Genomic DNA, 56,052 nt, shown 5'->3' with positions numbered 1-56,052 from the left:
CTGTCGGCCCTGTCGACCGACAGCGAGAACCACGACTTCTTCTCGGGCTCGGGGTCGTCCTATGTGATCGGCAAGGCCGTCGCGACCGAGGATGAAGATTGGGACTTCTGATCCCCTAGCCCGCCGCCTGCATCACGTCGATCAGCTGATCGGCGGTCAGGGTGGCGGGGTTGGCCTTCATGGACGACGATGACGCCGCAGCGATCGCTGCGGCGTTTCGCATATCCGCATCCACGCCAAGCGCCGAGAGGGGCCGCAGCCCGCATTCCGCGGACCAGTCCGCCAGTATCCCCGCCGCACGGTCCAGCCCCGCATCCGGTTGCCCGAAGGCCGCGCCGATCCATTCGCCCACCCGGTCCAGCCGGTCCGCCGCCCGCCCCGTGACCGCCGCCCAATTCACGCGCAGCACATGCGGCAGCAGCACGCCGCAGATCGCGCCATGTGGCGCCCCCGACAGCCCGCCAAGCGGACCCGCCAGCCCATGCACCGCGCCCAGTCCCGAATTCGCCAGCGCAAGGCCACCTGCAAGGCTGGTCCAGGCCATCTCGTCGCGGGCATCGGGATCCTCGGCCCGCATCAGGCGGATCAGCGCGGCCAGCCCGCGCGGGATCGCATCGGCGCAGATCGCATCCGTCATCGGGTTCGCGCGGGTCGAGACATAGGGCTCGATCACCTGCGTGATCGCGTCCAGCCCCGAGGCCAGCGTGATCCCGCGCGGGCAGCCATCCGTCAGCGCAGGGTCCACGATGGCAAGACGCGGCAGCATGCGCGGATCGCGCAGGCTGACCTTGCGGCGATGTTCGGGCACACCAATGACCGCGTTGCGCGTCACCTCGGCGCCCGTGCCCGCGGTGGTGGGCAGCGCGATGAAGGGCAAGGGGGCCACGTCCAGCGGCAGCCCCTGGCCCACGACCTCCAGGTGGTCCATCACGGGGCGCGTGGCGGGCAGCAGCGCTGCCAGCGCCTTACCCGCGTCGATCACCGCGCCACCGCCGATGGCCACGACCGCATCGGCGCCGCCCGTGCGGGTCAGCGCGTCCTCCAGCATCGGCAGGTCGGGTTCGCGGGCGACACTCAGGCGCGTCACCTCGCAGCCTTGCCCCGTCAGCCCATCGGCCAGGAAATCGGCGCGCCCCGCATTCGCCCCGTGACACAGGACGATCCGGCGTCCATGTTCCGCCACCCGCGCGGCAGCGGTTTCGGCCAGACCGCGCCCGAAGGCGATCTCGGTCGCGGTGGCGAATGCGAAGCCCCCGATCATGCCGCCTGCACCCGATCCGGCGCTGCGATGACGGCGATGGTGGTCAGGGTGGCGTGAACCGCATGCGCGGCCTCACGCCCCTTCTTCACGAAATGATCGCGATAGAAGCCCGTCAGCAGCTCGGTTTCCTGGTAGTTGTGCGGCGTCAGCGACACCGAGAAGCAGGGCACATCCGTCTCGAGCCCGGCCTGCATCAGGCCCGACACCACGGCCTGCGCCACGAAATCGTGGCGATAGATGCCGCCATCGACGACCAGCGCGGCGGCGACCACCGCGTCATAGCGGCCGGTCTGTGCCAGCTTCCGGGCCAGCAGCGGCATCTCGAACGCGCCGGGGGCGTCGAAGGCATCGACGGTCGCGCCGGGCATCAGCGTTGCGGCTTCGGACAGGAAGCCGTCATGGGCCCGGTCCACGACATCGGCATGCCAGCGGGCCCTGATGAAGGCGATACGGGGGGTGGATTTCGTCATCTTGCGGAACCTTTGCGCAAATTTGCTTCAGGCCCCAGAGCAATCACCACGCACCACGCCTGGGGCATGGCACGCGATTCTCTTTCATCCGGACTGTGACCGTCGGCCCCGGAGTTTCACCGGATCTGCTGACCCCTTCGATGCGAAGGGCGCTCGCGGGCTGTGACCGCCGGTGGGGAATTTCGCCCCGCCCTGAGAACACCCGGAAGATAGCCGGATGTTCCCCGCGCGCAAGCCCCTCAGACGGGCTCGATATCGCCCTCGGCGCGTTTGGCGTGGAAATCGGCCACGAAGGCGTCCAGCCGGCCTTCGGCAATCGCATCGCGCAGGCCCGCCATCAGTTCCTGATAGTAATGCAGGTTGTGCCAGGTCAGCAGCATCCCCGAGATCATTTCCTGCGACCGGAAGACATGGTGCAGATAGGCGCGGCTGTATCCGGTGCAGGCCGGGCAGCTGCAATTCTCGTCCAGGGGGCGCGGATCGTCGGCATGGCGCGCGTTCTTGATGTTGACCTGGCCGCGATGGGTCCAGGCCTGGCCGGTGCGCCCCGACCGCGACGGCAGCACGCAATCCATCATGTCGATGCCGCGCTGCACGGCCCCCACGATGTCGTCGGGCTTGCCCACCCCCATCAGATAGCGCGGCTTGTCCTCGGGCAGGAAACCGGGGGCATAGTCCAGCACGCCGAACATCGCCTCCTGCCCCTCGCCCACGGCCAGACCGCCGACCGCATAACCGTCGAACCCGATCTGCTGCAGGGCCTGGGCCGATTCCTCGCGCAGGTCGCGGGTGACGCCGCCCTGCATGATCCCGAACAGCGCATGGCCCGGACGATCGCCGAAGGCATCGCGCGACCGCTGCGCCCAACGCATCGACAGGCGCATGGATTTCGCGACCTCTTCCTCGGTCGCGGGCAGCGCGGGGCATTCGTCGAAGGCCATGACGATGTCGCTGCCCAGCATCCGCTGGATCTCCATGCTGCGTTCGGGCGTCAGGTGATGCTTGCTGCCGTCGATATGGCTGGCGAAGGTCACGCCTTCCTCGGTCAGCTTGCGCAGGCCCGCAAGGCTCATGACCTGAAAGCCGCCGCTGTCGGTCAGGATGGGGCGATCCCAGTTCATGAACCGGTGCAGCCCGCCCAGCCGTTCGACCCGTTCCGCGCCGGGGCGCAGCATCAGGTGATAGGTGTTGCCCAGCAGGATGTCGGCCCCCGTCTGGCGCACGCTTTCGGGCAGCATCGCCTTGACGGTGGCGGCGGTGCCCACGGGCATGAAGGCGGGCGTCCGGATCTGGCCGCGGGGCGTGTCGATCACCCCGGTCCGGGCCTGCCCGTCCGTTGCATGAAGAGAGAATGAGAAGCGCTTGCTCATGGCCGAAGATGTCCTGTCGCTGGAACCGGCGACACTTAGCGTCTTGGCCCCGCCCATGCAATCGCCGTGCCGCCCGCACTGGACCGGGGCCGCATGCTCACCTATATCATGCGGCGGAACTGAAGGATGACCCGATGACCGAACCCATGATGGAAGGCGAACCGCTGATCGCCCCCTCGTCGACCGATCACGACCTCTACGAGCCCATCGTCGAGGCCTGCAAGACCGTCTACGACCCCGAGATCCCGGTCAACATCTACGATCTGGGCCTGATCTACACGATCGAGGTGAACGACGCATCCGAGGTCCGCGTGATCATGACCCTGACCGCCCCCGGCTGCCCCGTCGCGGGCGAGATGCCCGGCTGGGTCGCCGATGCCGTCGAGGCCGTGCCCGGCGTCAAGCAGGTCGATGTCGAGATGACGTTCCAGCCGCAATGGGGCATGGACATGATGTCCGACGAGGCCCGGCTGGAGCTGGGCTTCATGTGATCGACGGGGCCGGTCTTGAAGGCCAGCCCCCCGAATGACTATCTTTCGCAGTGAAAGATGAGGTTTCCGCCATGTTCGCCATCCCCGGTCAAGCGCCCGTCAGCATCACCCCTGCCGCCGCCACCCATATCAAGCAGCTGATGTCCAAGAAGGATTCCTTCGGACTGCGCATCGGGCTGAAGAAGGGCGGCTGCGCGGGCATGGAATACACCATGGAGCTGGCCGACGAGGCCGCCGCCGCCGAGGAAGTGATCGAGAAGGACGGCGCCCGCGTTCTCATCGCCCCCATGGCGCAGATGTATCTGTTCGGAACCGAGATCGACTACGAGACCGGCCTGCTGGAAAGCGGCTTCAGGTTCCGCAATCCGAACGTGGCCGATGCCTGCGGCTGCGGAGAATCCGTCAGCTTCGCCATCCCCGGCACCCGCGCCGAGGGCTGAGATCCTCCGGTTGCGCAGAGGCGGGCCTTTGGCCTATCCCTTGAGCGCAACATAGGGGGGATCACCATGGCACCACGCAAACTTGCCGCCGGAAACTGGAAGATGAACGGCGATCTGGCCGCGCTGGCGCAGATCGACGCGATCGTCGCGGGCCGCGAGACCGGCTGCGATGTGCTGATCTGCCCGCCCGCGGTCCTGCTGCATCCGATGGTCGCGCGGGTCGGCGGAAGCGGCGTGATGGTCGGCGGACAGGATTGCCACCATGCAGCTTCCGGCGCGCATACGGGCGACATCGCGGCCGTGCAGCTGGCGGATGCGGGCGCAAGCCATGTCATCCTGGGCCATTCCGAACGCCGCGCCGATCACGGCGAATCCGATGCCGACGTGGCCGCCAAGGCCCGCGCGGCGCATGATGCGGGCCTGATCGCGATCATCTGCGTGGGCGAGACCGAGGCCGAGCGCGACGCGGGCAGCACGCTGGACGTCATCGCGACGCAGCTGAAGGGCTCGATCCCCGATTGCGCGACCACGGCGAATACCGTCATCGCCTATGAACCCGTCTGGGCCATCGGCACCGGCCGCACCCCCGACAACGCCCAGATCGCCGAGGTGCATGCCATGATGCGCGACGCCCTGGCCGACAAGCTGCCCGATGCCAGCCTGCTCTATGGCGGCAGCGTGAAGGCCGCCAACGCGACCGAGATCTTCGGCATCGCGAATGTGGATGGCGCGCTGGTCGGCGGCGCCAGCCTCAAGGCCTCGGATTTCCTGCCGATCGTGTCGGCGCTGGCCGCGTCCTGAACCCCTGCGGCGCGCAATTTCCCTGTTGCGCGCCCCTGCCCCGGCAGGTAATCAGGCGACCAAGATGCACCCGTAGCTCAGCTGGATAGAGCGCTGCCCTCCGAAGGCAGAGGTCACAGGTTCGAATCCTGTCGGGTGCACCATCCCCCCATCACGTATTCTCGGACAGCTCGGGATATGCCCGGCGGTCCAGCCCGTCCGAAGTGGCCGCGATGAAATCCAGCGTCGCCGCCGATGGCGCGCGGCTGGCCGGCAGCAGGAAGTTCGTCACGTATCGCAAGGCGGGCGCGAAGGGGCGCATGACGATCCCCTCGCCCATCTGATGCACCAGGGGAAACGGGTTCAGCACCGCCGCCCCCAGCCCCTCGCGCACGAATTCCATGGCCGAGACGTTCGTCGATGCCTCGATCACGTTGTTCATCCGCACCCCTGCCCGATCGAAGACGCGATCGATCGCCACGCGGCTGGAATGCCGTCGCGACAGGGCGATGAAATCCGCGCCCTGAAGATCCTCGGGCCGAATCACCTGTGATTCGGCAAGCGGATGCTGCGCAGGAAGAATGCAGATTGCCTGCGTTTCCAGCAACGGCTCGGTTCGGATGCCTTCATGGGTCACCATCGTATCGGTCAATCCGACATCGAAACGGCATTCCGCGATGCCGGTCAGAAGGGCGTCGCTGGCCAGCACCTCGAAGGTGATCCGAAGCTCGGGATTGCGCTTCTTGAAGGCCGCGATCCGGGCCGCCAGAAAGCGATGCGCGATGGTCGGCGGGGCGGCGATGGACAGGGTTCCGCCATGGCTGCGCGCGGGTTGTTCGTGGTGGTTCGCAATTCGCGACAAGGTGTCGAAAACAGGCGTCAATTGCTCGTTTATCGACAGGGCCTCGACCGTGGGGACCAGCCGCCCGCCGGACCGCATGAACAGCTGCAGGCCCAACCTCTCCTCCAACTGCGCAAGCCGCCTGCTGGCGGCCGATTGCGAGATGCCCAGACGGCGCGCCGCGTTGATCGCCGTGCCCTCGGCCACAAGTGCCTGAAGCACCTCCAATTCCCGCAAGGTGATGCCGGAACGGCGGTCCTTCGCCTCGGCTGCACTGTCCTGTCCCGTCATTCACTATTCCCAAATCGCATAGAGATTCATTCTTGACTTATGATTAACGCATAATAGCGTGGCCACCAAGCTGCATAGCGCCACCGGGGGCCAACCCCGGCGACAAAGAACTGATCCCATAAACAGGAAGGAATTCACGGTGAAAACACTGTCCCTGCCGCTTGCGGCCGGCTGCCTTGTCGCGACCCTCGCCCCCCTTCACGCCCAGGAACTGTCGATCGGCCTGAAGTCCGAGGCGACCTCGATGGACCCGCAATTCCATCAATTGTCCACCAACATCCAGGTCGGCAAGAACATCTTCGAGGCCCTGACCACCCAGGATGCCGTGCAGAAGGTCACCCCCGGCCTTGCCGAAAGCTGGGAGGCCATCGACGACACCACGTGGCGGTTCAAGCTGCGCCAGGGCGTCAAGTTCCACAACGGCAGCGATTTCACCGCCCGCGACGTGATCTACAGCTTCTGCCGCGTGCCGCTGGTGCAGAACTCGCCCTCGGCCTACACGATCTTTACCGGCGGCATCGCCGACATGACGGCCGAGGACGATCACACGCTGATCATCAAGACCAAGGACGTCAATCCGCTGCTGCCCACCGACCTGTGGAGCCTTGCCGTCATCTCGGCCGACGCGCTCGGGGCCGAGGACGAGGTGGTCTTCGCGCCCGACGGCGAATGCACCGGCATGGGCGAGGTGCCGCAGGCCCCGGCCTTCAATTCGCCCGACATCGCCGTGGGCACCGGCCCCTACACGCTCGAAAGCTATACCCGCGGTTCCGAACTGACCGTGGCGCGTTTCGACGATTACTGGGGCGGAACGCCGGAATGGGAACGCGTGGTCATGCGTCCGATCACCAGCGACGGCCCGCGCGTCGCGGCCCTGCTGGCCGGTGACGTGGACATGATCGAGAACCCGCCGATCCAGGACATCCCGCGGATCGAAGGCGAAGGCTTCAGCGTCGTGGACGCGCTGTCGAACCGCATCATCTATCTGCACATGCAGCAGCTGGACGATGCGCCGGGCATCGGCGGCACGGATGGGGCGAACCCGCTGCAAGACGCCCGCGTTCGCGAGGCCATTTCCCTGTCGATCAACCGCGACGCCATCGCCGAACGCATCATGGGCGGCTATGCCCAGCCCGCGGGCGAGCTGCTGCCGCCGCCGATGTTCGGCACCTCGGGCCGCGAGGTCGACCCCTACGATCCCGAACGCGCCAAGGAACTGCTGGCCGAGGCGGGATACCCGGACGGCTTCACGCTGAACCTCGGGACGCCGAACGACCGCTACATCAACGACGAACAGGTCGCCCAGGCCGTCGCCCAGATGCTGGCCCGCGTCGGCATCCAGACCACCGTGGACGCCACCACCGCCAGCCAGTTCTTCAGCCGCCGCAACGCGCTGGAATTCCCGATCTACATGGCGGGCTGGGGCGCATCCTCGGGGGACATGTCCTCGCCGCTGAAATCGCTGGTCGCCACCTATGACGAAGTGACGGGCACGGGCACCACCAATGCGGGCCGCTACAGCAACCCCGAAATGGACGCGGTGCTGGCCGAGGCGATGGCCACCATCGACGACGCCAAGCGCGACGAGATGCTGCAGCAGGCCGAAACGATGGTGCTGGACGATTACGGGATCATCCCGCTGCATTACGAGCAGACCGTCTGGGCCATGAAATCCGACCTGACCTACGAGCCCCGCGTGGACCAGTACACCATGGCACGCGAAGTGAAGAAGGCCGAGTGATCGACCCTTCCGGCGCCCCGTCGCGGGGCGCCGGATCCCGTCACCGGACCCCGAAGGACCCTCCCCGATGATCGTCTATCTTGTCCGCCGCCTGGGACAGAGCCTGCTTGCCATCATGGCGATGGCGGTGCTCGTCTTTGCCGGCGTCTATGCCATCGGCAACCCCGTCGATGTGCTGATCAACCCCGAGGCCACCCAGGCCGAGATCGCCGCCACGATGCAGCGCCTCGGCCTCGACCGACCGCTTTATGAACAATTCGGCATCTTCGTGAAGAACGCGCTGCAGGGCGATCTGGGCAGTTCCTTCGTCTATGGCCGCCCCGCGCTGGACATCATCCTGGAACGCCTGCCCGCCACGATGGAGCTGGCGCTGGTCGCGCTGGTCCTGTCGGTGGCCATCGGCATTCCCCTGGGGGTCTGGGCCGGGCTGCGCCCCGACAGCATCGCGGGACGCACGATCATGGGCGGGTCGATCCTGGGCTTCTCGTTGCCGAACTTCTGGCAGGGGATGCTGCTGATCCTGGTCTTCGCGGTGATCCTGGGCTGGCTGCCCGCTGGCGGGCGCGGCGAGACGACCGAGTTCCTGGGCCTGCAGGTCAGCTTCCTGACCTGGGACGGGCTGACCCACCTGATTTTGCCCGCGATCAATCTGGCGCTGTTCAAGATGTCGCTGATCATCCGCCTGGCCCGCGCCAACACCCGCGAGGTCAGCCTGCAGGATTACGTCAAGTTCGCCCGCGCCAAGGGTCTGTCGGGCCGCCGCGTGGTGATGGTCCACATCCTCAAGAACATCATGATCCCCGTCGTCACCATCATCGGGCTTGAGCTGGGATCGATGGTCGCCTTCGCCATCGTGACCGAGACCGTCTTTGCGTGGCCCGGCATGGGCAAGCTGCTGATCGACAGCATCAACCTGCTCGATCGGCCCGTGATCGTCGCCTACCTGATGCTGACGGTGCTGATCATCGTGTCGATCAACCTGCTGGTCGACGTGATCTATTCGCTGCTGGATCCGCGCATCCGCCTGTCGGAGATGAAGGGATGAGCCAGATCACCGCAAACGCACCCGTCCGCGTGGACAGCCCCGCCCGCCGCATCCTGCGCCAGTTCATGGAGGACCCGGTCGCCGTCATCGGCCTGATCCTGTTCGTCGTGATCGCGGCACTGGCCATCGCGGCACCCTGGATCGCGCCGCAGAACCCCTACGACCTGACACAGCTGGACATCATGGACAGTGCCCTGCCCCCGGGCGAGGTCAGCTTCGGCACCGGCCAGACCTACTGGCTGGGCACCGACCGGCAGGGCCGCGACATGCTGTCGGGCATCCTCTACGGTCTGCGCATCAGCCTGCTGGTGGCTTCGGTCTCGCTCGGGTTGGCGATCACCATCGGGACCATCGTGGGCGTCACGGCGGCCTATTTCGGCGGCAGGCTCGACAGCTTCATCATGCGGATCGTCGATCTGCAGCTGTCCTTCCCGGCCATCCTGATCGCGCTGATCCTTCTGGCGCTGCTGGGGCGCGGCGTGGACAAGGTGATCCTGGCGCTGGTCATCGTGCAATGGGCCTATTACGCGCGGACCGTGCGCAGCTCGGCCATCGTCGAACGGCGCAAGGACTATATCGATGCGGCGCGCTGCCTTGCGCTGTCGGACCGCCGCATCATGTTCCGCCACCTGCTGCCCAATTGCGTGCCGCCGCTGATCGTGGTCGCCACCGTCCAGATCGCGCAGGCCATCGCGCTGGAGGCGACGCTGTCCTTCCTGGGCGTGGGCGTGCCCATCACCGAACCCTCGCTCGGGCTGCTGATCGCCAACGGCTACGATTACCTGCTGTCGGGCGTCTACTGGATCAGCCTTTTCCCCGGCATCGCCCTGGTGGTGACCATCGTGGCCATCAACCTTGTCGGCGACCGCCTGCGCGATGTCCTGAACCCGAGGTTGCAGAAATGAGCAAGCTGCTGGAAATCACGGATCTGCAGACGCATTTCCACACCCGCGACGGCATCGCCAAGGCCGTGGACGGCGTCAGCTTCGCGCTGGACCGGGGCGAGATCCTGGGCCTTGTCGGCGAAAGCGGATCGGGCAAGTCGGTCACCGGCTTCTCGATCCTGGGGCTGGTCGATCCGCCGGGCCGCGTGGCCGGGGGCAGCATCATCTTCGACGGCGACGACCTGGTCGCCGGGGGCGAGCCGATGCTGCGCGGCCTGCGCGGCAAGCGGATCGCCATGATCTTCCAGGACCCGATGATGACGCTGAACCCGGTCCTGCGCATCGACACCCAGATGGTGGAGACGGTGCTGGCCCATGACCGCGTCCCCCGGTCCGAGGCGCTGGCCCGCGCGCGCGCAGCCCTGGTGCAGGTGGGCATCTCGTCGCCGGACGAACGGCTGCGCAGCTATCCGCACCAGTTCTCGGGGGGGATGCGCCAGCGCGTGGCCATCGCCATCGCGCTGCTGCACAAGCCCGACCTGATCATCGCGGACGAACCCACCACCGCGCTGGACGTCACCATCCAGGCCCAGATCCTGTCCGAGGTGCAGAGCCTCTGCGCCAAATCGGGCACGGCGCTGATCTGGATCACGCATGACCTGGCCGTCGTGTCCGGCTTGGCCGACCGGCTGGCCGTCATGTATGCGGGCCGCATCATCGAGGAAGGCCCGACCGCCAGCGTCATCGGCAACCCGCGCCACCCCTATACCCGCGGGCTGATCGACAGCGTGCCCAAGGGTAAGCAGCGCGGTCAGAAGCTGGCGCAGATCCGAGGCATGACGCCGTCGCTTCTGAACCTGCCCGAAGGGTGCAAGTTCGCCCCCCGCTGCCCGCGTGCCGATGCCGCCTGCGCGATCGAACCCGCGCTGGAACGCAGCGGCGCCGATCGCAGCCTGCGCTGCCACCACCCCCATGACGAAGATGCCGAAAGGGTCCAAGCCCCGTGACACAGGAACCCATCATTCAGATCGAGGGCGTCTCGAAGCGCTTCACCAAGGATCTCGATATCGCGGAGAAGATGGCCCGCAGGCTGGGGGCCAAGATCGCCCCGGTCACGGTCCATGCGGTGGACGATGTCAGCCTGAGCATCCGCAAGGGCGAGGTGCTGGGCCTCGTGGGGGAATCCGGCTGCGGGAAATCGACGCTCGGGCGCATGGTCGCGGGGCTGAACGGCCCGAGCGCCGGGCGCATCCGCTTCCACGGTCAGGACGTGGCCGGGCTGCGCGGGGCCGAGGCCCGCAACGCCGCGCTGAAGATGCAGATGGTCTTCCAGGACCCGATGTCGTCGCTGAACCCCCGCATGAGGGTGCGCGACATCGTCTCCGAGGCGCCGGCCTTCCACGGCATCGTGCCCCGGGCCGAGCTGACCGACTATATCGACGACACGCTGCGGCAGGTGGGGCTCGACCCCACCACGGCCAAGAGGTACCCGCACCAGTTCTCGGGCGGGCAGCGCGCGCGGATCGGGATCGCGCGGGCACTTGCGGTGCGGCCCGAATTCCTCGTCTGCGACGAATCCGTGGCGGCGCTGGACGTGTCGATCCAGGCGCAGGTGCTGAACCTTTTCGCGCAGCTGCGCGAGGATTTCGACCTCACCTATCTGTTCGTCAGCCACGATCTGGGCGTGGTCGAACATATCTCGGACCGGATCGCGGTGATGTATCTGGGCCGCCTGGTCGAACTGGGCGAGGCCGAGGATCTGATCGCCCGCCCGAACCACCCCTATACCCAGGCGCTGGTCTCCGAGATCCCGACATTCGAGACGGGCAAGAAGACCTATCACGCCATCAAGGGCGAGATCCCGTCGCCCCTGAACCCGCCCAAGGGGTGCCATTTCCACCCCCGCTGCCCCCATGCGCATGACCGCTGTCGGTCCGAGGTGCCCGCCCTGCGGCAGGTCGCCCCGGGACGCATGTCGGCCTGCCACCTGAACGACCGGTCCTGAGCGCCGGAAACAACGGAGAAGAAGATGCGAAACGACAACCCCGTCTGGTCCCATGTCGATGCCAAGGGGCCGGAATTCACCGGCCTTGCCGACAGGGTCTTCGACACGCCCGAACTGGCCTATACCGAGAAGAAATCCTGCGCCGCCCATACCGAGATGCTCGAGGCGCAGGGCTTTCGCGTGACCCGCAACGTCGCGGGCATCCCGACCGCCGTCATGGGCGAGGCGGGCGAAGGCGGACCGGTCATCGCGATCCTGGGCGAATACGACGCCCTGCCGGGGCTGTCGCAGGAACCGGGCCTGGCAGAGCCCAGGCAGATCGCGGATCACGGCTTCGGTCACGGCTGCGGGCACAACCTGCTGGGTTCGGCCGCGCTGTCGGCGGCCACCGCGGTCAAGGACTGGCTTGCGGCCGAGGGCCTGCCCGGGCGCGTCCGCTATTTCGGCTGCCCGGCCGAGGAAGGCGGCGCCGCCAAGACCTACATGGTGCGCGACGGCCAGTTCGACGACGTGGACATCGCGATCACCTGGCACCCGGCCAGCTTCAACGCGGTCGATGACATGCGGTCGCTGGCCAATACCCGGATCGACTTCACCTTCCACGGCAAGGCCGCCCATGCCGCGGGCGCCCCTGAACTGGGACGCTCTGCGCTGGATTCGGTCGAGCTGATGAATATCGGCGTCAACTACATGCGCGAACACATGCCCGATGCCGCGCGGGTGCATTACGCCTATCTGGACGCGGGCGGGATCGCCCCGAACGTGGTGCAGTCCAAGGCGACCGTGCGCCAGCTGATCCGCAGCCCCGATCTGGCAGGGCTTCAGTCGCTGGTCGAACGCGTCCGTAACATCGCGGATGGTGCCGCGCTGATGTCGGGCACGACGGTCACGTCGAAGGTCTTCTCGGCCGTGTCGAACCTGACCGAGAACCGCCCCCTGTCCGAGGCCATGCAGGCCGAGTTCGAGGCCCTGGGCCCCGTCCCCTTCGACGAGGCCGATGAGGAATTCGGGTCGCGGATCCGCAGCACCCTGACGCGCGACGACATCGCCGACACCTTCCAGCGCCTGGCGATGAAGCCCGATTACGACAAGACCATGTGCGACTTCATCGCGCCGCTGGATCGTCCCTTCATGGGCGGCATCGGATCGACCGATGTGGGCGATGTCAGCTGGGCCGTGCCCACCGTGCAGGCGCGTGTGGCGACCTGCGCCATCGGGACCGCGCTGCACAGCTGGCAGCAGACCGCGCAGGGCAAGGCGCCCGCCGCACACAAGGGCATGCTGCACGCGGCCAAGGTGATGGCATCGACCGCCCGCGCGGCGCTGATCGATCCCGACCTGATCGCGCGTGCCAAGGCGGCGCACCGGGAACACCTGGCGGACTTCCCCTATGCCTGCCCCATCCCCGAAGGCACCAACCCGCCGGTCGAGGTCTGATCCCGCCCGCAGGGAACCGCCCGCCCGCCGGGCGGTTCATCCTGTGATGTCCATCCTGCGCACCCTTCTGTCGGCCTGCCTTGCGGTCCTGATCCTTGCCGCCCTGCCCGCACAGGCGCAAGAGCAGACCCCCTGGTACGAGATCGAGACCCTGAACGAGGGTCTTGCCCCCGATGATCAGGCGATGGATCTGCAGACCCCGCGATCCAGCCTCGAGAGCTTTCTCGCGCAGGCCTCGCGCGGGAACTGGGACGCTGCCGCACATGCGCTGGATCTGTCGGGGATCGACCCTGCCGACCAGCCGTCCGAAGGTCGCGCCCGCGCGCTGGATTTCATGCATCTGCTGCAGCGCAAGATCGTCGTGGACTGGTACGACCTGCCCGATCGCCCCGACGGGTTGGACAGCCGCCTGTCGCCCGAATCCCCGATGGCGGGCATGGCGCGGAAATCCATCCTTCTGTGGTATGTCGAACTGGGCGAACGCCCGACCCCCATCCGCATCAACCGGGTCAAGCCCGCCGATGGCGATCCGGTCTGGGTCGTCTCACGCCAGACCGTGGACGATCTGCCCGCGCTCGGGGCGGCATTCGGCCCCTCGCGGCTGGAGATGGCCCTGCCCCCGGCACTGCGCAGCCCCGCATTCTGGGGCCTGCAATGGTGGGAGGTGCTGGCCCTGCCCATCGGGCTGGCGGCGACCCTGCTGGCGGGCTGGATCACCCAGAAGCTGCTGTCGCGCGGATACAACCGCAACCGTCGTCTTGCGCCGGATTCGATCCTGGTGGCCGTGCGCGGGCCGATCGTGCTTCTGGTGATGACGCTGGTCCTCAGCACGCTGACGAACCGGGTGTTCATCTTTTCGGGGCGGATCGACACCATCCTGTCGCCCCTGACCATCATCGGCATCGTCGTCTCGATGCTGTGGCTGGTCGTCAACGTGGCCGATGCGCTGGTCGCCCGGCTGGTGTCCTTCGACGGGGCCGAACTGAATGCCATCGGCGAAGGGCAGGAACGCCGCCGTTCGGTCGCGACCAAGGTTTCGGCCCTGCGGCGCTTCATGCTGGTCGTCATCGCCGTGATCGGCACGGCGATCGTCCTGAACGAGGCAAGCGTGGTCCAATCCCTCGGGCTGTCGCTGCTGGCCTCGGCCGGGACGCTGACGCTGATCGCGGCCTTTGCGGCGCGCAACATCCTGTCGAACATCATGGCATCGCTGCAGATCTCGCTGAACCAATCGGCGCGGATCGGGGACAAGATCCTGTACCAGGGCTATGTCTGCTCGGTCGAGAGGGTGAACTTCACCTTCGTGCAGTTGCGTGTCTGGACCGGCAAGCGGCTTGTCGTGCCGGTCGTGGATTTCGTGGCCGAACCGTTCGAGAACTGGACGATGCAGGAACACCTGACCCTGTTCGAGGTGATCCTGCGCCTGGATCATCGCGCCGATATCGGCCCGCTTCGCGACGAGTATCACCGCATCCTGGACGACATGGACATCCACGAACCCGAAAGCCGCGGCGTCATGGTGTCGGATCACGACGCATTCGGGCAGCATGTGCTGTTCCTCGTGCCCAGCCTGGATCCCAATACCGGCTGGGTCCAATCCTGCGAGGTCCGCGAGAAGCTGCTGGCCGCCGCGCGAGAGATCGACTGCGAGGCGACGCCGCTTTTTCCGAAGATGCGGGCCCTGGACGACGAGATCGAGGCCAGCCCCCGCGCCTGATCCGCGTCAAAAGATGAAGCTGTCGTCCTGCAGCGCGTGAATTCCCGACAGCCGGATCACCATGTCCACATTGCCATCCCCGTCCATATCCGCCGTGATCCGGGTTTCGGAACCGGCTCGGGCAATGGTCAGCTGATCGAAGCCGTCGATGCCGGTCGCGCCCAGGTCGATCACATCGTCGCCCCGCCCGAAATCGCGGATCAGGTCGGCCCCGCCAAGCGGGCTCTGCCCGGCGAACGAGAACCGGAACACGTCGCTCCCTGCGCCACCCCACAGGATGTCCGCGCCGTAGCCGCCATCCAGCGTGTCGGCCCCCGCCCCGCCCTGCAGCAGATCCGCGCCCAGATTGCCGCGCAGCAGATCGTTGCCATTGCCGCCCTGCATCCGGTCATTGCCATTGTCGCCATGCAGGCTGTCATTGCCCAGGCCCGCGAAGATCAGGTCGTTGCCGAAGCCGCCGCGCAGCAGATCGCGCCCGATCCGCCCCTCCAGCCGGTCGGCGCCGCCATTGCCCAGCAGCGTATCGGCCCCCGAACCGCCGATGATCGTATCGTTGCCGTTCCCGCCGGACAGCCAATCCCGGCCATCGCCCGCCTCAAGCGTATCTTGTCCGTTTCCGCCCGCCATCCGGTTGTTCCCGGCCATGCTGCGGAGCAGGTCGTTCCCATTGTTTCCGCTCAGCGTATCGTTGCCGCCATTGCCGAAGATCCGGTCGTCGCCATCGCCCCCGCGAATATTGTTCCGGCCCGCATTCCCGACGATGCGGTCGTCCCCGTTGCCGGCGAACAACGCCTCGATCAGGGTTCCCGCGGCGATCTGAAGGTTGCCGCGCATCCCGAACACGTCCGAGACCCCGCCCATCCGCATGTCGATCTGCTGATCATGCCCGTCATGGCCCAGATCCAGCCGATCCCAGCCCCCCACATCGCTGATGGTCATCGCGACGCCCCACGCATCCGCGACGCCGCCCGCCCCCATCTGCGCATCGAAGATCTGCCCCAGCCAGCTGTCGCCCAGGTTGTGACCCCGGCCATAGACTGTGGCCCCCGCGGTCAGGCTCTCGCTGCCGGCCGTGTCATAGATGTCCCGGATGGCGATCACGTCCGCCGCCATGGGCGTCGCGACATAGGCGTAATCCGCAGCAATGTTCGGATTTTCGGATTGCGGGAAATAGGACATGATCGAGGCCTGCCAGCTGTCCATCGCAAAGACCGCATCCGATGCGAAGGTTCCGCTGCCGTTGTAATTGCCCTGATGCCCCAATCCCAGGGCATGCCCGACCTCGTGGATATAGGTCTGGAAGCCGTAGCTGCCGATCTGCGTGCCATAGCTGTCCAGCCACCAGGTCGACACGTTGATATAGGATGACAGGATCCGCCCGCCCGACACGACCGAATAAGCATAGGCCCCGGAATCCGCATCGTCGAAGGTGATGTCGGCATTGCCGGGCTTCTCGACGAAGCGCAGATCGGCGACCGCGGCCCATGCCTCCAGCGCGCCACGCGCCAGCGCGCGCCCCGCCTGTGTCAGCGCCGTCAGGTCGACCGAGATGACATCCTGCACGAAGGCCCGCGCATCCTCGTATCGGTCGTTCCAGAACCCGTCCGTCAGATATCGCGCAAGATCCTCGATCGTGCCCGAACCGCCGGGATCGACGCCGTCCAGGCTGATCCGATAGCTGCCCGTATGCGTCGAATAGGCGGCGGCATCGATATAGAACCGCCCGCCGCGCGTGGCGGTATAGGTGATCTGGCTGTCCAGACCGTCGGCATCGTCGTTCGATGCGACCAGCTTGCCCGAGGCATCGCGCAGATAGAGATAGGGATCCGGCAGCGACAGGCCCTCCATCCCGATCCGGTAGGTGCTGCCCGCCGCAAGGTCGATCGCGATCCAGTCGTGATCGCCGGATCTGCCGATCGTGCCGGTGAAGGTATCGCCCACATCCATGCGTGCGGTCGTCCCCGATCCCCCCGCGGCATCGCCATTCTCGGCCCATTCCGCGCGCAGCGGTGCCGCGATCCCGCCGTAAGGGCATTCGGGGTCGGTGGGGCGGAAACTCTCGCAGATCGTGCACATGCCGGTTCAATCCTCGGAATTGGGCATCATGGACCGCCGGGGAAAAGCGGTCCAATCACCCCGAGGTTGTAGCACAAAGGATTAAGTTCCAGTTTGCGCGCGACAGGATTTTCTTCCCCCCGGGCAAGATACCGGCAGGACGGCAACGGTTGCCGCCGCGCTGCGCAATCATTCTGGCAATACGCAAAAAAAATGGCCGCGGAGATCCCGCAGCCATGTTTCGATGTCCCGGGCCGCCCGATACCGGCCCCGTTCGCTCCGGTCTTAGAAGCCGAAGGTGAAGCGGCGCGTCACGCCCAGGCGCAGCGAGGGCTGGTATTCCTCTTGCACGACGGGGGAATCCGCCGCGTCGCCGATCAGCTTGCCATAACGGATCTCGCCCAGAAGCGAGGTCGTCTCGGTCATGGCGTATTTCGCTTCGAAGGTCAGCGCGGCCTCGTTCAGGCCACCGCCGGGCTGGGTCTCGTCCAGGCCGCTGGCGGCGCTCTCGGCGGCGGTCACGCCGAAATAGGTGTTGTTGAATTCGTCGTCGCCGTAGACCAGCTCGGCGCCCGACCACAGCGTCAGCCGCTCGGTCAGCTGGGTGCGATATTTCGCACCGATCTCGCCGGTCAGCCCCTCGTGGCCGTCAAAGCCGCGGCGCAGGCTGCCGAAGGCCGTGACCGGACCCATGCCGTAGCTGACGCGCAGGCCCAGTTCATAGGCACGGTCGATATCGTCCAGGCCGCTCAGTTCGGGATAATCGCCGGTGTCACGGTCGCCCACGGTCCCGAAGGACGGTGCGAAGGACAGGCCCTGCGCCGAGCCGCCCACCGAATTGCCGAAGCCCGAATTGCGCCAGATGATCCAGGGCGAAACCTCGCCCTCGTCCGATCCGGGATATTCCGGACCGACCGCCGCCCCGATGCCCAGATCGACCGAGTAGCTGCGACCGGCCATGCCGAAATCCTGCGCGACTGCAGGGGTGGCGGCGATCAATGCGAATGCGAGTGCGTATTTCATGGGGCGAATCCGGGGATGCGAGGAAGGGTGCGAGGGCGTTTCGTCCATCTAGGGCGCAGCATGGCATCAACACAACCGTCGCGCCGCCGTGAAGATGCCCGGCGGCGCATTTTCGCAACAGGTCAGGCCTCGGCCTTTTCCAGCTTTTCCAGGGCCTGCATCCACAGCGCCTCGGCACGCTTCATCGCCTGACGCGCCTCGACATGCTTCTTGCCCCATTTCTCGGCCTCGTAGGGGTCGTTGTACAGCCCCGGATCGGCCAGCTTCACGTCCAGCTTGGCCAGCATGTCGGTCAGCTTCTCGACCCGCTCCTCGGCCTTGCGGACCTCGGCCCGCAGGGTCAGCAGCTCGTCGCGCGGGGCGCGCCTGGGGGCGGGCTTCGGGGCCTCCTTGACGGGGGCGGCGCTGGTGCCCGTCAGCAGGAAGCGGCGGTAATCGTCCAGATCGCCCTCGTAGGGGCCGACATCGCCGTCCTTGACCAGCCACAGCCGTTCGGCCACCAGCCCCAGAAGATGCATGTCGTGGCTGACCAGGACCACGGCCCCGGTATAGTCGTTCAGCGCCTCGGACAGGGCTTCGCGGGATTCGATGTCCAGGTGGTTGGTCGGTTCGTCCAGGATCAGAAGATGCGGCGCGTCGATGGTCGCGATCAGCAGCGACAGGCGGGCCTTCTGGCCACCCGACAGCTGACCGACCTTCGTCTCGGCCTGCGCCTCCATCAGGCCGAAGCCCGCAAGGCGCGCGCGCTGCTTGGCCTGACCCTCGTTCGGGCGCAGGGTGCGGATGTGATCCAGCGGCGTCTCGTCCAGATGCAGCTCGTCCACCTGGTGCTGCGCGAAATAGCCCACGCGCAGCTTGTTCGACCGCGTGATCTGCCCCGCCATCGTGCCCAGCCGTTCGGCCAGCAGCTTGGACAGGGTGGACTTGCCCTGACCGTTCCGGCCCAGCAGTGCGATGCGGTCGTCCTGATCGATGCGCAGGTTCAGCTTGCGCAGGACCGCACGATCGCCATAGCCGACGGACACGCCCTCCATCGCGACGATGGGCGGGGACAGTTCCTCGGGCTGGGGGAAGGTGAAGCGGTGGAACTTGGCCTCTTCGGGGGCGGTGATCGGCTCCATCTTGGCCAGCATCTTGACGCGGGCCTGCGCCTGCCGCGCCTTGCTGGCGGTCGCGCCGAAGCGGTCCACGAAGCTTTGCAGATGCGCGCGGCGGTCGGCCTGCTTCTTGGCCTCGGCGGCCATCAACGCCCGCTTTTCGGCACGCATCCTGGTGAAGCTGTCATAGCCGCCGGTATAGAGCGTGAGCTTCTTCGCCTCGAGATGCAGGATATGCCCCACGGCGCGGTTCAGCAGGCCGCGGTCGTGGCTGATGATGATGACCGTATGCGGGTATCGCGCCAGGTAGCTTTCCAGCCACAGCGCCCCTTCCAGGTCCAGATAGTTGGTCGGTTCGTCCAGCAGCAGCAGGTCGGGCTGGGCGAACAGCACGCCCGCCAGCGCCACCCGCATCCGCCAGCCGCCGCTGAAATCGCTGGTGGGCCGCGCCTGATCCGCGGTCGAGAAGCCCAGCCCGTCGAGGATCGTGGCCGCCCGCGCCTCGGCGGACCATGCGTCGATATCGGCCAGACGGGTCTGCACCTCGGCGATGCGGGCGGGATCGGTGGCCTCGTCGGCCTCGGCCATCAGGGCGGCGCGTTCCTTGTCGGCGGCCAGCACCGTTTCCAGGACCGAAATGTCGGTCGCGGCGCTTTCCTGCGCCACGCCCCCGATGCGCGCGCGCGACGGCAGCGACAATTCGCCCCCGTCCAGCGACAGCTCGCCCCGGATCAGCTTGAACAGCGTGGTCTTGCCCGCCCCGTTGGGACCGACAAGGCCGACCTTGTGGCCTTCGGGAATGGTGGCGGAGGCCTGCTCGAACAACGGGCGGCCCTGGATGGAATAGGAGATGTCATCAATGCGCAGCATGGCGCGGGCATGGCCCATCGCGGGCCGACCGTCAATGACCGGACGCAGCCAATTGACCGCCCCGGCGGGATTCTGTGTTCACCCGGACGGAACTGGCGGGGGAACGGGCAGCTTCCTATGTTCCGATGATGCCCCGAACGGGGATGAAGTGAACGGAAAGGATACATGATGCGCAGCGTAGGCCACGACAGCTTCGGCGAACCCGAGGACGTCCTGCAGCAGGTCGAGATCGACCGCCCCGCGCCCAAGGCCGGCGAGGTTCTGATCAAGGTGATCATGGCACCGATCCACAATCACGACCTGTGGACCATCCGCGGCACCTACGGCACCAAGCCGCAGCTGCCCGCCACCGCCGGCAGCGAGGCCGTGGGCATCATCGAGGAGGTCGGCCCCGAGGTCGATCCCGCCCTGAAGGGCCGCCGCGTCGCCGCCGCGGGCATTCCGGGCGCATGGGCCGAATACGTGATCGGCCGTGCCGATGCCGTGATCCCCGTCCCCGACGACATGTCGGACGAGGCCGCCGCCCAGCTGATCGCCATGCCCTTCAGCAGCATCACCCTGCTGGAATTCCTGAACGTGAAGCCGGGCGACTGGGTCGTCCAGACCGCCGCCAACGGCGCGGTCGGTCGCATCATGGACGTGCTGGCACGCGAACGCGGCGTCAAGCTGCTGAACCTCGTGCGCCGCGAGGCCGCGGTGCAGGAGCTGACCGAGGCGGGCATGGAGAACGTCGTCTCGACCGACGATCCGGACTGGATCGGCAAGGCCAAGGCGATCCTGGGCGAGGGCGGCGCACGCGCGGCCATCGACAGCGTCGGCGGTCAGGTCGCGGGCGATCTGGTGGAACTGCTGGGCCATGAAGGTCTGCTGGTCACCTTCGGCGCGATGGCCGAACCGACCCTGCCGCTGTCCTCGGGTCAGCTGATCTTCAAGCATATCACGGTGAAGGGCTTCTGGGGCGCGATCGTCATGCGCGAAACCCCGGCCGAGGATCGCCAGCGCATGTTCGGCGAACTGATCGGGCTGGTCCTGAAGGGCAAGCTGGTCCTGACCTCGGGGGGGAACTTCGCGTTGGAGAACCCGCGCGAGGCCGCGAAGGCCAGCCTGACCGCGGGCCGCAACGGCAAGATCATGTTCAAGCCGTAAGCGCGTTTCGGGCGGGGGCGTTCAGCCCTCGCCCAACCCCGTCTGCGCCAGGTAGTGGCGCACGGCATCCGCGACATGCCGGAACCTGTCGCCGCCCAGATGCTTGCCGCCATACCAGCGCGTGACGATCACGACATGATCGGTCAGCCCGGCGCGTTCCAGCATCTGCAGGATCAGCATCCCCGCCCCGCCTTCGCCGTCATCGTCCTTGGCCGGTTCCCCCGACAGGATCGCGGCCCAGCTGTGATGGGTGGCCTTCTGGAACCGCTTGGTCCGCTTCAGTTCGGCCAGCAGTGCCTCGACGCCCGCCTTGTCCGTCACCGGCCCGCCCGCGACCGCGTATTTCGATCCGCGATCCGAGATGATCTTGTCGAAGACCTGCATCTCAACGCCGCCGGACATAGAGCTCCAGCCTGTGATGCACGATCTCGTATCCCATCTCGGCCGCGATCTCGGCCTGCAGGCGCTCGATGCGCTCGTTGTGGAACTCCATCACCTCGCCGCTGTCCACGTCGATCATGTGGTCGTGATGGGACTGATCGGCAGCCTCCCACCGGGCGGGTTCGCCCTGGAATTCCAACTTCTCGATCACGCCCTGGGTCTGCAGCGTCGTCAGCGTGCGATAGACGGTGGCCAGCGACACCCCTGCCCCCGCGGCGACCGCACGGGCATGCAGCTCGGCCGCGTCGGGGTGATCCTCGGCCGAGGCGATGACGTCCAGCAGCGCCGCCCGCTGGCGCGTGACGCGCACGCCCGCCCCCCTCAGCGCATCCTCCAGCGCGGCGGCGCGCGCGATCTTTTCGGAACCCTTGCTCATGAATGCAGCATGACGCGGATCGGCCTCAGTTGCAACTGGTTCTCAACTGTTGACAGTTGAGAACGATTCGCAGAAGGTCCGGCGCAGGAGGTCCATAATGCTTCGCACCCTGACTGCCCTGCTTCTTCTGTCGCCCCTGTCGGCCCATGCCGCCGACCTGAAGGTCGCGACCAGCTTCACCATCCTGGCCGACATGGCCCGCAACGTCGCGGGCGACCTGGCCGAGGTCAATTCCATCACCCCGCCCGGCGCCGAGATCCACGGCTATGAACCCACCCCCCGCGACGTGATCGCCATCAGCGACAGCGATCTGGTCATCGTGAACGGCATGAACCTGGACGACTGGACCCAGCAGTTCCTGTCGCGTGCGGGCGACGTGCCGGTCGCGGTGCTGTCGGACGGGGTCCAGCCCATCTCGATCACCGGGGGCGATTACGAGGGACGCCCGAACCCCCATGCCTGGATGGCGCTGGATTCGGCGCTGATCTATGTGGACAACATCGCGGCTGCCCTGGCGGGCGTCGATCCGGACAACGCGGACGCCTATGCCGCCAATGCCCAAAGCTACAAGCAGCGCATCACCGATACGATCGGCCCGCTGCGCGAGGCCGCCCGCGCCCTGCCCGAGGATCGCCGCTGGCTGGTCTCGTCCGAGGGGGCGTTTTCATATCTGGCGCGCGATTTCGGCCTGAACGAGCTGTTCCTGTGGCCCATCAATTCCGACGGCCAGGGCACGCCCCAGCAGGTCCGTTCGCTGATCGACAGCATGCGGGAAACGGGCGCGCCGGTCATCTTTTCCGAAAGCACGGTCAGCGACCGGCCCGCGAAACGCATCGCGCAGGAAACCGGGGCGGCCTATGGCGGCGTTCTCTATGTCGACAGCCTGTCGGATGCATCGGGGCCGGTCCCGACCTATCTGGACCTGCTGCGCGTGACATCCCGCACGATCATCGAAGGGATCTCGAATTGAGCGACAACGGCATCGAGGCGACGGGACTGACCGTCGCCTATCGCAATGGCCACCGCGCATTGCACGACGCGACCTTCACCGTGCCGCGCGCATCGGTGACGGCGCTGGTGGGCGTGAACGGCGCGGGGAAATCGACCCTGTTCAAGGCACTGATGGGGCTGCTGCACCACGCCTCGGGCCAGGTGTCGATCATGGGGCTGGAGGTGCGCCAGGCGCTGGCGCGGAACCTCGTGGCCTATGTCCCGCAATCCGAGGAGGTGGACTGGAGTTTTCCGGTCCTGGTCGAGGACGTGGTGATGATGGGCCGCTACGGCCATATGGGCTTTCTGCGCCGCGCCCGCGCCGCCGACCGGCAGGCCGTGACATCGGCGCTGGCGCGCGTCGGCATGACCGATTTCGCCCAGCGCCAGATCGGAGAGCTGTCGGGCGGCCAGAAGAAGCGCGTCTTCCTGGCCCGCGCCCTGGCGCAAGAGGCGCAGGTCATCCTGCTGGACGAACCCTTCACCGGCGTCGACGTGGAAACCGAGCAGGCGATCATCGCGCTGCTGCGCCAGATGCGCGACGAAGGCCGCGTGATGCTGGTCTCCACCCACGACCTGGGATCGGTCCCCGAATATTGCGACCGCGTGGTGCTGGTGAAGGGCACGGTGCTGGCATCCGGCCCGACCGCGACGACCTTCACCCCCGAGAACCTGCGCGAGGCGTTCGGCGGGGTGCTGCGCCACTTCATGCTGGGCGGCAGCGATCTGCATGACGACCCGGACCAGCGTGCCGTCGATGTCTTCACCGATGACGAACGTCCGTTGATCTTCTATGACGAACGTCACCGCACCGGGGGCGGCGCGTGATGCTGGACCTGCTGCTGACGCCGTTCGAATACGGCTACATGGCGACCGCGATCTGGGTTTCGGCGCTGGTGGGCGGGGTCTGCGCCTTCCTGTCGGCCTATCTGATGCTCAAGGGCTGGAGCCTGATCGGCGACGCGCTGTCCCATTCCATCGTGCCGGGCGTCGCGGGCGCCTACATGCTGGGGCTGCCCTTTTCTATCGGCGCGTTTCTTGCGGGCGGACTGGCCGCGCTGAGCATGCTTTTCCTGAACAACCGCACCGGGCTGAAGCAGGACGCCATCATCGGGCTGATCTTCACCGGGTTCTTCGGGGTCGGGCTGTTCATCGTGTCGCTGAACCCCGTCGCGGTGGATCTGCAGCTGATCACCATGGGCAACATCCTGGCCATCGCACCGGGCGACGTGGTGCAGCTGATGCTGATCTCGGGGGTGTCGCTGGCCATTCTGCTGCTGAAATGGCGCGACCTGATGGTCGTCTTCTTCGACGAGAGCCACGCCCGCACCGTGGGCCTGCACCCCACCCGCCTGAAGGCGCTGTTCTTCACCCTGCTGGCGGCATCCACGGTGGCCGCGATGCAGACCGTGGGCGCGTTCCTCGTGATCGCGCTGGTCGTGACGCCGGGGGCCACGGCCTATCTGCTGACCGACCGCTTTCCGCGGCTGATCGTGATCTCGGTCGTGATCGGCAGCGTGACCTCGGGGATCGGAGCCTATGTCAGCTTCTTCATCGACGGGGCGACGGGCGGGATCATCGTGGCCCTGCAGACGATCCTGTTCCTGCTGGCCTTCACCTTCGCGCCGACCCATGGCGTGCTGGCATCGCGCAGGCGCGCCCGCGCCGCCATATCGGGGGGCGAGGCATGAGCTGGCTGACCCTTCCCTTCAGCTTTCCCGTGATGGCCGATGCGGCCATGATCGCGGTCATCGTGGCGATCCCCGCGGCGATCCTCAGCTGTTTCCTGGTCCTCAAGGGCTGGGCGCTGATGGGCGACGGGATCAGCCATGCCGTGTTCCCCGGCATCGTGCTGGCCTATATCCTGGGGCTGCCGCTGCTGGCGGGGGCCTTCGTCGCGGGGATGATCTGCGCGACCGGCGCGGGCTGGCTGGACGCCAACAGCCGCATCAAGTCCGACACCGCCCTGGGCGTCGTCATGGCGGGCATGTTCGCCCTGGGCCTGATCATGTTCGTCATGTTCCCCAGCAACGTGCACCTGGATCACATCCTGTTCGGCAACATCCTGGGCATCGGGCCGCAGGACTTCGCGCAGGCCGTCCCCATCGCGGGCGCGGTGACGGCGATCCTGCTGCTGAAATGGCGCGACTTCGCGCTGCTGGCCTTCGATCCGGTGCAGGCGCGCGTGTCGGGGCTGCGCACCGGCTGGCTGCATTACGGGCTTCTGGCGATGATCGCGGCATCCGTGGTGGCGATGCTGTCTTCGGTCGGCATCATCCTGTCGATCGGGCTGCTGATCGCGCCGGGGGCCATCGCCTTCCTGCTGACGCGCAGGCTGCAGGCCATGATGACCGTCGCCACGGCCATCGCGGTCGGCGCATCGCTGGCGGGCGTCTGGGCCAGCTTCTGGCTGGACAGCGCGCCTGCGCCCACGATCATCGTGATCCTGACGGGCTGCTTCGTGCTGGCCTTCATCTGGCGTCAGATCCGCAGCTGACGCCCCTTTCAAATGGCGTGGCAGCATGCCAGCATCCCGGCGCAATCAAGGAGAGCGTCATGCTGCCACCCCGTTCCGACTTTCCCGCCGATTTCGTCTTCGGTGCCGCCACCTCGGCCTATCAGATCGAGGGTTCGGCCCATGGGAATGCCGGGCCGTCGCATTGGGACAGCTTCGCCGCGACGCCGGGCAACATCATGGACGACAGCGATGGCAGCATCGCCTGCGACCATTACAACCGCTGGCCCGAGGATCTGGACCTGATCAGCGATGCGGGCATGGATGCCTATCGCTTCTCGACCAGCTGGGCGCGCGTCATGCCCGACGGCGTCACGGTGAACCCCGAGGGGATGGATTTCTACGACCGGCTGGTCGACGGGATGCTGGAACGCGGGCTGCAGCCGCATCTGACCTATTACCACTGGGAACTGCCCGCGGCCCTGGCGATCAAGGGCGGCTGGCAGAACCGCGACGTGGCGGCCCGCTTTGCCGATTACTGCGTGGCGGTGAATGCGCGGCTGGGCGACCGGATCGCCGGCGCGGCCACCCTGAACGAGCCCTGGTGCATCGCCTGGCTGTCGCATTTCCTGGGCCATCACGCGCCGGGGCTGCGTGACATCCGCGCGGCGGGTCATGCCATGCATCACGTCCTGCTGGCCCATGGTCAGGCCATGACCGCGCTGCGTGCGGAAGGGGCGAAGAACCTCGGGATCGTGCTGAACTTCGAGACCGCGCATCCCGCCGACGACAGCCCCGCCGCCGCCCGCACCGCCGAGGTGCAGGACGCGATCTACAACCAGTGGTTCATCCGTGCGCTGATGGGTCAGGGTTATCCCGAGGCCGCGCTGGAAGGTCTGCGCCCCCACATGCCTGCCGGGTGGGAAGGCGACATGGACACCATCGCCCAGCCGATCGACTGGCTGGGAGTGAACTACTATACCCGCAAGCTGCACGCGCCGGGTGGCGGCCTCTGGCCTGCCGCGGCCGATGTGACCGGACCGCTGCCCAAGACGCAGATGGGCTGGGAGATCCGGCCCGAGGGCCTGACCGAGTTCCTGACCCGATTGCAGCGCGACCATGTGGGCGACCTGCCCGTCTTCGTGACCGAGAACGGCATGGCCGAGGCCGCCGGCCCGGACGTGACGCAGGATCCGACCCGCGTGGCCTTCATCGGCGATCACATGCGCGCGGCCCGGGCGGCGATGGATCAGGGCGTGAACCTGCGGGGGTTCTTCTACTGGTCGCTGCTGGACAATTACGAATGGGGCTGGGGATACGGCCCCCGCTTCGGGCTGGTCCATGTCGATTACGCGACCCAGAAGCGGACGCCGAAATCCAGCTGGCACGCGATGCGCGCGATGCTGCGGGGATGACCGACCAGCGCCATGTTGCGACCGCGCCACCCGCGCGGTATCTGCGACAGGACCGGCATCGCAGGGGGAACGCGCCATGATCGTCATCGCAGCCATCGTCATCGGGGCCGCACTGGGCTGGCGCCGTGCGGGCAAGCTGGGCGGAAACACCCGCGACCGCATCCAATACGCCGCGGTCCATGCCATCGTGCTGGCAGCTGTGGGCGTGCTGGCCACCGTCCTCATCGACAGGGCGATCTGATGTTCCTGCCCTTCCTCGACAGCCTCCGCCGCCAGGGCGTGCCGGTATCGCTGCGGGAATGGCTGGACCTGATGGCGGGAATGGAGGCGGGCGTCGCGGGCTGGACCGTGGACGGGTTCTATCACTTCGCGCGCATGGCGCTGGTCAAGGACGAACGCCATATCGACCGCTTCGACCGCGCCTTCGCGGAAACCTTCGCGGGGTTGCAGGACATCCCGGTCGAGGCGCTGGTCGATGAACGCGCCCTGCCCCGCGAATGGCTGGAGAAGCTGGCCGAGAAGCTGCTGAGCGAGGAAGAGAAGGCCGCGATCGAGGGATCGGGCAGCTTTGACGAACTGATGCGCAAGCTGCGCGAAAGGCTGGCCGAACAGCAGGGTCGCCACCAGGGCGGGAACAAGTGGGTGGGCACCGCGGGCACCTCGCCCTTCGGGGCCTATGGCTACAACCCCGAGGGCGTGCGGATCGGCCAGGACGAAAGCCGCCACCGCCGCGCCGTCAAGGTCTGGGACAAGCGCGAGTTCCGCGACTTCGACGACAATGTCGAACTGGGCACCCGCAACATCAAGGTCGCGCTGAAGCGGTTGCGCCAATGGGCCCGCCACGGCGCGTCAGACGAACTGGACCTGCCCGCCACGATCCGCGCCACTGCCGATCACGGCTATATCGACGTGCAGACGCGCCCCGAACGTCGCAACGCGGTCAAGGTGCTGCTGTTCCTGGATGTCGGCGGCAGCATGGACGACCATATCCGCGTCGTGGACGAGCTGTTCAGCGCCGCGCGGGCCGAATTCAAGCACATGCAGCATTTCTACTTCCACAACTGCCTCTATGAGGGCGTGTGGACGGACAATCGCCGCCGCTGGAACGAACAGATGCCGACCTGGGATGTGCTTCATCGCTTCGGGCGCGACTACAAGTGCATCGTGGTGGGCGATGCGTCCATGTCCCCCTATGAAATCGCGGTGCCGGGCGGGGCGAACGAACACTGGAACCCCGAGGCCGGAGAGGTCTGGCTGCGCCGCCTGACCGAAACGTTCCCCGACCATGTCTGGCTGAACCCCGTACCCGAGGGGCAATGGGGCTACACGCAATCCATCGGCATGATCGGCCAGATCTTCAAGGAACGGATGATGCCCATGACGCTGGACGGATTGACGCGGGCCATGCGGGTTCTGGGCTGAAACGCTTCCATCCGGTGGCGCGTGCCCCCATCTTGGTGCCATGCTCAAGCTGACCCCGATCCTGCTGCTGATCCTCTATGTCGCCGCGATGTGGTTCTTTTCCGCATGGCGCCTGCGGCAGGAATTGAACCAGAAGGCGACGCCCCTGCGCCATCCGCGCCTGACGCCCATGCTGGAACGGCTGGGCGCGGCGATGGACCTGCCCCCGATCAGCGCCCATGTCTACGAGGTGGCGCCCGTGAACGGTCTGGCGGCCCCCGACGGGCGCATCTTCCTGACGCGCGGTTTCCTGGACAAGCTGGACGCGGACGAGGTCACCCCCGAGGAACTGGCCAGCGTCGTGGCCCACGAGCTGGGCCATGTCAGCCTGGGCCATTCGCGGCGGCGGCTGATCGATTTCGCGGGCCAGAACGCGATCCGCATGGCGCTGGCGGGCGTGCTGGGGCGTATCCTGCCGGGTGTCGGGGCCTGGATCGCCAATATCGTGGCCACCGCCGTCGCCGCCCGCCTGTCGCGGCAGGACGAATTCGAGGCCGACCGCTTTGCCAGCGCGCTGATGATCAAGGCCGGACTGGGCGTCGAACCGCAGGTCTCGTTGTTCCACAAGCTGGACGCGCTGACCGGCCGTCGCGGATCGCCGCCCGCCTGGTTCCTGTCCCATCCCCCCGCCGCCAAGCGGATCGAGGCCATCCGCACGCATGAGGCCCGCTGGACTTCAACCTGAGCGTGCGGCCTCCTATTGTGGCGATGGAATCAGAGGCCCGCATGACCCGACCCTTCCGCCGCCATGTCCTGTATCTTCCGGGCTTCGATCCGATCCCGCCCCGCCGGTATCGCGAGCTGTATCGCCGCGAGGCGGCCGAGCAGGCGCGCATCTCGGGGCACCGGATCGAACTGACCGGTGCCAGGCAGGGGCCGAATTTCGGCTGGACCGTCGATGCCGTGATCGAGGGCCGCCCCGTCGCCGCCAGCTTCGAGGTGCTGCAATGGACCGACATCGTGCAGGCCTCGATGGGGCGCGGGATCGCAGGCACCTATGGTCTCATGGTCCGGACCTTCTGGATCTACATGTCCAGCGGCGCGGTCCCACGCCTGATGCGGCTGCGTCGGGGGCCGGTGCTGGCGGCATTCTATCCCTTCGCGGTGCTGCTGGCGCAGCTGCTGACGGCGGTTCTGGCGGCATGGCTGGTCGCATGGGCGCTGCCCATCGGCTGGTTCGCCCTGCCATTGGCGCTGGCGGCGTTCTGGGGCGTCCTGGTGCTGGGCCGGCGGCTGGATGGAAGGCTGTTCGCATATTATCTGATGCACGACTATGCCTTTACCGCCGTCCAGAAGGGTGCATACCCCCCGGCACTGGAGGATCGGCTGGCGACGTTCCGCACGCGCCTGTCGGACCTGCTGCGCGACGACCTGGACGAGGTTCTGGTCATCGGGCACAGCTCGGGCGCCTATCTGGCAGTGTCGCTGCTGGCGGACCTGCTGCGCGACCGCCCGGCCCCCGCCCGCCCCGCGCTGTCGCTGATGACCCTTGGGCATGTCGTGCCGATGGCGGCCTTCCTGCCCGATGCCGACCGGTTGCGCGACGATCTGGGATACCTGTCGCGGGCAGATGGCATCTTCTGGCTGGACGTGACCGCACCGGGCGATGCCTGCTGCTTTGCGCTGTGCGATCCGGTGGCGGTCTGCGGGATGAGCGGAGACGGGCAGAAATGGCCGCTGGTCGTGTCGGCGGCCTATTCGCGGACGCTGTCGCCCGAACGACGGGCGCGGCTGCGCTACCGTTGGCTCAGGCTGCATTTCCAGTATCTCTGCGCCTTCGACAGGCCGGGGAATTACGACTATTTCGCGATCACGGCGGGGCCGCGGCCCCTGGCCGAGCGTTTCGCGGGGCGCAAACACTCGCCAGGCCGGATCGCCCGCCCCGTGGGTGCGCGCCCGTGACCGCCCCCCGCCCGAAGGGGGCCGAGGGGCGCGGGACGCTGCTGCGCCTGATGCGCGGGTTTCGAAGCGACCTGCTGGGTGCGCTGCCCGAACGGTTCTATCATGCCTGGATGGCCGAGTTCCGCAGCCCGCTGATCCACAGCTTCTTCTGCAACGATCTCGCACTGCTGCGGACCATCCTGCAGGACCGCCCTGCCAATTTCCCCAAATCGAACCGTATGCGCGAAGGTCTGGCCCCCCTGCTGGGCGATGGCGTCTTCATCAGCAATGGTGCTGACTGGGCACGCCAGCGCCGCATCATCGACCCCGCATTCGAAGGCGGCCGCGTCCGCGAAAGCTTTGCCGCCATCCTGCAGGCCGCGCGCGCGGCGTCGGATCGGCTGCCCCGGGGCCGGGTCGATATCGAACCCCACGCCGCCCACGGCGCGGCTGACGTGATCTTTCGCAGCCTGTTTTCCATGCCCGTCGAACAGGGCATCGCCGCGCAGGTCTTTGATGCGTTTCGCCGGCATCAGGAAACGCAGCCGCTGGTCAACCTTGCCGCGCTGCTGCCCCTGCCACGCTGGATGCCGCGCCCGCATTCGCGCCGGACCCGCGCCACGGCGGGCCATATCCGCGGGCTGATCGCGGAGCTGGTGGCCGAACGTCAGCGCGCGATCGACGCAGGCACCGCGCCCGACGATCTGGCAACCAGGATCATGACGACCCCCGACCCACAGACCGGCCAGTGCTTCACCGCCCCCGAGATGGTCGATCAGGTCGCGGTCCTGTTCCTTGCGGGGCACGAGACCAGCGCATCCGTGCTGGCCTGGGCGCTGTGGCTTCTGGCCGAGCATCCCGAATGGCAGGACCGCGTCGCAGCCGAGGCTGCGCTGCTGTCGCAGGACTTCGCCAGCCTCTCGCGCCTGAAGGACACGCGCGCGGTCTTCCGCGAGGCACTGCGGCTCTATCCGGCGGTGGCGATGTTCGCGCGCGAGGCTGCCACCCCCCAGACCTTCCGCGACCGCACGGTGCCAAGGGGCGCGCAGCTGGTCGTGTCGCCCTGGCATCTGCACCGCCATCAGCGCCTGTGGGACCGTCCCGACGAATTCGACCCCGCGCGGTGGGACACACCCGAGGGCAAGGCCAGCGCAAGGCGGGCCTATCTGCCGTTTTCCGCCGGACCCCGCGCCTGTCCCGGTGCATCGCTGGCGATGGTCGAAGGGGTCGTGATGCTGGCGGCGATCACGGGGGCGCACAGGCTGCGCACGACCGAACGCCGGCCCGAACCCGTCGCGCGGCTGACGATCCGCGCGCGCGACGGCATCTGGCTGGACCTGAGCCCGCGCCCCTAGCGGAACAGCACCAGCGATCCCGGCGACCATGCCACGCGGACGCGTGTGCCGACCTCGGGGACCTCGCGACCGAAGACGTTGCGCATCGAAATCCGCACGGGACGCTGCCGCCCGTCCAGACGGTCCACCCCGTCCAGTCGCAGATCGTAATAGGTCATGTCGCCGTAATAGACGACCTCGTCGATGATCGCCTCGGTCTCTCGTGGTTGGTTGTGCGGCTGACCCGGCGCCACCAGGGTCATCGTTTCGGGGCGGAAGCCGATCATCTCGCCCGGGTCGTCGGGGTTCGACCGGCTGCATTGCGCCTCGGGCAGTTCGACCTGGCCCAGGCCCGGCACATCCACCACGACACGACCCCCGATATCCGAGATCACGCGGGCGGGCAGGAAGTTCATCACCCCGATGAAATCCGCGACCCGGCGCGTCGCGGGCCGGGCATAGAGCGCCTCGGGGCCGTCGAGCTGCGCGATCTCGCCCTCGAACATGACGGCGATGCGGTCGGACATGACCAGCGCCTCTTCCTGGTCGTGGGTGACCAGGACGAAGGTGATGCCCACCTGGCGCTGCAGCTTGATCAGTTCGACCTGCATCTGTTCGCGCATCTTGCGATCCAGCGCCGACAGCGGCTCGTCCAGCAGCAGCACCTTGGGCTTCAGGATCAGGGCGCGGGCCAATGCCACGCGCTGACGCTGCCCGCCCGACAGGGCATGGGCGGCGCGGTTGCCGTAGCCCTTGAGGCCGACCATCGCCAGCGCCTCATCGACGGCGGCGGCCTTCTCGGCCTTGGAACGCGAATCGCGGCGCAGACCGAAGGCCACGTTCTGCGCCACGGTCAGATGCGGGAAGATCGCATAGGACTGGAACACCATGTTGGTCGGCCGCTTGTTCGCGGGCACGTCCTCCATCCGCTTGCCGTCGATCAGCACGGCGCCTTCGCCGATATCCTCGAAGCCGGCGATAGTGCGCAGAAGCGTGGTCTTGCCGCAACCAGACGGCCCCAGCAGCGAAAAGAACTCTCCGGCCCGGATCTTCAGGTCGATGCCGCGCAGCGCGTGATAATCGCCATAGTATTTCTGGACGCCATCGCATTCGATCATGGTCTTGGCTGCGTCGGTCACATCAGGCCTCCGGTCGGGGAACCGCCGATGCGGGCATTGCCCCGGCGGCGGAAATATTCGCCGATCGCCAGCAGGACGATCGACAGCACGACCAGCACCGTCCCAAGCGCCATGATCACAGGGATCGCGCGCGGGAACCGCAGCTGGCTGAAAATGTAGGTGGGCAACGTGGGTTCGTTGCCCGCAAGGAAGAAGGCGATGATGAATTCATCAAGGCTGATCGTGAAGGATATCAGCAGGCTGCTGATGATCCCCGGCATGACCAGCGGCAGCGTCACCAGCCGGAACGCGCTCCATTTCGTCTCGCCCAGATCATAGGCCGCTTCCTCGAGCGAGCGGTCCAGCGATGCGAAGGCCGTGGACAGGATGGCGATCCCGTAGGGCATGGCGACCAGCGTATGGCCCAGGATCACGGTCAGCAGCGACAGCTGCACCCCCATGCCCAGCAGCACGACCAGCAGCGACATGGCCACGATGATCTCGGGCAGGACCATGGGCAGCATGATCAGCCCCATGATGCCGCCCTTCATCGGGAATTCGAACCGCGACGATGCGCGCGCCGCGAAGATCCCCAGGCACGTCGCCAGCACCGAGGACGCCACCGCGATGGTCAGCGAATTCATCAGCGCGCGGCGCAGGGTCGCGTTGGACCACATCGCGTCGAACCATTGCAGCGAAAAGCCCTGCAACGGAAAGGCGATGATCGTGCCGGAATTGAACGCGAACATCGGCAGAAGCACGATGGGCGCATAGAGGAACAGCAGATAGGCCACGGCATAGAACTGCAGGCCCCGACCGCTGGAATGGATGCTCATTGCGGCCTCTTGAGGAAACGGCGGTTGAGGAACAGGAACAGCATGCTGATCAGCGCGACCGCCAGCATCGCCGTCACCGCCAGCGCGGACCCCAGCGGCCGGTTGTCCAGCGCCAGCATCTGCACCTGGATCATGTTGGCGATCATCGGGATCTTGCCGCCGCCGATCACCTCGGGGGTGACATAGTCGCCGATGGTCGGGATGAAGACGATCAGCGACGCCGCGATCACGCCCGGCATCGCCAAGGGCAGCGTCACCCGCCAGAAGGTCATCGCCCGGCTCTCGCCCAGGTCGCGACCGGCCTCCAGCAAGGAACGGTCGATCTTTTCCAGCGCGACGAAGATCGGCAGGATCGCGAAGGGCGCATAGGCATGGGCCAGCGTCAGCACGATCGAGTTCACGTTGTAGAGGATGAAGGTCAGCGGCTCGTCGATGATCCCCAGCCCCGTCAGGCTGCTGTTGATCACGCCGTTATAGCCCAGGATCACCTTCCACAGGAACACCCGGATCAGATAGCTGGTCCAGAAGGGAATGGTGATCAGGAACAGCCACATCGCCTTGCGCTCGGGGCGCACGAAAAAGCTGACGTAATAGGCGATGGGAAAGGCCAGCACGACCGTCGCGAAGGTCACGACGCCCGCCACGACCAGCGACCGGGTCATCACCACCCGCACGATGGGATCGGACAACACCTCGCGGTAATTCCCCAATGTGAACTCGCGCAGCACCTCCAGATATCCGTCGGTCAGGAAGCTGTAGGTCAGGATCGTCAGGACCGGCGCGGCCAGGATCACCAATGCGTAGAAGAACGGCGGAGAGATGAGCGTGAGCCCCGCCCGGGCCTCTGCGTCGAATCTGGCCTTGGCCATCGCTGTCCTTCCCGTGTCGTCGCTGCGTCGCGACATGTGTTCCACAGGAACCGGGCGGGGTGAAGCGATTCTTCGCGCGCTTCAGCGCCACCAGCGGCCGGTCAGCCCCAGCCGTGCCAGCGATGCCCGCCGTTGAAAGGGCGATATGCCGGGCGTCTCGTCGAAGGGGTCCACGCTGCCCGATGCGATCTCGGACAGCAGCCGCGACACGCGCGGCCCGGGATAGAGCGCGGCCGCCGCACGCGGATCGATGCGCCTGCGCCCCCGTGCCGCCAGCCGCAGCGCGTCGCGTGCCATCGCCGCAAGGGCCCGGGCCGCGGCCGGATCGGCCATCGGCAGGCCCATCCCCATTGCCTGCAGCTTGGGCAATGCGCGCAACCATGCGGCAAGCCCCGCACCGCGCGCCTGGTTCGCCACGACCTCCATCGCGCCTTCGGGGGTGCCGCAATGCCGGGCCGCGGCCTTCATCAGCGGCCCTGCCGTCGCATCGACATAGGCCGCGACGGCATCGGGGTCCGTCAGGGGCTGACGGTCGCAATCGCCGCGCCGCCCCTCGGGCAGGGCCGCAAGCGTGCCCGCCCCCTGCCCCCACGCGTCCCACAAGGGGGTCAGCACGTCATGCAGAGGCGGCGGCGTGCCGCGCCCCATCTCATCCAGCCGGTCGATCCACCATTGCAGGCGGATCTCGGCCAGCCCGGGCTCGTTCGACTGGAACGGCGCGCGCGCCACCTCCAGGTTCAGCGCATAGAGCGTCAGAAGACCCGCCCGATCCCGGGGCTGCGCAGCCAGCACCGCCCCGAACCGGTCGGGGTCGTGCTCGCGTAGCGTCTCGGTGCAGGCCTCCAGCGTCACGCGCCCAGATCCGCCGCCAGTTTCGACAACGCATCGGCATCGAAGCCCGGTGCCAGCGACCATTCCGGCCCCTGCGGCGTGTCCTTCACCTCGACCCCCGCGGCGGCAAACCCGTCACGGATCGCATCGGCGCGGGCAAAGTCTCGGGCCTGGCGCGCCTCGGCCCGCGCGGTCAGCAGCGCCTCGATCAGCACGGCGGCCTCGTCCCCGGCTTCGGCCCAGTCGCCCATTCCGGGCAGCAACAGGCCCAACAGCCCCGCCGATGCAAGAAGTCCCGCCGCATCGCCCTGCGCGGCCAGATCGTGCATCGCAGCGATGGCGCCTGCGGTGTTCAGGTCGTCGGCAAGCGCCTCCAGAACGGCAGGCGCAGGGCTCGGCGCGGGTTCGATGCCCGCGACGAGACCACGCCACCGCCGCAAGGTCGCGTCGGCTTCCCGCGCTTTCGCCTCGGTCCAGTCCATCGGCTTGCGATAATGCGTGGACAGCATGACGAAGCGGATCACCTCGCCCGGAACGCCCTTGTCCAGCAGGTCCCGCACGGTGAAGAAATTGCCGAGCGATTTCGACATCTTCTTGCCCTCGACCTGCAGCATCTCGTTATGCAGCCAGATATTGGCGAAGGACGCCTGCGGATGGGCGCAGCAGCTCTGGGCGATCTCGTTCTCGTGGTGGGGGAATTGCAGGTCGATCCCGCCGCCATGGATATCGAAGCTGGGCCCCAGCAGCGCTGCCGACATGGCCGAACATTCGATATGCCAGCCCGGCCGACCGCGACCCCAGGGGCTGTCCCAGCCCGGCAGATCGTCGGTCGAGGGCTTCCACAGCACGAAATCCATCGGATCGCGCTTGAAGGGCGCAACCTCGACCCGCGCGCCCGCGATCATGTCGTCGACCGACCGCCCCGACAGCTTGCCGTAATTCGGAAAGGACCGCACGTCGAACAGCACATGCCCCTCGGCGGCATAGGCATGCCCCTTGGCGATCAGGTCGGAAATCATCTCGATCATTTGGCCGACATAGGCGGTGGCACGCGGTTCGTGGTCGGGACGCCCCGCCCCGATCGCATCCATGTCGTCGTGATACCAGCCGATGGTCTCCTCGGTACGCTCGGCAATCAGCTGTTCCAGCGACAGCGGGCTTCCGGCGGCCTTGCGGCGCTGCGCCTCGGCGTTGATCTTGTCGTCGACATCGGTGAAGTTCCGCACGTAAGTCACTGCCTCCGCGCCGTAAACATGGCGCAGCAGCCGCACGAGGACGTCGAAGACCAGCACGGGACGGGCATTGCCCAGATGCGCGCGGTCATAGACGGTCGGCCCACACAGATACAGCCGCACATTCGACGCGTCGATCGGCGTCATCTCCTCTTTCCGGCGGGTGCGGGTATTCGTCAGGCGGATCCGAACCATCTTGGCCCTCTCTCATGAAGTCGAGGGGGTTTACCGCATCGGCCCGAAGCTTTCCACCCAGTCGATCTGCCTTGGCAGGCATTGGCTGCGCAGATCATAGCCCTTGCGGATCGTGGCCCGCGCGGCCTCGCGCAGGCGCGCGGCGTCCGGATCGCCCGACAGGCCGCGAACCAGCGCCCCGGCCAGCGCATCGCGGTCGAAGAACGGCACAAGACGCCCGTTCTGGCCGTCGCGGATCAGTTCGCGCACCGGTTCGGTATCGGACCCCACGACATAGGCGCCCGCCGACATCGCCTCGGTCAGGGACCACGACAGCACGAAGGGATAGGTCAGGTAGCAATGCACCCGCGCCACCTGCAGCAGCGACAGATAGATGTCGTAGGGCACGCGCCCCAGGAAATGCACGCGGTTCAGGTCCAGATCGGCCCCGACCTCGGCCAGCAGCTTTTCCTTCCAGCTGCCCGCGTCGCGGGGCTTGCCGCCATAGCTGACGCCCTCGGCCCCGATCAGGACGACCTGCGCATCGGGCCTTTCGCGCATCACGCGGGGCAGCGCGCGCATGAAGATGTGAAACCCGCGATAGGGTTCGAGCGAGCGCGACACGAAGCTGAGAACCTCGTCCCCCGCGCGCAGGACGCGCCCGTCCGGCAGGGGCAGGCTGGCCTTGGCATCCGGGGCCACGCGGTCCGTGTCGATCCCGTCATGCATGACGCTGATCTTGCCGCGCAGTTCGGGGGGAAAGCTGTCGGCCTGATATCCTGTCGGCGCGATGGCCGCATCGGCCTGCAGGACACCCTGCAGCAGATGGGCCGACCGGGCGACGGTCAGGAACCGCGTCTCATCGCGGGCGGGGCTGATTTCGGGGTCGAAGCCCACGTCGTGGCCGCGCGTGCGATACATCAGTTCGGCATAGACCAGCAGCTTCGCCTCGGGCCAGATCTCGCGCAGGAACAGCGTCTCGCCCCAGCCGGGATGGCCGATGATCACGTCGGGATGGAAACCGTGCCGGTCGCGCAACGCGCGCGCGCCGCGTGCCGCCAGCAATGCGCGTTCGGCGTGATCGCTGTAGGTCCGCCCGAGGGCGCTGTCGGTCTGCACCGGTTCGGGCGACTTGTAGCGCAGGACCTTGACGGGGCTGGGCCGCTGGTTGCGTTCATCCGTCAGGGCCAGCACCTCGTGCCCGCGTGCGGCAAGGGCCGGGGCAAGATGCGGAAATTGCCCCGGAAAGTTCTGATGCACGAACAGGATCTTCATCCGTGATCGCCCGCAAAGGCCGCCTGCAGCAGGGTGCGTGTATAATCGTGCTGCGGATCGTCATAGATCCGGGCGGTCGGCCCCTGCTCGATCACCTCTCCGGCGCGCATGACCATGATGTGATGCGACATGGCGCGCACGACGCGCAGGTCGTGGCTGATGAACAGGAAGGCCAGCCCGTGACGGCGCTGCAGGTCGCGCAGCAGATCGACGATCTGCACCTGGACCGTCATGTCCAGCGCGCTTGTCGGTTCGTCCAGAACCACCACCTTGGGGCGCAGGATCATGGCGCGGGCGATGGCGATGCGCTGGCGCTGGCCGCCGCTGAATTCGTGGGGATAGCGGTGCATCGCCTCGGGCGGCAGGCCGACCTCGGCCATGATCTCGGCCACGAGGCGACGGCGGTCGGCGCCCTTCTCGATGCCATGGACGCCCAGGCCCTCGGCGATGATCTGTTCCACCGTCATGCGGGGCGACAGGCTGCCGAAGGGGTCCTGGAACACGATCTGCATGTCGCGGCGCAGGGCGCGCAGCTGCGCCCCCTTCCAGGCGCGGATGTCCCGCCCCATGAACAGGATCGGCCCGTCGCTGTCGATCAGGCGCATGATGGCCAGGGCCAGCGTGGTCTTGCCGCTGCCGGATTCGCCCACGATCCCCAGGGTCTCGCCCGCCCTGACCGCGACGGATGCCCCGTTCACGGCCTTCACATGCCCCACGACGCGGCGCAGCAGCCCGCGCTTGATCGGGAACCAGACCTTCAGATCCTCGGTCCGGACCAGTTCGGGGGCGTCGGGTGCCACGGGTTCGGCCAGCCCGGTCGGGGCCGCGCCCAGCAGCTTGCGGGTATAGGGATGCTGCGGATCGGCGAAGATCGCCTCGACCGGGCCTTCCTCGACGATCCGGCCGTCCTTCATCACGCAGACCCGGTCCGCGATGCGGCGCACGATATGCAGGTCGTGGCTGATGAACAGCATCGACAGCCCCTCGTCGGCCTTCAGTTCGGCCAGCAGTTCGAGGATCTGCGCCTGGATGGTCACGTCCAGCGCGGTGGTCGGCTCGTCCGCGATCAGCAGGTCGGGACGGTTCGCCAGCGCCATCGCGATCATCACGCGCTGACGCTGCCCGCCCGACAGCTGGTGCGGGTAATCGCCCAGCCGGGATTCGGCATCGCGGATGCCCACGCGGTTCAGCAGTTCCAGGATGCGCGCGCGGGCGGCCTCGCCCTGCAGGCCCTGGTGCAGCGCGATGCTCTCGCTCAGCTGCTTTTCCAGCGTGTGCAGCGGGTTGAGCGAGGTCATCGGCTCCTGGAAGATGAAGCTGATGTCGTTGCCGCGAATGTCGCGCAGGGTCTTCTCCGAGGCGCCCACCAGTTCGCGCCCGCCATAGCGGACCGAGCCGCCGACCTCGGCCTGCCCCGCCAGAAGCTGCACCGTGGACAGCGCCGTCACCGATTTGCCGGACCCGGATTCGCCCACCAGCGCGACGGTTTCGCCCCGCGCGATATGGAAGCTGACGCCCTGCACGGCGGGGATCACCCGCCCTTCGGACCGGAACCCGATGGTCAGGTCCGTCACCTGCAGCACGGCATCGGTCGCGGGCGCATCCTGCGGGTGGGTCGTCACCTCGCCCGGCAGACCCGCGCCATGACCCTCGGACACGGCGGCTGCGGCACCGGGGGCCGGGCGGGTCGGGTTCAGCTGCGGCTGGTCGGGACGGCTCATCTGAAGGTCTTTCGCGGGTCGAAGGCGTCGCGGATGCCTTCGAAGACGAAGACCAGCAGCGACAGCATGATGGCGAAGGTGAAGAAGGCGGTGAAGGCCAGCCAGGGCGCCTGCAGGTTCTGCTTGGCCTGCAACGCCATTTCCCCAAGCGATGCCGCCCCTGCCGGCAGGCCATAGCCGAGGTAATCCAGCGCGGCCAGGCCGCTGATCGTGCCCGTGACCACGAAGGGCAGCATGGTCAGCGTGGCGACCATGGCGTTGGGCAGGATGTGGCGGAACATGATCTTGCGGTCGCTGACGCCCAGGGCACGTGCGGCGCGGACATATTCGAAGTTGCGCGCGCGCAGGAACTCGGCCCGCACGACGCCCACCAGCGCGGGCCAGCCGAACAGGATGGTTACGAAGACCAGCAGCCAGAAGCTGCGCCCCAGGATCGCGAACAGGATGATGATGACGTAGAGGCTGGGCGTCGAGGCCCAGATCTCCAGCACCCGCTGGAAGATCAGGTCCGTCCGCCCGCCGAAATAGCCCTGCACCGCCCCTGCCGCGATGCCAATGGTCGATGCCACGACCGTCACGATCAGCGTGAACAGGATCGAGGTGCGGAACCCGTAGATCACCCGCGCCAGCACGTCGCGCGCGGTATCGTCGGTGCCCAGCCAGTGATCGCCGTCGGGCGCACTGGGGGCGGTGCCCACATTGTTGATCGTGCGGAAATGATAGGGGATCGGCGGCCAGATCATCCAGCCCTGCTCGGCCTTGGGCACGCCCGCGCTGCCGTCATGGACGGCCTCGATATAGCCTTCGGGATCGTCCCAGCATTCCTGGCGTCCGCCCGACACGATCAGGCATTGCACCGCCTCGTCGCGATAGATGGCCTCGGTCCCGAAATCGCCCCCGAAGGCCGTTTCCGGATAGAAGCGATAGGCCGGCACGAACAGGTCGCCGCGATAGCTGACGAGGATCGGCTTGTCGTTGGCCACCACCTCGGCGAACATGGCGGTGACGAACAGGATGGTGAAGATCACCAGCGACCAGAAGGCCCGCCCGTTGCTGCGGAAGTTGCGCCACCGACGGCGGTTCAGTTCGGACATGGCCATCAGCCGGCCCTCTTCTCGAAGTCGATGCGCGGATCGACGAAGACATACATCAGGTCGGACAGGATCCCGACGACAAGGCTCAGAAGCCCGAAGACGTAGAGCGTGCCGAAGATCACCGGGTAATCACGCTGCACCGCCGCCTCGAAGCCCAAACGCCCCAGCCCGTCCAGCGAGAAGATCGTCTCGATCAGGATGCTTGACCCGAAGAAGACGCCAAGGAACATCGCCGGAAAGCCCGCGATCACGATCAGCATCGCATTGCGGAAGACATGACCGTAAAGCACGCGCGCCTCGGTCAGGCCCTTGGCGCGGGCGGTCATCACGTATTGCTTGTTGATCTCGTCGAGGAAGCTGTTCTTGGTCAGCAGCGTCAGCGTGGCAAAGCTGCTGATCGTCGCGGCGATCACCGGCAGGGTCGCATGCCACGCGTAATCGACGATCTTTCCCCAGAGCGACAGCTGATCGAAATTGTCCGATGTCAGCCCCCGCAGCGGAAAGATCTGCCAGTAGCTGCCGCCCGCGAACAGCACCATCAGCACGACCGCGAACAGGAAGGCCGGGATCGCATAGGCCATGATGATCACGCCCGAGGTCCAGGTATCGAAGCGCGACCCGTCCCTGACCGCCTTGCGGATGCCAAGCGGGATCGAGATGATATAGGCGATGATCGTGGACCACAGCCCCAGCGTGATCGACACGGGCATCTTCTCGACCACTAGGTCCACCACGCTGATCGACCGGAACCAGGACGTGCCGAAATCGAAACGGACATAGTTCCACAGCATGGTGAAGAAGCGTTCGACCGGCGGCTTGTCGAAGCCGAATTCCTGTTCCAGCTGCGCGATGAATTCGGGCGGCAAACCGCGCGCGCCCTCGTATCGTTCCTGGGACGCACCCATCCCGGCTTCGGCCCCGCCGCCCGAGATGTTGCGAAGCGCATCGCCCTCGCCCTGGATCTGGGCCGCGATCTGTTCGATCGGACCGCCCGGCACGAATTGCGTCAGCGTGAAATTGACCAGCATGATGCCGATCAGCGTCGGGATGATCAGCAGCAAACGCCGCAGGATATAGGCGCCCATCAGCCTGTCCTTCTGCCCGCCCTAGGGGACGTTCCGGGCCTTGGCGACCCTTGTTCCGTTGTTGCGCTTGTCGACAATCCGATCACGGAAATCAAGCCGCAAGGCCCGTCACCTCAGCCCGCCCGCCGCACGCAGTTCGTCGGCCTTGGCCTGATCGTACCACCAGAAGTCCAGCTCGCCCAAATCGAAGGGCGGCAATTCATCGGGCCGTCCGAAGATGTCGTAATGCGCGATCAGGTGCTGCCCGTTGTACCATTGTGGCACCCAGAAGCGCAGCGCGCGCAGCGTCCGGTCCAGCGCATGGGCGGCCGTCGTCAGCTCGTCCTGGGTATCGGCGGCCTCGATGGTGGAAATCAGGCTGTCCACCGCCGGGTTCGCCAGCCCCATCGAGTTGAACACGTCGTCCACATTGGCCGATCCGAAATACTGCTGCAGGTTCGCACCCGGAATGGCGTCCTGCCCCAGATGGTCCGAGATCATGTCGAAATCGTGCCCGCGCTTGCGGTTCTCGTATTCGGCATTGTCCACGCGGGTGTTGCGCGCGTCGATCCCCAGACGCCGAAGGTTCTGGACGAAGGGGTTGATCACGCGGTCGAAGGTCTGGCTGTCGTTCAGGATCTCGAGCGACAGGACACGGCCATCGGCGTTGCGGCGCAGCCCGTCCGACCCCACGGTCCAGCCCGCCTCGTCCAGAAGGGCCGCCGCCTTGCGCAGGTTGCCGCGATCGGCCTGCCTTTCGCCGCTGACGGGCGGCAGGACCGCATCCTCGGTCAGGACCCCTTCGGGCAGGTCGTCCGCCAGCGGTTTCAGCAGGGCCAGCTCGGCCTCGCTCGGCGGGCCCTCGGCCTCCAGATCACTGTTGTCCCAGAAGCTCTCGACCCGGTCATAGAGCCCGTAGAACAGCGAGGCGTTCGACCATTCGAAGTTGAACATCAGCCCGATCGCCTCGCGGACGCGGATGTCCTGCCAATCGGGGCGGCGCAGGTTCAGCACCCATGCCTGCCCGGACGAGATGTTGCCGTCGGGCAGTGCCTGCTTGACCACCCAGCCCTTCTGCAGCGCCGGGAAATCGTAGCGGGTGGCCCAGATGATGCTGCTGACCTCGCGGCGGAAGGTGTATTCGCCCGCCTTGAACGCCTCGAAGGCGGCATCGTAATCGGCGAAATACTCGAACCGGATGCTGTCGAAATTGTGCCGCCCCCGATTGATCGGCAGATCGGCCCCCCAATAGTCGGGATCGCGTTTCCAGGTGATGTTGCGGTTGATGTCGGCACTGCCGAAGACATAGGGCCCGGACCCGATCATCGGCGTCTGCATGGGCTGTTCTAGGTCGCGGTCGTTCTCCTCGAAATCCTTGGCGCTGAAGATCGGCAGCCGGCCGACCGACTGGATCACGTCGCGGCGCGGATAATCGGGGGTGAAGTCGAAGCGGATCGTGTGATCGTCGATCACCGTGGCGCTGGCCACCTGCTGGGCGATCACCACGCGGAAGGACGACAGCCCCTTGGTGCGCAGGGTCTCATAGCTGAAGAGGACGTCGTCGGCCGTCAGCGGCGTGCCGTCGCTGAACTTCGCCTCGGGGCGCAGGTGGAAGATCACCCAGTCGCGGCTTTCGGGATATTCGATGCTTTCGCACAGCAGGCAATAGGCGGCGCCCACCTCGTCCGCGGTGCCGGTCAGGATGGATTCCAGCATCACGGTGGACAGGACAGCCGCCCGCCCCCGGAAGGTGAAGGGATTGTAATTGTCGAAGCCGGTGGAATTCGGGATCGATTCCGCGATTTCTCCGCCCTTGGGCGCGTCCGGGTTCACATAGGGCAGATGGTCGAAATCGGCAGGCAGTGCGGGTTCGCCGAAGGTCCCGATCCCGTGCGAGCGTATCGTCCCTTCGGTGTCCTGTGCATGGCCGGGAATGGCCGTCGCCATCAGGATAAGGCCGATAAGGGCGGTGCTGCGCATGGGCGATCCTCCGGGTCATGGGTCGCGCAAGGCTAGGACGGCGGCGGCGGCGTCTTCAAGCCGCGATTTCGTGAAGAAGGCATGCCGACATGCAAAACGCCGCCCCAAGGGCGGCGTTCGATGGCGGCGATCCGGCAGGGATCAGGAATTCTGTTCGAGGAAGGCGATCAGGTTCGCGCGGGCCTGCGCGTCCTTCAGCCCGGCAAAGCTCATGGCGGTGCCCGGAACCGCGTTGCGCGGGTTGGTCAGGAAGACCTGCAGGGGCTCGGGGTCCCATGTCGACACCTCGGCGGCGTGATCCTGCATGGCCCCGCTGTAGCCGAAGCCGTCGACGCTAGCCACTTCGCGGCCCACCACGCCGTTCAGATGCGGGCCGACGCCGTCGGTCCCGTCCAGCGCGTGGCAGGCGCGGCACTTGGCCCATTCGCGTTCGCCCCGCGCCGCGTCGGCGGATTCCATCAGCGCCGCGAAATCGATCTCCTCTTCCGCATCGGCGCCGCCTTCGGCGCTTTCGGGGACCGGGATCGAATAGGCCTGCGTGATCTCGCCCTCGCCATGTTCCTCATCGCCGCCCGCATGACCCGCGGGGCCGACATGGAAGATCGCTGTCGCGGCCCAGTTCGCCAGCATCAGGAAGAGCAGCGCGCCGATGAATGCGCCGGCTGCCTTGGTGAGGGTCATGGTGTTGAACATCGAGTGCGGTCCCCGGCTTGGTAAGCTCTGCTAGTCGCTGGACATCTATCCGCTTTCTCTTTGGCTGATCAAGGTATAGTTACCTGACGTTCGCATAATCGACCAAGCGGGGCAGACCGATGACCACCAACCGCATCGCCTTTCAGGGAGAGCTGGGCGCCTACAGCCACGAGGCGTGCCGCGCCGCGCGCCCCGACATGGAGGCCCTGCCCTGCCGCACATTCGAGGACGTCATCGACGCCGTGCGCAACCGCGATGCCGACCTGGCCATGCTGCCGGTCGAGAACTCGACCTATGGCCGGGTCGCCGACATCCACCACCTGCTGCCCGAATCCGGCCTGCACATCGTGGACGAGGCCTTCGTGCGCGTGCATATCAGCCTGCTGGCCGTGCCCGGCACACCCCTGTCCGAGATCCGCGAGGCGATGAGCCATCCGGTCCTGCTGGGCCAATGCCGCGGGTTCCTGCGCGAACACGGCATCCGCGCGATCACCGGCGCCGACACCGCGGGCTCCGCGCAAGAGGTCGCCGCCCGCGCCCACCCGCCGCTGGCCGCGCTGGCCGCGCCCCTTGCCGGCGACATCTACGGGCTGGAACGCCTGGCCGACGAGATCGAGGACCGCGCCAACAACACGACGCGCTTCCTGATCATGTCGCGCGACCCCGACATGACGCGCCGTGCCGAACGGATGCTGACCAGCTTCGTCTTCCGCGTCCGCAACATTCCCGCCGCGCTCTACAAGGCGATGGGCGGTTTCGCCACGAACGGCGTGAACATGACCAAGCTGGAAAGCTACATGGTGGACGGCGTCTTCACCGCGACGCAGTTCTATGCAGATATCGAGGGCCATCCCGAGGATGCCAATGTCGCGCTGGCCCTGGACGAGCTGCGGTATTTCACCTCGACGCTGGACATCCTGGGCGTCTATCCGGCCGACCCCCTTCGAGAGGCGCAGCTGGCCGGGTCCTGACGCGCCCTCAGCGCTGCATCAGGTCCAGGTATTCGCCAATGCGGCGCTCGAAGCGCTTGTCCAGCTGCGCCTTGCCCAGCTTGGCGGTCTGCAGCATCAGGCGGGCCTTCATGTTGCGGGGGCGGACCTCCAGCTCGAAGATCAGGCGCGACTTGGCGCGGTTCAGCGCGACGACGGTCGCGTTCACCGTCAGGTCCAGCGCATCGGACCGGCCCTGCATGGCCAGCGCCTCGGGGCGGTCGTAGCGGGTGACGACCAGCTTCATCATGCGGGGCCTGCCGCGCCAGTCGAAACCGATCTGCCAGCCCTTCGCGGTGCCCGGATCCTTGGCCGGGTCGATCCGCATCACGCTGGCCCCGCGCGAGATCAGCGTCCTTTCCAGCGCGTCGAAATCCCCGATTGCGTCGAACAGCTGTTCCGCCGGGACATGTCTGTCGATGCGTGTGGAAAATTTCATCTGGAAGAACCCGCTCGGCGCTGTTGTGCCGTCCGTATCGGCAATGCTGACCTCTCGCTGATAGTCCAGTTCGGGCCGGGTGTTCAACCATGTCGTCAGCAATTGCCACTCCGTTCAACCTGAGGCGGTCAAAACCGCAACATGGCGCCCAATCCGGTCCGCGCCCGGGGCGTCGCAACGCGCGCATCGGGGCAAGCGTCACATTGCCATTGCCGCCTTAAGGAAGGGTTTCATATCCGCAGGAAACGCGACGTGCGGGCGGTCGCCGCGTCCGGCGGATCGCGGGGGGTTGCATCCGTCCGTCATGCGGCTTATCTGCGGCGTCGAGAGGTTGGCGCGGGCAGGCGCCTCGCCAACTCGGTCAGGTCCGGAAGGAAGCAGCCGTAACGAGTCCCGCCTGGGTCGTTGTCCAGCCTCTCACCCATCCCCACATCATCCGGCCCCTATCAATCGGCAGACAGCGGAAAAAATTTCCGTATCGGAAAAAAATTCGGATCCAGGTAAGGTTTTCCGGAACCCCTCGGGCAATACAGCGTTTCATCGTCCTGCAGACAGGCAGTCTTCGGAAATATCTTGGCGCTGTGCCATATGTCCCCGTTGATCCCTGTTCGAAGTTTTTACCGGACCAGTGCCCTTCCGTAGGCCGCCTGTCTGCAACAGTTTTCCCAGAATTTCAGGATCGAGACATGATCAAGGCATATGCCGCCTCCGAGGCGAACGGCGAATTCACCCCTTTTGAATACGATCCGGGCCAGTTGGGCCATCACGAGGTCGAGATCGCCGTGGCCCATTGCGGTGTCTGCCACAGCGACATGTCCATGTGGCAGAACGAATGGGGCGTCTCGTCCTATCCCTTCGTGGGCGGGCACGAGGTCGCGGGCACCGTGGCCGCGGTCGGTGCGCATGTGACGGGCCTGAAGGTCGGCGATCGCGTGGGGCTGGGCTGGCAGTCGGGATACTGCAACCACTGCATGCAGTGCCTGGGCGGCAACCACAATCTCTGCCCCGATCAGCAGCCGACGATCATCGGCCATCACGGCGGCTTCGCCGATCGCGTTCGCGCGCAGGAAACCGCGGTGATCCGTATCCCTGACCGCATGGCGCTGCATGATGCGGGACCGCTTCTGTGCGGCGGCATCACCGTCTTCAACCCCTTCGTGCAGTTCGGCATCCGTCCGACAGACCATGTCGCGGTGATCGGCATCGGGGGCCTGGGGCATCTGGCGCTGCAATTCGCCCGCGCCTGGGGCTGCGAGGTGACGGCCTTTACCAGCGAATCGAAGATGGACGAGGCGCGCGAGATGGGCGCGCATCACTGCATCAATTCGCGCGATGCCGATGCCATCGCCGGGGCCGAGGGGCGCTTCGATCTGGTGCTGTCCACCGTCGCGGTCAAGATGGACTGGAACGCCATCCTGAACACGCTCAAGCCGCAGGGCCGGCTGCACATGGTGGGCATCTCGGCCGAGCCGATGGATGTCGCGGCCTTCCCGCTGGTGGCAGGGCAGCGCAGCATCTCGGGGTCGCCCGTCGGTGCGCCGGCGACGCTGAACATGATGATGGAATTCGCCGCACGTCACGACATCAGCCCCGTGACCGAGCATTTCCCGATGTCGAAGATCAACGAGGCCTTCCAGCATCTGGAAGAGGGCAAGGCGCGTTACCGCGTCGTTCTGGACAACGCCCAGCCCGGGGCCTGATCCGACTTCGCAGGGGGCCGCAGATCGGTTGTGGCCCCCGCCGCCCTTGGCTAAGGTGGCCCGACGCCGAGGGAGCCATGACGGACAGCAAAGCAGCATACCAGGTTCTGGCCAGGAAATACCGGCCCGAGACCTTCGCGGACCTCGTCGGCCAGGACGCCATGGTCCGCACCCTGAAGAACGCATTCGCCGCCGATCGCATCGCGCAGGCCTTCATCATGACCGGCATCCGCGGGACCGGCAAGACGACGACCGCGCGCATCATCGCCAAGGGCATGAACTGCATCGGCCCCGACGGCACGGGCGGCCCGACGACTGAACCCTGCGGGGTCTGCGAACATTGCACGGCCATCAGCGAAGGCCGCCATGTCGACGTGATGGAGATGGACGCCGCATCCCGCACCGGCGTCGGCGACATCCGCGAGATCATCGAGAGCGTGCATTACCGGGCAGCCAGCGCGCGCTACAAGATCTATATCATCGACGAGGTTCACATGCTGTCCACCAGCGCGTTCAACGCGCTGTTGAAGACGCTGGAAGAACCGCCCCCCCATGTGAAGTTCATCTTCGCCACGACGGAAATCCGCAAGGTGCCGGTGACGGTCCTGTCGCGCTGCCAGCGCTTCGATCTGCGCCGGATCGAGCCCGAGGTGATGATCGCCCTGCTGAAGCGCATCGCGGATGCCGAAGGCGCGCAGATTGCCGATGACGCGCTGGCGCTGATCACGCGCGCTGCCGAAGGCTCGGCCCGCGATGCGACCAGCCTTCTGGACCAGTCGATCAGCCATGGCGCGGGCGAGACGACCGCCGAACAGGTCCGCGCGATGCTGGGCCTTGCCGATCGCGGGCGGGTCATCGACCTGTTCGACATGATCCTGCGCGGCGATGCGGCGGCGGCGCTGACCGAGCTGCAGTCGCAATATGCCGATGGCGCGGACCCCGTGGCCGTGCTGCGCGACCTGGCCGAGATCACGCATTGGATTTCCGTCGCGAAGATCACGCCCGACGCGCTGGAGGATCCGACCGTATCCCCCGAGGAACGCAGCCGCGGCAAGGAGCTGTCCGAACAGCTGGCAATGCGCGTCCTGTCGCGGCTGTGGCAGATGCTGCTCAAGGCGCTGGAAGAGGTCTCGGCCGCGCCGAACGCGATGATGGCGGCGGAAATGGCGATCATCCGGCTGACCCATGTGGCCGACCTGCCCGACCCCGAGGCGCTGATCCGCCGCGTGCAGCAGGCGCAGAATGCGGGCGAATTCGCGCGCGGACCTTCGGTGGCGGGCGCGCAGGCGACCCAAGCCCCGCAGGCCATCCGCCGCGCCCGCCCTGCACCCGTCGCGCAGGCGCACGGAAACGCGGCGACGGCGCTGGCCGTGGCGCCGCAGCTGATCGAGAGCTTTCCGGATTTCGAGAGCGTCGTGGAGCTGATCGCCCGCATGCGCGACATGACCCTGCTGGTCATGGTCGAACGCCACGTGGCGCTTGTCCGCTACAGCCCCGGCCGGATCGAGTTCGAGCCCCGCGACAACCCGCCCGCCGATTTCGCCCAACGCCTGGCCGAACGCCTGCGCGGCTGGACCGGCGGACAGCGTTGGGCGGTCACCATCGCCAATGGCGGCGGCGCCCCCACCATCGCCGAGGCGCGCGAGGCCGAGGCCCGTGCCGCACGCGAACGCGCCTTGGAACTGCCCATCGTCCAGCAGGTGATGGCGGCCTTTCCCGGCGCAAAGCTGACCGACGTGAAACGCGTGACCCCCGCCCCGACCCAGATCGCGGCCGAGGCGGATGGCGCGACCAATCCCCATGACAGCGGCACCGGCCCCGTGGCCGAGGTCGAGGAATGGGACCCCTTCGAAGACGAGGATTGAGACATGATCAAGGGTTTGGGCGGGCTTGGCGACATGGCCAAGATGATGAAGACCGCCAAGGAAATGCAGGAACGCATGGCCGAGATGCAGGAGGAGATGTCCAACATCACCGTGACCGGCGAATCCGGTGCGGGGCTGGTCAAGGCCGTCTGCTCGGCCAAGGGAGAGCTGCGGTCGCTGGATATCGACCCGTCGATCTTCGTGCCCTCGGAAAAAGAGGTGGTCGAGGATCTGATCCTGGCCGCCGTCAAGGAAGCGCAGCGCCTGGCCGAGGAGAAGATGCAGTCGGAAATGTCGCGCATGGCCGAAAGCCTCGGCCTGCCGGCGGGCATGAAGCCCCCCTTCTGATCGCGCGATGGAGGGCGGTGGCGACGACATCCAGGCGCTGATCACGGTGATGGCGCGTCTGCCGGGGCTTGGTCCGCGGTCGGCGCGGCGTATCGTGCTGTCGCTGATCCGCAGGCGGGACACGCAGATGGTCCAGCTGGCGCAGCTGTTGGACCGCGTTGCCGTCAATTCCCGCGAATGCCTGTCCTGCGGGAACGTCACCGATCGCGACATCTGCCCGATCTGCGCCGATCCGGCCCGCGCCACGGGCGAGATCTGCGTGGTCGAGGACGTGGCCGATCTGTGGGCGCTGGAGCGCGGCGGCGCCTTTCGCGGGCGCTATCACGTTCTTGGGGGCACGTTGTCGGCGCTGGACGAGGTCGGGCCAGACGATCTGGGCATCCCGCGCCTGATATCGCGCATCCACGAGGAGGGCGTGACCGAGGTGATCCTTGCGCTGAACGCGACCGTGGATGGGCAGACCACCGCCCATTACATCGCCGACGCGCTGGAAGGATCCGAAATCGCCGTGACCGGGCTGGCGCAGGGCGTGCCCATCGGGGGCGAGCTGAATTATCTGGACGACGGGACGATCAGCGCGGCGCTGCGGGCGCGCAGGCGCCTGTGACGAAAAAGGGCCGCCCCGTCGGGCGACCCTGCGATTGCCGGATCAGGAATCCAGCTTCTCGACCTTGGGCGTGTCCTTGGCGATCTCGATCCGGCGGGGCTTCAGCGCCTCGGGGATCTCGCGGACCAGATCGACATGCAACATGCCGTCCACATGGCTGGCACCTTCGACGCGGACATGGTCGGCCAGGGTGAACTTGCGCTCGAATGCGCGGGTGGCGATGCCGCGATGCAGGAAGGTGCGGGCATCGTCCTCCTCGGCCTTGCGGGCCGAGACGACGACCGATCCGTCGCGCATCTCGACGTTCAGGTCGTCGGCCGCGAAACCGGCCACGGCGATCGAGATGCGATAGGCGTTCTCGCCCGTCTTCTCGATGTTGTAGGGGGGATAGGTGGGTGCGGACACGTCGGCGCTGAGCGCGCGGTCCATCACGTCGGCCAGCCGGTCGAAACCGATCGAGGCACGGTAGAGGGGCGTGAGATCGAAGTTGCTACGCATGGTTGTCACATCCTTGTTCAAGCGATGATCGTAACGCTTCCCGTATTCGGGCAAGCTGTCATACCGACGCCGTCATGGCCGCCGGTTCCAATGATCTAGGATCGCGGAACCCGGCTTCAAGACCCTTTCCGCAGCTTTCGTCGATGCCGAAGCAGGGTCTTTCCGGCGCCGCCAAGCCGCCCTAATGTCGCGCCATGGACGCATTGGAACTCATCGGCGGCATCCGCCTCGACCCGCTTGAAATCGCAGCGCTGATCGTGCTGTTCGGCACCTGGCTGGGCATCGGACACCTGACCGAGCGTCCTCCGCAGGGCATTCCGTCGGTTTCCGTGCTGATGAAGCGGTATCGCCGGGAATGGATGCGCCAGTTCATCACGCGCCAGCCGCGCATCTTCGACGGCAACATCCTGTCCAGCCTGCGCGAGGGCACGGCCTTCTTCGCGTCGGCCTGCATGATCGCGACCGGGGGCCTTCTGGCACTGATCGGCAATGCCGAGCGCCTGCGCGGGATCGCGGCCGAGCTGGAGCTGGACCCCACGGATCATACCGGCTGGCAGCTGCGCCTGCTGGTCACGATGTTCTTCGTGGTGAACGCCTTCCTGAAATTCGTCTGGGCGCATCGGCTGTTCGGATATTGCGCGGTGATGATGGCCGCCGTCCCGAACGAGCCCGAGGACCCGACCGCGATGGACCGCGCCATGCAGGCGGCCGATCTGAACATCACCGCCGCGCGCAGCTTCAACGCGGGGCTTCGCAGCGTCTATTTCGCGCTTGGCTCGCTCGGGTGGCTGGCTGGCCCATGGGCGTTGTTCCTGGGCACCGCGATGGTGCTGTTCGTCACCTGGAGGCGCGAGTTCAACTCGACCTCGCGCAAGGTCATCCTGCGTTCGCTGCCGCCGCCCGACCTGCCCGATCTCGCGCGGTGGCCAGACCCAGCACGACAGCCCCGGCGGCGGTAAGCGCGATCCCCACCACCCCGGTCGAACGCCAGCCCCAGCCCGCGGCCAGCGCCATGCCCGCAAGGAACGGCCCAAGCGCGTTGGCCGCGTTGAAGGCCGCGTGGTTCATCGCGGCCGCCATGTTCTGCGCATCGCCCGCGACCTCCATCAGGCGGGTCTGCAGCGGGATCACCAGCCCCGCGCCAAGCGATAGCAGGAAGGACGACAGCACCATCAGCTTCCAGTCGCCCACGACGATGGCCGCGAAGCCCTGCGTCGCGGCCATGGATGCCAGCGCGATGCACGAGGCCCGCGTGGTGCCCAGCATTTCGGTCGCGCGACCCGAGATCCAGGTCCCGAGCGTGCCGCCCACGCCGAAGACGGCCAGGGCCAGCGGGATCGCATAGCCGGGCGGGTTCGCCGTCGCCAGCATCGCCGCCGTCAGATAGGCATAGACCGCGAACAATCCTCCGAAGCCGATGGCGCCCACGGCCAGCGTCCACAGGACGCGCGGATTGCGCAGGGCGTGCAGTTCGTCCCAGGGGCGCGCATCGGGATTGCCGCCGACCCTCGGGGCCAGCTTCAGGATCGCCCATGCCGAGGCCAGCGCGATGACGCCCGGCAGTCCGAAGCCGAAGCGCCAGCCGATGGCCTGCCCGAACCAGCCCGCCAACGGCACGCCGAAGATGTTGGCCACGGTCAGCCCCATGATGACCTGCGCCGCACCCCGCGCCCGCTGACCGGGCGGCAGCGCATCGGCGGCATAGAGCATCGCGACCCCCAGGAACCCGCCATGCGGCAGGCCCGCCAGGAACCGCACTCCGGTCAGCCCCGCCACGCCTGGCACGAAGGCCGCCAGCAGGTTCATCACCCCGTAGAACATCATCAGCGCCGCCAGATACCGGCGCCGCGGCAGCCTGGCCCCCATGATCGAGGTGATGGGCGCCCCGATCACCACGCCGATCGCATAGGCGCTGATCACGTGACCGGCCTGCGATTCGGTCAGCAGCAGGTCGGCGGCGAAATAGGGCAGCAGCCCCATGGCCGCGAATTCGGACGTGCCGATGGCGAAGGCGCCAAGGGCCAGCGCCAGGATTGCGGCGCGGAAATCTCTGCTCTGGGTCATGTCACTGGCTTTCTGGGACGGGCTCGGGCATGCGCAGGCGCATCGGGGATGCGTTCGGCGGTCCCTTCAGCCGATAAAGCAGGCTTGCATCTCGTGCAATGCAATCAAAGCGTGCCGCGGCCCACCATGATCCAGATTGCCACGGCAGCCAGCACCAGAAGACCGAACACGACCGAGGCCGTCATGCTGATCGCGCGGCCCTGAAAGCGCGCGATCTCTCCCAGTGGCTGCAGATGGGCGGCAAGCGCGGCATGGGCGCGGCCCAGATCCTGCAGCGGCAGCTGACGCGCGATGCGGGGCTGACGGGCAAGGCGGTCGGCGCGGGCCAGGGTCTTGGCCTTGCGGCGCAGGCGGTCCGGCAGGGCCCCGCCCCGGCGCCGGACCATGACCGACAGATCGGGACGTTCGCCGCGCCGCGCACCGCCGAAGCGCGATGCCATCAGCTGCGCGATCTCGTCGGCCATGGCCGGAATGTCTTCGAAGCTGTCGGGCTTTCGTGTCATGGGCGGCAGGTTAGACGGGATGGCGGGCGGACGCCAGACGATCTAACAATGTGGAATGAAGCTGAATCACACCATCTCCGGTCCGCAGGACGGGCTGCCCGTCCTTCTGGTCCACGGCCTCTATGGCCAGGGCCGCAATCTGGGCGCGCAGGCCCGCAAGCTGGCCGAGACCCGGCCCGTCATCACGGTGGACCTGCGCAATCACGGCGAAAGCCCGCACGACCCCGATGCCAGCTATGCCGCGCTGGCGGGCGATCTGGCGGCGCTGATCGGCGATCTGGGCGGGCGCGTCGACCTGGTCGGGCATTCGATGGGCGGCAAGGCCGCGATGCTGCTGGCGCTGACACATCCCGAACTTGTGCGCAGGCTGGCCGTGCTGGACATCGCGCCCATCGCCTATGGCCACGACCAGACCCGTTTCGTCGATGCGATGGAGGCGCTGCAGATCGCGACCATGACCCGCCGCGCCGAGGCCGACCGCGCGCTGGCCGAACATGTCCCCGAACGCGGCGTTCGGGCCTTCCTGCTGCAGAACCTGGATCTGAAGGCCCAGCCCGTCGCGTGGCGGCTGAACCTGAGCGCGCTGCGCGAATACATGCCCCAGATCGTCGGCTGGCCCGAGGATGCGCCCAAGGGCAGCTTTGCCGGCAAGGTGCTGGAGATCAGGGGAGAGCTGTCGGACTATGTCACCGAAGCGGGCGAGGCTGCGCTTCGCGCGCATTTCCCGCAGGCGCGTACGGTGACGATCAAGGGCGCGGGCCATTGGCTGCATGCCGATGCGGCCGATGCGGTCGGCGACACGCTGGCGGCCTTCCTGGGCGACGGCAAGGGCGACTGAACCGCCCCTGCCCTTCCGCGACGGATCAGGGGGCGGGGTTCGCCGCCTCTTCCTGTTCGGACAGGCGTTCGGCCAGGGATTCGGCGCGGGCCGCCAGTTCGGCCATGCTTTCCTTCAGTTCGGGCGGGATGACCGGAACCTCGACCTTGGGCGGGTTCTGCTGAAGCCGGGCGGCAAGGCGCTCGGCCTTCTCGGCGCGATCCTCCATCGCGGCAAAGCGGTCGGCCAGCATCAGCCCCGCCAGCAGCAGCAGCCGCGGTTCGGGAACGCGCCCCGCCTGCGACAGGATCTGCTGCGCCTCGGCGTCCAGAAGCTGGGCGGCGCGCTGCAGCAGCCGTTCCTCGCCATCGGCGGCGCCGACGCGGTATTCCTTGTGCCCGATCGTGAAATCAACCTCGGCCATGGGTCAGCCCTCCTGCCTGTCGGTCGTGTCTTCGGGCAGGCCCGCCCCGTCGGCCACCACTTCCTGCGGGTCAGTGGCAGGGGCGGCATCCTCGCCCAGCAGGCGTTCCAGCTCTGCCATGATCTCGCTCATCTGCGCCATCTCGGCTGCACGGGCCGCACGCAGGGCCGACACCTCGGCCTCGAGGGCCTCGCGCATCTCGTCATCGCCGATGCCGCCGGTCGCATGGGCGTCGATCAGGTTGCGGTTTGCGGTGGTCAGTTCCTCGTTGGCGGCGGACAGGCGTGCGGCGTTTTCCGCGGCCGTGTCCAGGCGCGATCGAAGATCGGCCAGCTCGCCCTCGTGGTCGTGATCCTCGGGTGCGGATGCGGTCTGCAGCTGCGCCTGCAATTCGGCGTTCAGGGCGCGTTCGCGGTCCAGTTCGGCCCGCAGATCGCCATCCTCCGCGACAGGCCGCATCGAGCGGGCCTCGAGAAGCCGGTCGATCTTGTCGAGTGCTGCGCCGAGCCGGCGTTCGCTGGCTGAAATCTCGCTCATCGGCGTAGGTCCCCTGGTGTCTTTACCAGAATGTTGTGGCACCGAAGACCGCCCGATACAAGAACGGGCGGGAAATCCCGCCCGCCCGTTCGTTCATGTTGCCCGATCAGGCAAGTTCCCGCCGTTCGGCCATCAGACCCTTCACGATGGCCCAGCAGGCCCCCAGAAGGACGATGGTGAAGGGCAGCCCGGTCGAGACCGCCATGGCCTGAAGCGCGATCAGTCCCCCGCCGACAAGCAGCGAGATGGCGATCAGCCCCTCGACCACGCACCAGAAGATGCGCTGCGGCACGGGGGCGTTGACCTTGCCGCCGGCGGCGATCGTGTCGATGACCAGCGATCCCGAATCCGACGAGGTGACGAAGAACACGATGACCAGCACGATGCCGATGAAGCTGGTGATCGACGACAGGGGCAGCTGCGACAGCATCTCGAACAGCTTCAGTTCCAGCGCCGCATCCGTGATCCCCGAGAAACCTTCCAGCGTCATGTCGATCGCGGTTCCGCCAAGCGCCGTCATCCACAGGACCGAGATGACCGAGGGCACGATCAGCACGGCGATCAGGAATTCGCGCACCGAACGACCGCGCGAGACGCGGGCGATGAACATGCCGACGAAGGGCGACCAGCTGATCCACCATGCCCAGTAGAAGGCGGTCCAGCCCTGGCGGAAGTTGTCGTCGCTGCGGCCGAAGGGATTCGACAGCGGGATCAGCTCGGCCGCGTAGGTGCCGAGATTCTTGAAGAAGCCCGTCAGGATCGCGATGGTCGGACCGACCAGAATGACAAAGGCCAGAAGCAGGATCGCCAGGATCATGTTCAGCTCGGACAGGCGCTTTACGCCCTTTTCCACGCCCAGCACGACCGACATGGTGGCGACAAGCGTGATGGCCAAAATAAGGACCACCTTGGTCGTCATGCCGTCCGGAATGCCGAACAGGTCCGCCAGGCCGGCGGTCGCCTGTTCCGCGCCCAGACCCAACGAGGTCGCAAGCCCGAAGATCGTCGCAAGCACGGCCAGCACGTCGATGATGTGACCCGGCCAGCCCCAGATCCG

Annotated in this window: 56 protein-coding genes, 1 tRNA gene, 1 other RNA gene and 1 riboswitch (2 of these 59 only partly in view); of the genes, 31 read left to right on the top strand and 27 right to left on the bottom strand. The window is 66.8% G+C overall.

Features of this window, described 5'->3' with window-relative positions; all coding sequences use genetic code 11:
• On the top strand, positions 1-111 hold the end of the coding sequence (gene nrdF, locus KO490_RS12390) for a class 1b ribonucleoside-diphosphate reductase subunit beta (protein WP_216019735.1). It extends 861 nt beyond the left edge of the window; only the last 111 of its 972 coding nucleotides appear in the window; its start codon lies beyond the left edge, outside the window; the stop codon is at positions 109-111.
• Between the two features lie 4 nt (positions 112-115).
• On the opposite strand, the gene KO490_RS12385 is transcribed toward nrdF, so the two are convergent.
• The 3 genes from KO490_RS12385 to tgt form a co-directional block, all read right to left on the bottom strand.
• Positions 116-1,258, bottom strand: a complete 1,143-nt coding sequence (locus KO490_RS12385) for an iron-containing alcohol dehydrogenase (protein WP_371822362.1) — start codon at positions 1,256-1,258, stop codon at positions 116-118.
• Positions 1,258-1,731 (bottom strand): 6,7-dimethyl-8-ribityllumazine synthase, encoded by a 474-nt coding sequence (locus tag KO490_RS12380; protein ID WP_216019733.1) that lies wholly within the window; start codon positions 1,729-1,731, stop codon positions 1,258-1,260. Before KO490_RS12380 ends, KO490_RS12385 begins: the two co-directional genes overlap by 1 nt.
• Positions 1,732-1,803: 72 nt before the next feature.
• Positions 1,804-1,935, bottom strand: a riboswitch (FMN riboswitch).
• A gap of 35 nt (positions 1,936-1,970) precedes the next feature.
• Positions 1,971-3,101, bottom strand: coding sequence for a tRNA guanosine(34) transglycosylase Tgt (gene tgt, locus KO490_RS12375; protein ID WP_216019732.1), 1,131 nt, complete (start codon positions 3,099-3,101; stop codon positions 1,971-1,973).
• Positions 3,102-3,235: 134 nt separating this feature from the next.
• On the opposite strand from tgt, the gene KO490_RS12370 reads away from it, so the two are divergent.
• The 4 genes from KO490_RS12370 to KO490_RS12355 all read left to right on the top strand — a co-directional run bounded on the left by KO490_RS12370 (position 3,236) and on the right by KO490_RS12355 (position 4,976).
• A complete protein-coding gene (locus tag KO490_RS12370) occupies positions 3,236-3,592 on the top strand; it encodes an SUF system Fe-S cluster assembly protein (RefSeq protein WP_022707475.1) in 357 nt (118 codons plus the stop codon).
• 71 nt (positions 3,593-3,663) lie between these two features.
• On the top strand, positions 3,664-4,032 hold the full coding sequence (locus KO490_RS12365; protein ID WP_216019731.1) for an iron-sulfur cluster assembly accessory protein: 369 nt from the start codon (positions 3,664-3,666) through the stop codon (positions 4,030-4,032).
• Between the two features lie 66 nt (positions 4,033-4,098).
• Positions 4,099-4,833: a triose-phosphate isomerase gene (gene tpiA, locus KO490_RS12360; RefSeq protein WP_216019730.1), complete on the top strand. Its 735-nt coding sequence runs from the start codon at positions 4,099-4,101 to the stop codon at positions 4,831-4,833.
• 66 nt (positions 4,834-4,899) lie between these two features.
• Positions 4,900-4,976: transfer RNA gene (locus tag KO490_RS12355), tRNA-Arg, on the top strand.
• An 8-nt stretch (positions 4,977-4,984) separates the two neighbouring features.
• Here the strand turns inward: KO490_RS12355 and KO490_RS12350 are convergent.
• Positions 4,985-5,944, bottom strand: a complete 960-nt coding sequence (locus KO490_RS12350; protein WP_216019729.1) for a LysR substrate-binding domain-containing protein — start codon at positions 5,942-5,944, stop codon at positions 4,985-4,987.
• Between the two features lie 139 nt (positions 5,945-6,083).
• Between KO490_RS12350 and KO490_RS12345 the strand changes: the two genes are divergently transcribed.
• The 7 genes from KO490_RS12345 (at position 6,084) to KO490_RS12315 (ending at position 14,773) form a co-directional block, all read left to right on the top strand.
• Positions 6,084-7,685 (top strand): ABC transporter substrate-binding protein, encoded by a 1,602-nt coding sequence (locus KO490_RS12345; protein ID WP_216019728.1) that lies wholly within the window; start codon positions 6,084-6,086, stop codon positions 7,683-7,685.
• A 67-nt stretch (positions 7,686-7,752) separates the two neighbouring features.
• Entirely contained in the window at positions 7,753-8,730 is a 978-nt protein-coding gene (locus KO490_RS12340; protein WP_216019727.1) for an ABC transporter permease, read from the top strand.
• The gene (locus tag KO490_RS12335; RefSeq protein ID WP_216019726.1) at positions 8,727-9,635 is read left to right on the top strand and encodes an ABC transporter permease; all 909 of its coding nucleotides are present in this window, start codon (positions 8,727-8,729) and stop codon (positions 9,633-9,635) included. Before KO490_RS12340 ends, KO490_RS12335 begins: the two co-directional genes overlap by 4 nt.
• On the top strand, positions 9,632-10,621 hold the full coding sequence (locus KO490_RS12330) for an ABC transporter ATP-binding protein (protein ID WP_216019725.1): 990 nt from the start codon (positions 9,632-9,634) through the stop codon (positions 10,619-10,621). The genes KO490_RS12335 and KO490_RS12330 overlap by 4 nt, the downstream gene beginning before the upstream one ends.
• Positions 10,618-11,619, top strand: a complete 1,002-nt coding sequence (locus tag KO490_RS12325; protein ID WP_303462983.1) for an ABC transporter ATP-binding protein — start codon at positions 10,618-10,620, stop codon at positions 11,617-11,619. The genes KO490_RS12330 and KO490_RS12325 overlap by 4 nt, the downstream gene beginning before the upstream one ends.
• Before the next feature lie 24 nt (positions 11,620-11,643).
• Positions 11,644-13,056: a M20 family metallopeptidase gene (locus KO490_RS12320; RefSeq protein ID WP_216019724.1), complete on the top strand. Its 1,413-nt coding sequence runs from the start codon at positions 11,644-11,646 to the stop codon at positions 13,054-13,056.
• A gap of 46 nt (positions 13,057-13,102) precedes the next feature.
• Complete coding sequence (locus KO490_RS12315) at positions 13,103-14,773, top strand: mechanosensitive ion channel family protein (protein WP_216019723.1); 1,671 nt, start codon at positions 13,103-13,105, stop codon at positions 14,771-14,773.
• Between the two features lie 6 nt (positions 14,774-14,779).
• On the opposite strand, the gene KO490_RS12310 is transcribed toward KO490_RS12315, so the two are convergent.
• The 3 genes from KO490_RS12310 to KO490_RS12300 all read right to left on the bottom strand — a co-directional run bounded on the left by KO490_RS12310 (position 14,780) and on the right by KO490_RS12300 (position 19,818).
• The gene (locus tag KO490_RS12310) at positions 14,780-16,849 is read right to left on the bottom strand and encodes a M10 family metallopeptidase C-terminal domain-containing protein (RefSeq protein WP_216019722.1); all 2,070 of its coding nucleotides are present in this window, start codon (positions 16,847-16,849) and stop codon (positions 14,780-14,782) included.
• Positions 16,850-17,113: 264 nt separating this feature from the next.
• Positions 17,114-17,851 carry a MipA/OmpV family protein gene (locus tag KO490_RS12305; RefSeq protein ID WP_216019721.1) on the bottom strand — a complete coding sequence of 246 codons (738 nt, stop codon included), beginning with the start codon at positions 17,849-17,851 and terminating at the stop codon, positions 17,114-17,116.
• 122 nt (positions 17,852-17,973) lie between these two features.
• Positions 17,974-19,818 (bottom strand): ABC-F family ATP-binding cassette domain-containing protein, encoded by a 1,845-nt coding sequence (locus tag KO490_RS12300; protein WP_216019720.1) that lies wholly within the window; start codon positions 19,816-19,818, stop codon positions 17,974-17,976.
• 165 nt (positions 19,819-19,983) lie between these two features.
• Here KO490_RS12300 and KO490_RS12295 point away from each other — a divergent pair, with 165 nt between their 5' ends.
• The gene (locus tag KO490_RS12295; protein ID WP_368500157.1) at positions 19,984-20,964 is read left to right on the top strand and encodes a zinc-binding dehydrogenase; all 981 of its coding nucleotides are present in this window, start codon (positions 19,984-19,986) and stop codon (positions 20,962-20,964) included.
• Between the two features lie 21 nt (positions 20,965-20,985).
• Here the strand turns inward: KO490_RS12295 and KO490_RS12290 are convergent, their stop codons facing one another.
• Both KO490_RS12290 and KO490_RS12285 read right to left on the bottom strand, forming a co-directional pair.
• Positions 20,986-21,348, bottom strand: a complete 363-nt coding sequence (locus KO490_RS12290) for a YigZ family protein (RefSeq protein WP_028725824.1) — start codon at positions 21,346-21,348, stop codon at positions 20,986-20,988.
• Position 21,349: 1 nt separating this feature from the next.
• Complete coding sequence (locus tag KO490_RS12285) at positions 21,350-21,781, bottom strand: Fur family transcriptional regulator (protein WP_216019719.1); 432 nt, start codon at positions 21,779-21,781, stop codon at positions 21,350-21,352.
• 97 nt (positions 21,782-21,878) lie between these two features.
• Here KO490_RS12285 and KO490_RS12280 point away from each other — a divergent pair, with 97 nt between their 5' ends.
• The 10 genes from KO490_RS12280 (at position 21,879) to KO490_RS12235 (ending at position 31,338) form a co-directional block, all read left to right on the top strand.
• Entirely contained in the window at positions 21,879-22,751 is an 873-nt protein-coding gene (locus KO490_RS12280) for a metal ABC transporter substrate-binding protein (RefSeq protein ID WP_216019718.1), read from the top strand.
• On the top strand, positions 22,748-23,599 hold the full coding sequence (locus KO490_RS12275) for a manganese/iron ABC transporter ATP-binding protein (protein WP_216019717.1): 852 nt from the start codon (positions 22,748-22,750) through the stop codon (positions 23,597-23,599). The genes KO490_RS12280 and KO490_RS12275 overlap by 4 nt, the downstream gene beginning before the upstream one ends.
• A complete protein-coding gene (locus tag KO490_RS12270) occupies positions 23,599-24,462 on the top strand; it encodes a metal ABC transporter permease (RefSeq protein WP_216019716.1) in 864 nt (287 codons plus the stop codon). The genes KO490_RS12275 and KO490_RS12270 overlap by 1 nt, the downstream gene beginning before the upstream one ends.
• Positions 24,459-25,268, top strand: a complete 810-nt coding sequence (locus KO490_RS12265; protein ID WP_216019715.1) for a metal ABC transporter permease — start codon at positions 24,459-24,461, stop codon at positions 25,266-25,268. Before KO490_RS12270 ends, KO490_RS12265 begins: the two co-directional genes overlap by 4 nt.
• A 59-nt stretch (positions 25,269-25,327) precedes the next feature.
• Positions 25,328-26,641 carry a GH1 family beta-glucosidase gene (locus tag KO490_RS12260; RefSeq protein ID WP_216019714.1) on the top strand — a complete coding sequence of 438 codons (1,314 nt, stop codon included), beginning with the start codon at positions 25,328-25,330 and terminating at the stop codon, positions 26,639-26,641.
• A gap of 76 nt (positions 26,642-26,717) precedes the next feature.
• A complete protein-coding gene (locus KO490_RS12255; protein ID WP_216019713.1) occupies positions 26,718-26,882 on the top strand; it encodes a hypothetical protein in 165 nt (54 codons plus the stop codon).
• Positions 26,882-28,063 (top strand): VWA domain-containing protein, encoded by a 1,182-nt coding sequence (locus KO490_RS12250; protein ID WP_216019712.1) that lies wholly within the window; start codon positions 26,882-26,884, stop codon positions 28,061-28,063. Before KO490_RS12255 ends, KO490_RS12250 begins: the two co-directional genes overlap by 1 nt.
• A 40-nt stretch (positions 28,064-28,103) precedes the next feature.
• On the top strand, positions 28,104-28,787 hold the full coding sequence (locus KO490_RS12245) for a M48 family metallopeptidase (protein WP_216019711.1): 684 nt from the start codon (positions 28,104-28,106) through the stop codon (positions 28,785-28,787).
• A 41-nt stretch (positions 28,788-28,828) separates the two neighbouring features.
• Complete coding sequence (locus KO490_RS12240) at positions 28,829-30,004, top strand: hypothetical protein (protein WP_216019710.1); 1,176 nt, start codon at positions 28,829-28,831, stop codon at positions 30,002-30,004.
• Positions 30,001-31,338: a cytochrome P450 gene (locus tag KO490_RS12235; RefSeq protein WP_303462984.1), complete on the top strand. Its 1,338-nt coding sequence runs from the start codon at positions 30,001-30,003 to the stop codon at positions 31,336-31,338. Before KO490_RS12240 ends, KO490_RS12235 begins: the two co-directional genes overlap by 4 nt.
• Here KO490_RS12235 and KO490_RS12230 read toward each other — a convergent pair.
• The 11 genes from KO490_RS12230 to KO490_RS12180 form a co-directional block, all read right to left on the bottom strand.
• A complete protein-coding gene (locus KO490_RS12230; RefSeq protein ID WP_303462985.1) occupies positions 31,335-32,456 on the bottom strand; it encodes an ABC transporter ATP-binding protein in 1,122 nt (373 codons plus the stop codon). The two genes, KO490_RS12235 and KO490_RS12230, sit on opposite strands and share 4 nt — an antisense overlap.
• Positions 32,453-33,271, bottom strand: a complete 819-nt coding sequence (locus KO490_RS12225) for an ABC transporter permease (RefSeq protein ID WP_216019709.1) — start codon at positions 33,269-33,271, stop codon at positions 32,453-32,455. Before KO490_RS12225 ends, KO490_RS12230 begins: the two co-directional genes overlap by 4 nt.
• Positions 33,268-34,140: an ABC transporter permease gene (locus KO490_RS12220; protein WP_216019708.1), complete on the bottom strand. Its 873-nt coding sequence runs from the start codon at positions 34,138-34,140 to the stop codon at positions 33,268-33,270. The genes KO490_RS12225 and KO490_RS12220 overlap by 4 nt, the downstream gene beginning before the upstream one ends.
• A gap of 81 nt (positions 34,141-34,221) precedes the next feature.
• Positions 34,222-34,992, bottom strand: a complete 771-nt coding sequence (locus tag KO490_RS12215) for a squalene/phytoene synthase family protein (protein WP_216019707.1) — start codon at positions 34,990-34,992, stop codon at positions 34,222-34,224.
• Positions 34,989-36,398: a cysteine--tRNA ligase gene (gene cysS, locus KO490_RS12210; RefSeq protein ID WP_216019706.1), complete on the bottom strand. Its 1,410-nt coding sequence runs from the start codon at positions 36,396-36,398 to the stop codon at positions 34,989-34,991. Before cysS ends, KO490_RS12215 begins: the two co-directional genes overlap by 4 nt.
• A 30-nt stretch (positions 36,399-36,428) precedes the next feature.
• Positions 36,429-37,652 carry a glycosyltransferase gene (locus KO490_RS12205; RefSeq protein WP_216019705.1) on the bottom strand — a complete coding sequence of 408 codons (1,224 nt, stop codon included), beginning with the start codon at positions 37,650-37,652 and terminating at the stop codon, positions 36,429-36,431.
• Positions 37,649-39,373 (bottom strand): ABC transporter ATP-binding protein, encoded by a 1,725-nt coding sequence (locus tag KO490_RS12200; protein ID WP_216019704.1) that lies wholly within the window; start codon positions 39,371-39,373, stop codon positions 37,649-37,651. Before KO490_RS12200 ends, KO490_RS12205 begins: the two co-directional genes overlap by 4 nt.
• Entirely contained in the window at positions 39,370-40,473 is a 1,104-nt protein-coding gene (locus KO490_RS12195) for an ABC transporter permease (RefSeq protein WP_216019703.1), read from the bottom strand. Before KO490_RS12195 ends, KO490_RS12200 begins: the two co-directional genes overlap by 4 nt.
• Complete coding sequence (locus tag KO490_RS12190) at positions 40,473-41,552, bottom strand: microcin C ABC transporter permease YejB (protein ID WP_216019702.1); 1,080 nt, start codon at positions 41,550-41,552, stop codon at positions 40,473-40,475. Before KO490_RS12190 ends, KO490_RS12195 begins: the two co-directional genes overlap by 1 nt.
• 108 nt (positions 41,553-41,660) lie before the next feature.
• The gene (locus KO490_RS12185; RefSeq protein WP_216019701.1) at positions 41,661-43,511 is read right to left on the bottom strand and encodes an extracellular solute-binding protein; all 1,851 of its coding nucleotides are present in this window, start codon (positions 43,509-43,511) and stop codon (positions 41,661-41,663) included.
• Between the two features lie 141 nt (positions 43,512-43,652).
• The gene (locus KO490_RS12180) at positions 43,653-44,204 is read right to left on the bottom strand and encodes a cytochrome c family protein (protein WP_216019700.1); all 552 of its coding nucleotides are present in this window, start codon (positions 44,202-44,204) and stop codon (positions 43,653-43,655) included.
• Between the two features lie 119 nt (positions 44,205-44,323).
• Between KO490_RS12180 and KO490_RS12175 the strand changes: the two genes are divergently transcribed.
• On the top strand, positions 44,324-45,175 hold the full coding sequence (locus KO490_RS12175) for a prephenate dehydratase (RefSeq protein ID WP_216019699.1): 852 nt from the start codon (positions 44,324-44,326) through the stop codon (positions 45,173-45,175).
• Between the two features lie 7 nt (positions 45,176-45,182).
• Here the strand turns inward: KO490_RS12175 and KO490_RS12170 are convergent, their stop codons facing one another.
• Positions 45,183-45,734, bottom strand: a complete 552-nt coding sequence (locus KO490_RS12170; RefSeq protein ID WP_252727161.1) for an SRPBCC family protein — start codon at positions 45,732-45,734, stop codon at positions 45,183-45,185.
• A 222-nt stretch (positions 45,735-45,956) separates the two neighbouring features.
• Between KO490_RS12170 and ffs the strand changes: the two genes are divergently transcribed.
• The 5 genes from ffs (at position 45,957) to recR (ending at position 50,152) form a co-directional block, all read left to right on the top strand.
• An RNA gene (gene ffs / locus KO490_RS12165) (signal recognition particle sRNA small type) lies at positions 45,957-46,055 on the top strand.
• A 263-nt stretch (positions 46,056-46,318) separates the two neighbouring features.
• Positions 46,319-47,332, top strand: coding sequence for an NAD(P)-dependent alcohol dehydrogenase (locus KO490_RS12160; protein WP_216019698.1), 1,014 nt, complete (start codon positions 46,319-46,321; stop codon positions 47,330-47,332).
• Positions 47,333-47,409: 77 nt separating this feature from the next.
• Positions 47,410-49,197 (top strand): DNA polymerase III subunit gamma/tau, encoded by a 1,788-nt coding sequence (locus KO490_RS12155; protein WP_216019697.1) that lies wholly within the window; start codon positions 47,410-47,412, stop codon positions 49,195-49,197.
• 3 nt (positions 49,198-49,200) lie between these two features.
• Complete coding sequence (locus KO490_RS12150; RefSeq protein ID WP_216019696.1) at positions 49,201-49,545, top strand: YbaB/EbfC family nucleoid-associated protein; 345 nt, start codon at positions 49,201-49,203, stop codon at positions 49,543-49,545.
• A gap of 7 nt (positions 49,546-49,552) precedes the next feature.
• Positions 49,553-50,152 (top strand): recombination mediator RecR, encoded by a 600-nt coding sequence (gene recR / locus KO490_RS12145; RefSeq protein ID WP_216019695.1) that lies wholly within the window; start codon positions 49,553-49,555, stop codon positions 50,150-50,152.
• Positions 50,153-50,194: 42 nt separating this feature from the next.
• Here recR and KO490_RS12140 read toward each other — a convergent pair whose 3' ends face one another.
• Positions 50,195-50,650: an Hsp20 family protein gene (locus KO490_RS12140; protein WP_216019694.1), complete on the bottom strand. Its 456-nt coding sequence runs from the start codon at positions 50,648-50,650 to the stop codon at positions 50,195-50,197.
• A gap of 194 nt (positions 50,651-50,844) precedes the next feature.
• Here KO490_RS12140 and KO490_RS12135 point away from each other — a divergent pair, with 194 nt between their 5' ends.
• On the top strand, positions 50,845-51,609 hold the full coding sequence (locus tag KO490_RS12135; protein ID WP_216019693.1) for a DUF599 domain-containing protein: 765 nt from the start codon (positions 50,845-50,847) through the stop codon (positions 51,607-51,609).
• Here the strand turns inward: KO490_RS12135 and KO490_RS12130 are convergent.
• Both KO490_RS12130 and KO490_RS12125 read right to left on the bottom strand, forming a co-directional pair.
• A complete protein-coding gene (locus KO490_RS12130) occupies positions 51,527-52,714 on the bottom strand; it encodes an MFS transporter (RefSeq protein ID WP_216019692.1) in 1,188 nt (395 codons plus the stop codon). The two genes, KO490_RS12135 and KO490_RS12130, sit on opposite strands and share 83 nt — an antisense overlap.
• A 104-nt stretch (positions 52,715-52,818) precedes the next feature.
• Positions 52,819-53,217, bottom strand: coding sequence for a hypothetical protein (locus KO490_RS12125; RefSeq protein ID WP_216019691.1), 399 nt, complete (start codon positions 53,215-53,217; stop codon positions 52,819-52,821).
• Positions 53,218-53,272: 55 nt separating this feature from the next.
• Here KO490_RS12125 and KO490_RS12120 point away from each other — a divergent pair, with 55 nt between their 5' ends.
• Positions 53,273-54,055: an alpha/beta fold hydrolase gene (locus KO490_RS12120; protein ID WP_216019690.1), complete on the top strand. Its 783-nt coding sequence runs from the start codon at positions 53,273-53,275 to the stop codon at positions 54,053-54,055.
• 25 nt (positions 54,056-54,080) lie between these two features.
• Here KO490_RS12120 and zapA read toward each other — a convergent pair whose 3' ends face one another.
• The 3 genes from zapA to KO490_RS12105 all read right to left on the bottom strand — a co-directional run.
• The gene (gene zapA, locus KO490_RS12115; protein ID WP_216019689.1) at positions 54,081-54,458 is read right to left on the bottom strand and encodes a cell division protein ZapA; all 378 of its coding nucleotides are present in this window, start codon (positions 54,456-54,458) and stop codon (positions 54,081-54,083) included.
• A gap of 3 nt (positions 54,459-54,461) precedes the next feature.
• Positions 54,462-54,995: a hypothetical protein gene (locus tag KO490_RS12110; RefSeq protein WP_216019688.1), complete on the bottom strand. Its 534-nt coding sequence runs from the start codon at positions 54,993-54,995 to the stop codon at positions 54,462-54,464.
• A 106-nt stretch (positions 54,996-55,101) separates the two neighbouring features.
• Positions 55,102-56,052 carry the 3' portion of a BCCT family transporter gene (locus tag KO490_RS12105; protein ID WP_216019687.1) on the bottom strand. It continues 852 nt past the right edge of the window, so the window shows 951 of its 1,803 coding nt (coding positions 853-1,803); the start codon falls outside the window, past its right edge; it ends in the stop codon at positions 55,102-55,104.

Origin of the sequence: Paracoccus sp. C2R09, from assembly GCF_018860625.1 — a bacterium.
Taxonomy (GTDB): domain Bacteria; phylum Pseudomonadota; class Alphaproteobacteria; order Rhodobacterales; family Rhodobacteraceae; genus Paracoccus.
Note: the sequence above shows the minus strand (reverse complement) of the source record. Positions and strands in the feature narration are given on the sequence as shown.

Excerpts from the sequence above, each read along its gene's own strand:
- KO490_RS12380 (WP_216019733.1), bottom strand. The coding sequence starts at position 1,731 with ATGACGAAATCCACCCCCCGTATCGCCTTCATCAGGGCCCGCTGGCAT.
- tgt (WP_216019732.1), bottom strand. The coding sequence starts at position 3,101 with ATGAGCAAGCGCTTCTCATTCTCTCTTCATGCAACGGACGGGCAGGCC.
- KO490_RS12370 (WP_022707475.1), top strand. The coding sequence starts at position 3,236 with ATGACCGAACCCATGATGGAAGGCGAACCGCTGATCGCCCCCTCGTCG.
- KO490_RS12365 (WP_216019731.1), top strand. The coding sequence starts at position 3,664 with ATGTTCGCCATCCCCGGTCAAGCGCCCGTCAGCATCACCCCTGCCGCC.
- tpiA (WP_216019730.1), top strand. The coding sequence starts at position 4,099 with ATGGCACCACGCAAACTTGCCGCCGGAAACTGGAAGATGAACGGCGAT.
- KO490_RS12350 (WP_216019729.1), bottom strand. The coding sequence starts at position 5,944 with ATGACGGGACAGGACAGTGCAGCCGAGGCGAAGGACCGCCGTTCCGGC.
- KO490_RS12340 (WP_216019727.1), top strand. The coding sequence starts at position 7,753 with ATGATCGTCTATCTTGTCCGCCGCCTGGGACAGAGCCTGCTTGCCATC.
- KO490_RS12335 (WP_216019726.1), top strand. The coding sequence starts at position 8,727 with ATGAGCCAGATCACCGCAAACGCACCCGTCCGCGTGGACAGCCCCGCC.
- KO490_RS12330 (WP_216019725.1), top strand. The coding sequence starts at position 9,632 with ATGAGCAAGCTGCTGGAAATCACGGATCTGCAGACGCATTTCCACACC.
- KO490_RS12320 (WP_216019724.1), top strand. The coding sequence starts at position 11,644 with ATGCGAAACGACAACCCCGTCTGGTCCCATGTCGATGCCAAGGGGCCG.
- KO490_RS12315 (WP_216019723.1), top strand. The coding sequence starts at position 13,103 with ATGTCCATCCTGCGCACCCTTCTGTCGGCCTGCCTTGCGGTCCTGATC.
- KO490_RS12310 (WP_216019722.1), bottom strand. The coding sequence starts at position 16,849 with ATGTGCACGATCTGCGAGAGTTTCCGCCCCACCGACCCCGAATGCCCT.
- KO490_RS12305 (WP_216019721.1), bottom strand. The coding sequence starts at position 17,851 with ATGAAATACGCACTCGCATTCGCATTGATCGCCGCCACCCCTGCAGTC.
- KO490_RS12300 (WP_216019720.1), bottom strand. The coding sequence starts at position 19,818 with ATGCTGCGCATTGATGACATCTCCTATTCCATCCAGGGCCGCCCGTTG.
- KO490_RS12295 (WP_368500157.1), top strand. The coding sequence starts at position 19,984 with ATGATGCGCAGCGTAGGCCACGACAGCTTCGGCGAACCCGAGGACGTC.
- KO490_RS12290 (WP_028725824.1), bottom strand. The coding sequence starts at position 21,348 with ATGCAGGTCTTCGACAAGATCATCTCGGATCGCGGATCGAAATACGCG.
- KO490_RS12285 (WP_216019719.1), bottom strand. The coding sequence starts at position 21,781 with ATGAGCAAGGGTTCCGAAAAGATCGCGCGCGCCGCCGCGCTGGAGGAT.
- KO490_RS12280 (WP_216019718.1), top strand. The coding sequence starts at position 21,879 with ATGCTTCGCACCCTGACTGCCCTGCTTCTTCTGTCGCCCCTGTCGGCC.
- KO490_RS12270 (WP_216019716.1), top strand. The coding sequence starts at position 23,599 with ATGCTGGACCTGCTGCTGACGCCGTTCGAATACGGCTACATGGCGACC.
- KO490_RS12265 (WP_216019715.1), top strand. The coding sequence starts at position 24,459 with ATGAGCTGGCTGACCCTTCCCTTCAGCTTTCCCGTGATGGCCGATGCG.
- KO490_RS12260 (WP_216019714.1), top strand. The coding sequence starts at position 25,328 with ATGCTGCCACCCCGTTCCGACTTTCCCGCCGATTTCGTCTTCGGTGCC.
- KO490_RS12255 (WP_216019713.1), top strand. The coding sequence starts at position 26,718 with ATGATCGTCATCGCAGCCATCGTCATCGGGGCCGCACTGGGCTGGCGC.
- KO490_RS12250 (WP_216019712.1), top strand. The coding sequence starts at position 26,882 with ATGTTCCTGCCCTTCCTCGACAGCCTCCGCCGCCAGGGCGTGCCGGTA.
- KO490_RS12245 (WP_216019711.1), top strand. The coding sequence starts at position 28,104 with ATGCTCAAGCTGACCCCGATCCTGCTGCTGATCCTCTATGTCGCCGCG.
- KO490_RS12240 (WP_216019710.1), top strand. The coding sequence starts at position 28,829 with ATGACCCGACCCTTCCGCCGCCATGTCCTGTATCTTCCGGGCTTCGAT.
- KO490_RS12225 (WP_216019709.1), bottom strand. The coding sequence starts at position 33,271 with ATGAGCATCCATTCCAGCGGTCGGGGCCTGCAGTTCTATGCCGTGGCC.
- KO490_RS12220 (WP_216019708.1), bottom strand. The coding sequence starts at position 34,140 with ATGGCCAAGGCCAGATTCGACGCAGAGGCCCGGGCGGGGCTCACGCTC.
- cysS (WP_216019706.1), bottom strand. The coding sequence starts at position 36,398 with ATGGTTCGGATCCGCCTGACGAATACCCGCACCCGCCGGAAAGAGGAG.
- KO490_RS12205 (WP_216019705.1), bottom strand. The coding sequence starts at position 37,652 with ATGAAGATCCTGTTCGTGCATCAGAACTTTCCGGGGCAATTTCCGCAT.
- KO490_RS12200 (WP_216019704.1), bottom strand. The coding sequence starts at position 39,373 with ATGAGCCGTCCCGACCAGCCGCAGCTGAACCCGACCCGCCCGGCCCCC.
- KO490_RS12195 (WP_216019703.1), bottom strand. The coding sequence starts at position 40,473 with ATGGCCATGTCCGAACTGAACCGCCGTCGGTGGCGCAACTTCCGCAGC.
- KO490_RS12190 (WP_216019702.1), bottom strand. The coding sequence starts at position 41,552 with ATGGGCGCCTATATCCTGCGGCGTTTGCTGCTGATCATCCCGACGCTG.
- KO490_RS12185 (WP_216019701.1), bottom strand. The coding sequence starts at position 43,511 with ATGCGCAGCACCGCCCTTATCGGCCTTATCCTGATGGCGACGGCCATT.
- KO490_RS12180 (WP_216019700.1), bottom strand. The coding sequence starts at position 44,204 with ATGTTCAACACCATGACCCTCACCAAGGCAGCCGGCGCATTCATCGGC.
- KO490_RS12175 (WP_216019699.1), top strand. The coding sequence starts at position 44,324 with ATGACCACCAACCGCATCGCCTTTCAGGGAGAGCTGGGCGCCTACAGC.
- KO490_RS12160 (WP_216019698.1), top strand. The coding sequence starts at position 46,319 with ATGATCAAGGCATATGCCGCCTCCGAGGCGAACGGCGAATTCACCCCT.
- KO490_RS12155 (WP_216019697.1), top strand. The coding sequence starts at position 47,410 with ATGACGGACAGCAAAGCAGCATACCAGGTTCTGGCCAGGAAATACCGG.
- KO490_RS12150 (WP_216019696.1), top strand. The coding sequence starts at position 49,201 with ATGATCAAGGGTTTGGGCGGGCTTGGCGACATGGCCAAGATGATGAAG.
- recR (WP_216019695.1), top strand. The coding sequence starts at position 49,553 with ATGGAGGGCGGTGGCGACGACATCCAGGCGCTGATCACGGTGATGGCG.
- KO490_RS12140 (WP_216019694.1), bottom strand. The coding sequence starts at position 50,650 with ATGCGTAGCAACTTCGATCTCACGCCCCTCTACCGTGCCTCGATCGGT.
- KO490_RS12135 (WP_216019693.1), top strand. The coding sequence starts at position 50,845 with ATGGACGCATTGGAACTCATCGGCGGCATCCGCCTCGACCCGCTTGAA.
- KO490_RS12130 (WP_216019692.1), bottom strand. The coding sequence starts at position 52,714 with ATGACCCAGAGCAGAGATTTCCGCGCCGCAATCCTGGCGCTGGCCCTT.
- KO490_RS12125 (WP_216019691.1), bottom strand. The coding sequence starts at position 53,217 with ATGACACGAAAGCCCGACAGCTTCGAAGACATTCCGGCCATGGCCGAC.
- KO490_RS12120 (WP_216019690.1), top strand. The coding sequence starts at position 53,273 with ATGAAGCTGAATCACACCATCTCCGGTCCGCAGGACGGGCTGCCCGTC.
- zapA (WP_216019689.1), bottom strand. The coding sequence starts at position 54,458 with ATGGCCGAGGTTGATTTCACGATCGGGCACAAGGAATACCGCGTCGGC.
- KO490_RS12110 (WP_216019688.1), bottom strand. The coding sequence starts at position 54,995 with ATGAGCGAGATTTCAGCCAGCGAACGCCGGCTCGGCGCAGCACTCGAC.